Below are 49,432 nucleotides of genomic sequence, written 5' to 3'. Positions count from 1 at the left end.
CCGGATATGGTGGCGCGGGGTGGAGCAGCCCGGTAGCTCGTCAGGCTCATAACCTGAAGGTCACAGGTTCAAATCCTGTCCCCGCAACCAACAAAAACCAGCTTCCAACAAACACAAACACAACCCCGCTCCGGCGGGGCTTTCGTCGTTGGATGCAAGGCGTGCAGGTGCAGCCCTCTTAAAAGTGCACAGCGCCCGTATTTGCGCCGCACAGGAGAACGCCAACACGCTCGTCCGGACCGGCAACATATTTCTGTGCCAGAAGCGCAGCAAAGGCGGCGGCGCCACCGGGCTCAGCGACAATGCGCAGCCGCTCCCAAAGGGCGGATTGCGCAGCGCGAATGTCATCGTCCGAGACAAGCACGGACTGCGCGACAAAATCCCGGGCAAACGGGAACATCAGTTCTCCGACGCGCCTTGGCGCCAGGGAATCGGCGGCGATGCCTTCCGTCGGCGCATCGACAGGTCTGCCTGCGCTGAATGCCCTGTGCAGGGTCGGTGCACCCTCTGGTTCCACAGCGACGATTTTGACGCGGCCGCAAAACCAGGCCGCAATCCCGCCAATCAGGCCGCCGCCACCGACCGCGACCAAAAGGGTCGTGAGAGCAGGCAGGTCCATTTCGATTTCCAGACCAAGCGTTCCCTGGCCGAGCAGGGTTTCCGGCTGATCGAAGGCGTGAACCGGCATGGCCCCGCGTTCCGCCACGAACTGCTCGCTTGCCACCAGGGCATCGGCATACCGGTCTCCGGAAACAACGAGGTTTGCACCGTAACTGCGGATGCGGTCCGCCTTGGCAGGCGCGGTGACGCCGGGCACAAATATGGTTGCGGGTACCCCAAGCCGCATGGCGGCATAAGCAACAGCAGCACCATGATTGCCGCCTGATGCGGCAACCACGCCCGCTTCCGGCACTGGACGGGTAAGCAGGTTGGCAAAGGCGCCGCGCGCCTTGAACGAACCAGAGTGCTGCAGAAATTCAAGTTTGAAATCGACACCGCGCGGCGGCAGGCCGAAGTCACCGAGATCGGCCCTTATGACCGGAGTATGCCGGATGTGCGGCCGGATGAGACGCTCGGTTTCAACAATGCGTTCCGGCGTGATCTGTATTGGGCTGGACATGGTGCGAACTCACGATGCGAAGAGCTGAGCTTAGAGCGCTCTCACCTGCAAATGCAACTTTTGTGGTTTGCTGCAGATCCTTTGTTCACACTATTCCCTCTGCATTTGCCGGACAGACGCCACATGGGGCGGATGAATATCACATATATTTCAACTGCTTATTTGTTTTCTCCAGCGATCTTGTCAACCGCGTTGACTCATTCAACAACTTCTGATTATCTAAAATAACAAATGAGCGATATTTGCTCAAATGTAGATTTATCAGAAAAATGAGTCTTTGGGGAGGAAAACCATGCTCAACCGTCGCAGCTTTTTGTTCAGATTCGCCTTTGCCGGAACCGCCATTTCATTGGTGGCAGGTCTGGGCATGACCGCAGCCAATGCGGAAGGCCTGAAAATCGGGTTCAGTCAGGTGACCTTGCAGTCGCCCTTTTATGTGCAGCTCAAGACAGGAGCGGAAGCGGCCGCCAAGGCCGGCGGCGATACATTGGTTTTCCTCGATGCCAACGGTGATGTCAGCAAGCAGAACAATGACATTCAGGATCTGATTACCCAGGGCGTGAACGCGCTGATCATCAACCCCGTCAATCCCGACGCGGTCGTGCCATCGCTCGAAGCAGCCGTTGCTGCCGGTATTCCGGTCATTACGGTTGACCGCAGCGTCAACGGCAAGGGCGTGACCGCCCATGTCGGCCGCGACAACAAGAACATGGGCAAGCTGGTCGGCGAAGCGGTAGTCGCGCGCCTGAAGGCTGACGGCGTCGAGAAAGCCAAGATCATCGAGATCCAGGGCGATGCCGGCGGTGCGGTCATGATGGATCGGCGCGACGGTTTTCACAGCGCCATTGAAGGGTCGGGTCACACCATCGTCGAAGGCCCCTATGCGGAATATATCCGAGCCAATGCGGTCACCGCCATGCAGGACCTGCTTCAGGCCAATCCGGATGTGAAGGTTGTCTATGCGCACAATGACGATATGGCGCTTGGCGCCCTGCAGGTCCTGAAGGAAAACAACCGCAGCGATGTGCTGGTTGCTGGCGTGGACGGTTTGTCGGAAGCGCTCACCATCATTGCCGACGGCGGCAACTATGTCGGCTCAGCGCTGAATGATCCCAAATATCTCGGTGACGTGACAATTCAGGTTGCCCGCGAAGCGGCGGCCAAGAAGCCGGTTTCGTCCTTTGTCGATGCGGGCACGGCACTGGTGACGTCCAAGAATGTTGCGGATTTCCCCCGCGCCGGACTGTTTGCCGAATATCGCCCGCACGTTCTCGGCCAGTAAGGCCTTCTCCCGAGCCTGCGGAGCAGACCTGTTCCGCAGCTCCCATTATTATGTACCCACAGGATACCATGATGCGTGCAGCAGTTCTCTATGCCCCGGGCGATATTCGCCTTGAAGACGTCCCGGAACCACAGATCAAACCGGGACACGTGATTGTCCGCGTCGCGTCGGTGGGTGTGTGCGGGTCGGATCTGCCGCGCATGCTGATCAAGGGCGCACACAGGATGCCGCTTATCTGCGGCCATGAGTTTTCCGGTCATATCACTGAGCTTGGCGAAGGCGTTGAAGGCTTTGACCTCGGCGAACTGGTGGCCATTCCACCGATGCTGCCATGCTTCGAATGCGACCAGTGCCAGAAGGGGCAGTTTTCGCGCTGCCGTGACTATGATTATTTCGGTTCGCGCCGGGACGGCGCCTATGCGGAATTTGTCTGCGTTCCCGTTTCCAACCTTTTGAAAACACCAAAGGGGATTGATCCAAGAGCGGTCGCCATGACCGATCCCGCGTCGATTGCCATTCATGCCATATGGAAGGCCGGCGGTATCGGAATGGGTCAGCGCGGCGGCGTCATTGGCTGTGGTCCGATTGGCCTGTTTGCCATTCAATGGCTCAAGCTGATGGGCGCGAGCAATGTGGTTGCCGTCGATGTATCGGAGGAAAAGCTGGCCATGGCGCGCCGTGCCGGTGCAACGCACACATTCCTGTCCGGTGCGGACATTCCCGCCAACCTGCTTTGCGATACGATTATCGAAGCCGCCGGACACCCTTCATCGATCAATATGGCGGTGAAGATGGCCGCACCGAGCGGTCATGTGGTCTTCATAGGCATTCCGGTTGCGGAGGTAACCCTGGACAACAAGACATTCCAGCATTTCCTGCGGCAGGAGGTATCGCTGCATGGCTCGTGGAATTCGTTCGGCCCGCCCTATCCGGGACCGCAATGGACGGTGACGCTGGAAAAGCTGGGATCCGGCGCACTGGAATGGGAATTCATGATAACCCATGATCTCGACCTTGCCGAGTTGCCGGGAATGTTTGAAAAGTTCCGGACTGACAGGAGCATGTTCTTTTCGAAGGTCATGTTCCGGCCCTGAAAGACTTCGGCAAGAGGCAGGGAATCGAGGGAGGAGACGGCAGGATGACACTTGTCCTGAACTTTGATCTTGGCACGGGAGGAGTCCGCGCCGGTGTTTACGATGTCGAGCGCAGGATGATGCTCTCGCTGTCGGAAGCCAGCTATTCCACCCTATATCCCCATGCTGGCTGGGCAGAACAGCAGCCCGAGGAATGGTGGCATGCGCTTCTGAGGGCCGGCCGTCAGGCCGTCGAGCAATGCGGATCGACTGAAATAGCTGCGGTTTGTGTTGCCACGACTGCTTCCTCCGTTGTGATTTGCGATAGGGAAAGCACGCCGCTTTATCCGGCTATTCTCTGGATGGACTGCCGGGCGGCCAAAGAGGCTCGCGCCACGGAAAAGGTTGATCATCCCGTCATGGCCTATAGCGGCGGCGGCGATGCCGTCGAATGGCTGGTTCCCAAGGCGATGTGGCTGGCCGAACACGAACCAGCCATCTTTGCCAAGGCTGATATCATTTGCGAAGCGCTGGATTTCATCAACTACAGGCTGTGCGGCGCGTGGGTAGGCTCGCGCATGAATGCCGCCTGCAAGTGGAATTATGATTCAAGCAATGGTGCGTTCGTTCCGGAGATTTACGCGGCGCTTGGCATTCCCGAACTGCAGGACAAGCTGCCGCAAAGGATCGTTCCGGTCGGCGATGCTATCGGATCATTGAAACCGCACGTTGCGGCAGCCCTTGGTATCGCTTCGCAACCGCTTCTTGCCCAGGGTGGCATCGATGCGCATATCGGTGTGCTTGGTGCGGGAACCGTTGCTGCGGGTGGAATGCTGATCATCGGCGGGACATCCGTTGTGCATCTGACACACCTGAAGGAACAGGGGAATGTCACCGGCTTCTGGGGACCTTATCCCAATGCACTCGTCGATGGGTTGTGGCTGGTGGAGGCGGGGCAGGTTTCGGCCGGGTCAATCCTCAACTGGTTCAGCAGCACGATTTTCGGATTGGACGAGCAGGGCCACCGCGATCTGATCCGCCAGGCGTCCGTGGTTTCGGCGCAGGATTCAGGCCTTTTGACGCTCGATTATTGGATGGGCAACCGCACACCCTACCGGGATGCAGATCTGCGCGGAGCAATCCTCGGCCTGTCGCTCAGTCACGACAGGGCCGACATCTATTCCTCGGCGGTGGATTCCATTGCGCTTGGTTCCGCCAATGTCGTTGCGGTTCTGGAAGAACGCGGCGTGTCCGTTGAGCGTATCGTCATGGCTGGCGGCATCTGCAAGAACCCGCTGTGGTTGCAGGCGACAATCGACGCCATCGGCCGGCCCGTTCACGTGGCGAGTGATGACAATCTCTCTCTCATCGGAACGGCCGTGTGTTCCGCCCATGCGCTTGGACTGTTTCCCGACCTCATCGCGGCGTCGGAAGCTTGTGCTGCTCCAGCGCGGGAAGTGCAGCCTGACCCCGTGCGCAGCCGGCGCTATCGGGATACGATGGCGCTCTATCGGGATACGACCGAAACATTGACACCGGCGCTGCATGCATTGAGCGCAAGGCAATTGGCGGGGGCTGCACAATGAGCGACGCACGGATCAATCCATCTGTCCGGTTGCCTTCCGACGAGCAGCGGGAGCACCTGATGGTGCGCGTCGCCAAGCTTTATTACGATCTTGAGCGCACCCAGAGCGAGATTGCCGCGGAACTCGGTCTGACGCGCTGGCAGGTAGGGCGACTGCTCATCGAAGCCAAGGAATTGGGGGTTGTGCGCATCGAGATCACGCCGCGGGCCTATCGGCGGACGGAACTCGAAGTGCGCCTGCAACAGGAATTCGGTCTGCGCGACGCCATCGTCGTCCCATCAGGCGGAACAACGGATTCAGCCCTTCTCATGGAGAGTGTAGCGCAGGCAGCCGCAAAGTATCTTGCGGGCCTCAATCCCAAGGCCGATCTGATCGGTGTCTCCTGGGGCCGCACCATGTCCGCGGTTGCCAAATTCCTGCCGAACAACTGGAACCCGGGCGTGCATGTGGTTCTGGTCAACGGCTCGACGAATCTGCGTTCAACGTCAACCCATACAAGCGCCGTTGCGGAGGAATTCGCCAAGGCAGGCAACGGCATCGCCACGCTTTTGCCGGTTCCTGCCATATTGGGCAAGAAAAGCACCCGCGAAGTGCTTGAAGAAGATCCGATCATCGAGCGTGTTCTCAAACTTGCGATGCAGGCGGATGTGGTCTGTTTCGGCATGGGCGGCATTACACACGAATCCGTGCTGCTCAGTTCCGGTTATCTTGAAGAGGCCGATATCGACCGGCTGAAAGATGCGGGCGCCGTCGGAGACATTCTTGGTCGCTTCCTCGACAAGGATGGCAACATCGTTGATCAGACCATTGACGACCGCACGGTTGGGCTTCGGCTTGATTACCTCAAGACCAAGCAGCGCTCGATCGGGGTCGTTGCGGGTGAGGAAAAATTGCAGATAGCCCTGGCTGCCCTGAAGGCCGGTTTTGTCTCGGTCATCGTTACCGACGAAGCAACGGCCCGCTATGCATTGGAGGCCGCAAGTGACGACTGATGTTTTGACCGTCCAGCAGGTGTCGAAGAAATTCCCGCCCAATATCACCGCCCTGGAGTCGGCTTCGCTGAATGTCCGTGCCGGAGAGGTGCATTGTCTTCTTGGCGCCAATGGCGCGGGCAAATCGACACTGCTCAAGATCATAGCGGGAGCTTTCCGCCCGACCGATGGTTCGCTTTTGCTGGATGGCAAGCCTGTTGACCTGTATTCGCCGTCTCAGGCCGCGCGGCTTGGCATTTCGATGATCTATCAGGAATTGGATCTTGTCCCGCAACTGACCGTCGAACAGAACCTGTTTCTCGGCCATGCACCGGGCCGGTTTGGATTGATCAATCACAGGGAGCGCCGGGAACGGGCAGCCGCAGCGTTGAAGCGCGTGGGCGCACATTTCAAACCGGAAGTGCGGGTCGAGACCTTGTCGGTCGCCAACCAGCAACTGACCGCTATTGCCCGCTCGCTGACCATGGATGCCAAGATCATCATCATGGACGAGCCATCGGCATCGCTCAATGAAACCGAGCTTGAGAGCGTGTTCAAGGTCATTCGCGAACTCGTCAGGCAGGGGGTTGCCATACTCTATGTCAGCCACCGGCTGGGTGAACTGCGCGAAATCGGCGACCGGGTCACCGTATTGCGCGGTGGCAGGACCATCGAGACATTCGACGTCAAGAGCACCGGGGATGGCGCATTGGTGGAAGCGATCATCGGCAAACAGCGCTCGCTGATCGAACGGAAAATCCGTGAGCCGGTAACCGGCGATGTCGCGCTCCGCGTCAACCGGCTGCGCGGACCGGAAGGACTTGATATCAGCGGTCTTGATGTGCGCTGGGGCGAGGTCGTCGGCCTCACGGGATTGAACGGCTCCGGGCGGACGTCGTTTCTGAAATCGCTCTTCGGCGCCAACCGTTTCGACGGCGACATCAAGCTGGAAGGCAAGCCGTTCCATCCGCGTCATCCGGCTCACGCCATCCGCAGCGGCATCGGTCTGGTGCCGGAAAACCGCAAGACGGAAGGCCTCATCCTGCACGCCCCGATCTACAAGAATGCAACCTTGCCATCGATGCGCGAGAGATGGCTGACACGCCATTCGCTGCAAAAGGAAAAGACGGTGCCGGTTCTGAAAAGCCTGTCGACCAAATATGGCCGGCCGGAGCAGGCTGTCGTGCAGCTTTCCGGCGGCAACCAGCAGAAGGTCGTCCTGGCAAAATGGATCATCAATGGCGCGCGCGTGCTGCTTCTCGATGAGCCCAGCCGTGGCCTCGATATCGGCGCCAAGGCAGATCTCTACAATCTGGTCGACAGGCTCGCGCGGGAAGGGGCCGCCGTCATCGTTGCCAGCAGTGAGCTGGATGAGCTTTATGCGGCCTGCGACACGATCTGGGTGTTTCATGAAGGCCGCAACATCGGCAAATACGATCCCTCGGTTGCGGACCGCGACGCAATATTGAGGGCAACAATTCTGGGTGAAAATCATGTCCAACACTGAAACCGCCTTGCCGCCAGCCGATACGCCGGCATTCGGCAAGCGTCTTGTCGATCTGGCGATCGAGTACAACTTCATCGTCATCTTTCTGGCAGTGGTTGTTATCGCGACCTCGCTGTCGAGCAACTTCCTGACCTTTACCAATATTGCCAATCTGTTTCAGCAGGCTGCGGTTGTTGGCGTGGTTGCCATCGGTATGACCTTCGTCATCCTGACCGGCAATATCGACCTGTCTGTCGGCAGTGTCGTTGCGCTTTGCGGCATGCTGGTTGCCGTGCTGATGTCGCATGGCTTTGATCCCTTCGTGGCGGTTGCGATAACGGCACTGGTGGGGACGGCCTGCGGTGCCGGGATGGGGGCGATCAGCGCGCTTGCCCAGGTGCCGAGCTTTATCGTGACTTTGGCCGGGCTCGTCTCGTTCCGTGGCATCACCTATCTGATGACCGACGGTGTACCCGTGAGCGGTTTGCCGCAGGGTTTCGCGTCGATCAGCTCGACGATGATCCCGCTTCTGCCCGGCTTCTCCCTGTCATCGATGGGTCTGATCTTCGTTGTCCTGTGCATTGTCGCCGGGCTGGTGCTGCGCTTCACCGTGTTCGGCGAATATGTCTTCGCGACCGGCGGCAATCCCGAAGCAGCACGGTTGTCCGGCCTGCCGACCCGGTTCATGATCACGGCGGTTTTCGCGGTGTCAGGGTTCATGGCAGCGCTGGGCGGCATCCTTTTGACATCGCGCCTGCGCATTGGCCAGCCAACGGCGGCGCAAGGGCTTGAGCTTGACGCCATCGCTGCCGTCGTGCTGGGTGGTACAAGTCTTTTCGGTGGACGCGGCGGCGTGCTCGGTACCTTTTTTGCCGTGATGCTGCTGCAGGTTCTCCGTAACATATTCAATCTTCTGGGATTGGGCTCCTTCTACCAGATGACTGTCACCGGTATTATCATCGTTGCAGCCATCCTGCTCAATCGCTTCATCGATCATAGGAAGGGTCGGGGATGAACACGCAACAACCATTGGTCCAAAAGGGCACGGAAATCCAAATGCCACATTCCCACGCGCGCAATACCGGTACGAAACTTCTGCCGGACTGGTTCGAGGACATTGCCGTCAACCGTTCGGCTACGGAGCGCCGGGCCGCGACACTGACCACCAGGCGAACGGTCAAGAAGGAGTATCAGGCAGCCTGGCTCGTTAAGGCGATCACCTGCATCGACCTGACGACTCTTGCCGGAGACGACACGGCGGGCCGCGTCCGCCGCCTGTGCGCCAAGGCGAAAAAACCGGTGCGTGATGACATTCTGGAAGCGCTCGGACTAGCCGATGCGCATATCACGACGGGTGCGGTCTGCGTCTATCCGACGATGGTTCCCCATGCGGTCAAGGCGCTGGAAGGTTCGGGCATTCCCGTTGCATCCGTTGCCACGGGTTTTCCCGCTGGCCTAACACCGCTGCCGCAGCGCCTGGCCGAGATTCACTATGCGGTGGGCGAGGGTGCCAAGGAGATCGATATCGTCATCACACGCGAACACGTTCTCACCCAGAACTGGTCGGCGCTTTATGATGAAATTTCCCGGATGCGCGAGGCTTCGGGCGAGGCGCATATGAAAGCCATTCTGGCAACCGGCGATCTCAACACGCTGCGCAACGTCTACCGTGCGTCGATGGTTGCGATGCAGGCCGGTGCCGATTTCATCAAGACGTCGACCGGCAAGGAAGATGTCAATGCCACGCTGCCCGTCAGTCTGGTGATGCTGCGCGCCTTGCGGGACTACGGCGAGCTTTCCGGCCAGACCGTGGGCTTCAAGCCTGCGGGCGGCATGAAGACGGCTAAGGATGCCATGAACTGGCTGATCCTGATGAAGGAAGAATTGGGGTTGCCGTGGATGCAGCCGGATCTGTTCCGGCTCGGAGCCAGCTCGATGCTTGGCGATATCGAACGGCAGCTGGAACATTATGTGACGGGTCGCTACGCCGCGTCTTCGCGCCACGCACTCGCTTGAGGAACAGGAATATGGGACAGATCAAGGATATTCTTCGCACGATGGAATATGGCCCGGCACCAGAGAGCAATACCGACGTCCAGAGCTGGCTTGATGCCAACAAGGCGGGTTTTGGTCACTTCATCAATGGCAAGTTCACCGGCACCGAGGGCCGCGAGACATTTGCGGTCATCAATCCGGCCAATGATGCCGTTCTGGCGACGGTGGCACACGGCACGGAAGCCGATGTCGATGCGGCCGTGAAGGCGGCCCGCGCGGCCTTCGGCAAATGGTCGAAGCTGCCCGGTCACGAACGCGCCAAATATCTCTACGCGATTGCCCGCCATATCCAGAAGCGCGAGCGCTTCTTCTCCGTTCTGGAGACCATGGACAATGGCAAGCCGATCCGCGAGACCCGCGACATCGATATTCCGCTGGTCGCCCGGCATTTCTATCATCATGCCGGTTGGGCGGAGATGGTGGAAACAGAATTCGAAGGCTTTTCACCCGTGGGTGTCTGCGGTCAGGTGATCCCGTGGAATTTCCCGCTGCTGATGCTGGCGTGGAAAATCGCGCCGGCGCTTGCCGCCGGCAATACGGTTGTTCTCAAACCGGCCGAACTGACACCGCTGACGGCGATTGCTTTCGCCGAAGTCTGTCACGAAATCGGCCTGCCCGCTGGTGTCGTCAACATCGTCCACGGCGATGGCGCCACGGGTGCAGCGATCTGCGGCCATGACGATATTGACAAGGTGGCCTTCACCGGTTCGACCGAAGTTGGCCGGATCATCCGCGAGCAGATTGCAGGTTCGGAGAAGAAGCTGTCGCTGGAACTGGGCGGCAAGTCGCCTTTCATCGTGTTCGAAGATGCCGATATCGACGGCGCTATCGAGGGCGTGGTTGATGCCATCTGGTTCAACCAGGGTGAGGTATGCTGTGCCGGTTCGCGTCTTCTCATCCAGGAAGGCATTGCCGAGCGGTTTTATGCAAAACTGCGCAAGCGCATGGAAACCCTGCGGGTCGGTGATCCGCTCGACAAGACCATGGATGTCGGCGCGATTGTCTCCAAGGGACAGCTGAAGCGCATTACATCGTTAGTAGAACAGGGCAAGGTGGAGGGCGGTACGCTCTGGCAAGCGCCGGTAACACTGCCCAGCAAGGGTGCATTCTTTGCACCGGGTTTCTTCACCGATGTCGAACCGGCGTCGACCGTGTGCGAAGTGGAGATTTTCGGACCGGTTGCCACCGCAACGACGTTCCGCACACCCGACGAAGCCGTCGCCCTTGCCAACAATATCAAATATGGGCTCGCAGCATCGGTCTGGTCGGAAAACATCAATCTGGCCCTCGACATGGCTGCCCGCGTCAAGGCCGGTGTGGTCTGGATCAACTCGACCAACCTGCTCGATGCGGGTGCTGGCTTCGGCGGGTACCGCGAAAGCGGTTATGGCCGCGAGGGCGGGCGTGAAGGGTTATACGAATACCTGACCGCAGATTGGGAGAAGCGTCTGCCAGCCGGTAAGGCCGAACAGGCATTCAAGCCATCGGCAGCGCCGGATGGCGAGGCGAAAATGGCGCTTGGCGGTTCAATTGATCGCACCGTCAAGAACTACATTGGCGGCAAGCAGGCGCGCCCCGACGGCGGTTACAGCTATTCGGTCGTCGGCAAGGGCGGCCAGATCATCGGTCAGGCCGGCATCAGCAATCGCAAGGATATCCGCAATGCCGTGGAAGCGGCTGCAAAGGCTGGTTCCTGGGGTGGCGTCACGGCCCATAACCGGGCACAGGTGTTGTACTATCTCGGCGAAAACTTGAGCGCGCGGCAGGCCGAGTTTGAAGCATTGCTGGTGGAGAGCACCGGCGTTTCAGCCAAGATGGTAGCTGACGAGTTTGCAACCGCGCTTCGCCGCATATTCTATTATGCCGCTCAGTCCGACAAATATGATGGCGCGGTCCATCCCACCAAGTCGCGTCATGTGACCCTGGCAATGAACGAGCCATGGGGCGTCGTTGGTATCGTCTGTCCGGATGACCAGCCTCTGTTATCGTTCATCTCACTGGTTCTGCCAGCCATTGCCATGGGCAACCGTGTCGTGGCTGTGCCATCCACCAAGCACCCGCTTCTCGCAGCCAACCTGTATCAGGTTCTGGATACTTCGGACGTTCCAGGCGGTGTGGTGAATATCGTCACGGGTGAGCGCGATGTTCTGGCCAAGACTCTGGCCGAACATGATGAAGTGGATGCGCTGTGGTACGTGGGCTCGAAAGAAGGCAGTGCGATGGTTGAAAAGGCATCGTGCGGCAATCTGAAAGCCACCTGGGTCAACAATGGCCGCCAGCGCGACTGGGCGAACACGCAGCAGGGACAGGGAAAGGATTATCTGCGCCGCTCCGTCCAGGTGAAGAACATCTGGGTCCCTTACGGCGAATAAGCCAAACGAAAGGCCGCACCGGTTTATACCGGTGCGGCCTTTCGATGTGAACGGTCTCAGCTCTTTGGCAGACCGGGCGGATTGGTGGTTGCCTTGTCGATGGCTTCCGAGCCAAGATTCCAGCGATCGAGCACCTTTTTATATTTGCCGTCGGCGATGACGGCATTAAGCGCCGTTGTGATACCGTCCGCCACTCCGCTGCCTTTGCGCGTGGTAACGGCCACTTCAGCGGTGATCGGCCAGCCACCACTGACGGTTCCGACGAGCTTGGTCTTGCCGTTGACAGCAGCCTTGTAGGCCTGCGTTGCGTTCACGCTGAAAACTGCATCAGCGCGGCCGGATTCAATGGCCAGATACTTCACCGCATCATCGTCATAATACTGGACTTCGATGGGTTTCAGACCCTTGGCGACATTTTCCTTGTCCCAGGCCAGCAGGATTTTCTCCTGATTGGTGCCGGCGTCGGTGATCACCTTGAGCCCGGCAATATCTTTTGGCTCCTTGATGGCCTTGATGGCGCTGTCCGCCTTGACGTAGTAGCCAAGCTCATCCTTGCGATAGGTGGAGAAATCGAACTTCTCCTTGCGCTGTTCCGTCACGGTGACGTTTGAAATCACCGCATCGAACTTGCCGGATTCAAGCCCAAGCGGCCAATCGGCCCACGCGACCGGTACCAGTACCAGTTCGCGTCCGAGGCTGTCCGCCACCAGTTGGGCAAGATCGACGTCAAAACCGACGACGGTGGTGGCGTCGCTGGCATAGGTGCTGAGCGGCGGGTTGGACGGGTGCAGCCCGATGGTCAGTTTGCCGTCGCTGACGAATTTGAAGCTCTTGGATACGGATTCGATGGCCTTCTCGTTTTTCTCGGCCCGCACGCGGTCTTTCTGGTCCGGGCTGAGATCGAAGCCGTCTCCGGCTGCAAAGGCGAGATGGGTGGTGGCGGCAATGAATGCCCCGGCCACAAAGGATAGAAGTCGCAGTCTGGTTGTCATGGATAACCCCTTGAGTGTGGTTTGTGGTTGTTTTTCAGCGCCGTGCCCCCGCACTGATGCGCACGGGCTGATTGCCCCAGCCGATTTCCGGAGCGATGTGGGAGATGAAATCGGAGAGGATTTGCTGATATTCGTGCTGTTGGAACTCGTAGGGCAGTTCCAGCCGCAGCTCCCCGACGCGCGCCACGATCGGGTCGTTGAAAAGCTGTTCGAGGATCTGCTCGGATGTCCCGACGAGGTCCCTGGGAAACAGGGTGCGGCGGTCACCCTGCGGCTTCAGGGTGCGCTCATAACGGCTTGCCGCATAGTCGGCATATTTCTTGCGGGTACCAGCATCCGCGCTGTCAGTCGGGACAATGACACGTCCAAGCGACACGCGGCGGAAGACGCCGTCGAGATTGTGATGGTATGCGTCGAGTTGGCGGCCCTGAGCTTCGAAGAAATCGTCGGTGTTTTCACCGGCGGTCACATTGCCGATCATCAGATTGAAGCCATTCCTGCCGGCCCATCCCACGGATCGGAGCGACCCGCCGCCATACCAGATCCGGTTGACCAACCCCTCGGCATGGGGTTGCAGGCGCGGCCGTTGCGGCCCGCCCGGCGTTGCGATGAAGGTCTGGGGATCGGCGAGAAATTCACCGCGCAGGTTGTCGGCGAAGCGAATGACGCGCTCGTGGGAAAGGTCGTATTCCTTCCAGTTGCCATCAAACACCCGTGGGCCGAGCAGCTCCGCATGGGCGGGCGTGCCTGCACTCAGGCCGATGTTGAGCCGGCCACGCGACAGGACGTCGACAGTTGAAAGGTCCTCGGCGAGCCGGTAGGGACTTTCATAACCGATCTGGATGACCGCTGTGCCCAGCTGGATGCGGCTGGTGCGCTGGGTTGCTGCGGCAAGGAACACGCCCGCGGAGGATATGCCGTGTTCGAGGTGACGCTGCCGCACCCAGCCGCTGTCAAATCCCAGTTTCTCACCGAATTCCAGCAGTTGGAGCGTGTTTTCCAATCCTTGATATGGATTGTCGTCCCGGTAATTGCCTGGTGTGAGGAAGCCCACATGGTTGATGGCGAGGGATGTGTTTGTCATGGGAAAATGCCCTGTTGCTTCGTGAATCGGGCCAATCAGATCTTTGGCAGGCCGGGCGGGTTTGTCCGCGATTTATCAAGGGCTTCGGGGCTGAGTTTCCAGCGTTCCAGCGACTGGGCATATTTACCGTCGGCAATCAGTTCGTTGATTGCAGCGGTCAAGCAATCGGCAATGCCGCTCCCCTTGCGGGTGGTGATTGCAACGTCGGCGATGAGCGGCCATCCGGCATTCACCGTTCCCACCAGTTTGATCTTGTGATCAATCGCTGCGCGATAGGCCTGGGGCGCATTGGGATTGAATTCCGCATCGGCCCGGCCCGATTGGATGGCAAGCGCGCTGACAGCGTCATCGTCATAATATTGGAGCTCTACAGGCTTCAGCCCTTTTGCCGCATTCTGCTTGTCCCATTCGAGCAGGATTTTTTCCTGGATGGTGCCCGATCCCGTAATGATCCTGAGCCCGGCAATATCCTTTGGCTCCTTGATCGATGTGATCGGGCTATCGGCTTTGACATAGAAACCATGCAGGCCGAGGCGATAGGTGGAGAAATCGAATTTCTCCTTGCGCTGCTCCGTGACGCCGACATTGGAAATGACGGCGTCGAACTTTCCCGATTCCAGGCCGAGCGGCCAATCCGCCCAGGCAACCGGCACAAGTTCCAGCTTCTTGCCCAGGATATCGGCAATCAGCTGGGCGAAGTCCGGATCATAGCCGACGACGGTCTTGGTATCCGTTGCGTAGGTGCTGAGCGGCGGGTGCGCGACGCTGATACCGACGGTCAGCGTATCATCCCTGACGAATTTGAACGTCGCGGGAATCGAGGCAATGACCTTTTCGCTCTTTTCCGCCCGGATACGGCCGCTCTGGTCCGGGCTGAGATCAAAACCTTCGGCGTGAACCATGGCGAGACCGGAAACAGTGGCGATAAGCACTGCCAGAGCGAAGGAGATGTGGGATGGGCGAAAAATCATGTTGCTTTCCTTGGATATATGCATGCCGGAACCGGCGCTGGGGTTAGAGGACCTTGGCCAGAAACTCGCTGGTGCGGGCATTTCTTGGCCGGTTCAGGACCTGATCGGGTGATCCGGTCTCAACGACCTTCCCGCCGTCCATGAAGATCACCGTATCTGCTACTTCCCGGGCAAAACCGATCTCGTGGGTAACGATGATGAGCGTTGTGCCGGAGCGGGCCAGTTCCTTGATGACATCCAGCACCTCGCCGACCAATTCGGGGTCGAGTGCGGATGTCGGCTCATCGAACAGCAGCACTTTCGGCCGCAGGGCCAGCGCCCGTGCGATCGCCACGCGCTGTTGCTGCCCGCCGGAGAGCTGTCGCGGATAGGCGTCGATCTTGTCGCCAAGGCCGACGCGGGCAAGCAGTTCCCGTGCGAGGCCGATGGCTTCCGGGCGGGTCAGCTGGCCGAGCGACACCGGTGCCTCGATGATATTCTCAAGAACAGTGAGGTGTGGGAACAGGTTGAAGCTCTGGAACACCATGCCGATGTCGGCGCGGCGTTTGAGAATGTCCTTCTCCTTCAGCTCATAGAGTGTCCGGCCGCTTTTGCGATAACCGACCAGCTCGTTGTCCACGGTGATGAAACCGTCGTCGACGCGTTCCAGATGGTTGATGGTGCGCAGCAGGGTGGACTTGCCGGAGCCGGAAGGGCCGAGGATTGCGGTGACACTGCCTGCCTTGATGTCGAGCCGGATATCGTCGAGCACCTTAAGCTGGCCAAAGCTCTTGGAAACACCCTGGATTTTCACCGATCCCGGCGCCCGCCAAGTGGCGAGAGGTATGCTGCGGTCGCTGGTTTTGGCCGCGGCCGTATTTTGCAGGGCGGACACGGTTACGCTCTGCGGACGGGCAAGAATCGGGGCACCGAAGATCCGGCGGAACAGTTTGCGGAAAATCGGGGCGGGAGGATTACGCAGGGCACCTTTGGAGAAGTGCCGTTCGATATAGTGCTGGGCGACCGACAGCACAGTCATGATGATCAGGTACCAGACCGTTGCCACCATCAGCAGCGGGACCACTTCGAGGTTGCGGCGATAGATCACCTGAACCGTGTAGAAGAGCTCCGGCAGGGCCAGCACGTAGACCATGGATGTGCCCTTGGCCAAGCCGATGATCTCGTTGAATCCGGTGGGAAGAATGGTGCGCATGGCTTGCGGCAGGACGATGCGGAAAGCCTGCCGGCGCCGGGGCAGGCCGAGCGCGGCCGCGGCTTCAAGCTGGCCTTGGTCGACGGACAGGATACCCCCGCGGATGATTTCAGAGGAGAAGGCTGCTTGATTGAGGCTGAGACCGATGAGCGCCGCTGCAAAAGGGCTGAGGATCGAGATGGTTGGATATTCGGCAAAGAGAATATCCGTGTAGGGCACGCCAATGCGCACCGTCGCATAGAGATAGCCGAGATTGTTGAGGATCAGGAGCAGCACGATCAGCGGGATCGAACGCAGTAGCCAGATATAGGCCCAGGACAGACCCGACAGGAGGGGCGATTTCGACACGCGGGCCAATGCAAGCGCTGTTCCCAGCGCGAAGCCGAGAATGGTTGCGAGTACGGTCAGCAGGAGCGTGCGCGCCAGGCCAGCCAATACGGGAGCCGAGAAGAACCATTCGGCAAAAACGTTCCATCCCCATTTCGGATTGGTCAGAATGGATTGAAGCGTGACAGCAATGATCAGAGCGGCAAACAATGTTCCGTAGAAACGCGCCGGGTATTTCGCTTTCACAATCCTGTAGTGGGTGTAATCCTCGGTTGTGGCGGCGGGCGGCTGGACGGAATGCGTAGCCGAATAGTCTGCTGTAATCGCCATGCTTGCAAATTCCCCTGTGCAACACTTTTCAGTCGAGCGAGTCCGTATCGGAAAATCTTCTGCGGGCTCGTATTTTACTCGACTGATTTAGTAGTGTTTAAGCGAAGCAGTCAAAGACGACGGACTGCGAAATCAAAGGGGTTAGAGAAGCATTGTTGCAAAGAACCGGGTTTATTGAGCATGAAATCCCACGGTCCGGACAATCATGATGCCGGTGAAGTCACCCGGCCTGACGCAGAAGGTTACAGTCTGACGAAACAGAAGCGGGAACCTTGGACAACTGTGCTGCCAATGCACTGATATCCTTCTCGAAGGGCAGGTGCCGATAGACTTCCGGATCGGCATTGACATCGAAAAGAGCGGTATATCCAGAACGCAGATACAGTTCCTTTGCCTCGGGCTGGCGGAAGCCGGTGGTCAGGTAAATCCGCGTGTAGCCCTGGCGCGCAGCCTGTTCTTCAAGTTCGGTCACAACCTTGCGTGCAAGGCCCTGCTGGCGCAAATCCGCGTGGGTCCAGATACGTTTGAGTTCGGCCGTCTGCTCGTCATAGCGTTTGAACGCGCCGCCGCCGATGGTTTGCCCGTCGCGGATCAGGAGCAGAAAGGCACCGTCCGGCGCGGCGAAAAGCTCGGCTGGGTAGCGACTCAATTCGTTGCGCGCCGGTTCACCATAAAAGTTGCCATAGCGCGTTTCGTATTCGATGATCAGCGCGTCGATCAACGGTTGTGAGCGTTTGTCGTTCGGTGTCGTGTAAACAAAAACATCAGTCATGATTGTCTCGCGTTCTTGTCAGATGGGCCTGTCGGAGGGATTCCTGGCGAGATAGGTTTCGGTCAGCTTCACCCAGTAACGGGCGGCTGACGGCAGTATCTCGTCGTTGAAATTGTAGAGCGGACTGTGCAGCGGAGCGCTGTCGCCATTGCCGAGGAAAAGGTAGCTTCCCGGTGTTTCCTGCAGCATGAAGGCAAAATCCTCACTGGCGGAAATCGGCCGGAAATCCTTCTCGATCCGCGCGTCGCCGAAGTGTTCAATCGCCACGTTTCTGGCGAACGCCGTTTCATCGGCATGGTTGACCAGCACGGGATAGCCGCTGGGATAGGCCACCTCGGCGACAGCGCCATAACTTTCGGCCTGCGCTTTCGCCAGTGTGGTGAGGCGGGACTTGATGGCTTCCCGCACCTCCTTGCGGAAGGTGCGCACCGTCAGCTCCAGCTCGACACTATCGGGAATGACATTGGGAGCGATGCCTGCGTGGATGGTGCCGACCGTAATCACCGCGGCGTCGAGCGGATCGATATTGCGGGCGACAATGCTTTGCAGCGCCATGATGAAGGAGGCGCTGGCGACGACGGGATCAACGGTTTCCTGCGGGCGGGCGCCGTGACCGCCTTTGCCGATGATCCGGACCGTGACCTTGTCGACCGAGGCCATCGCCGGTCCGGTGATGAACCCGAACTGGCCCGTTGGAATACCTGGCCAGTTGTGCAGGCCGAAGACGGCGTCGCAGGGAAAGCGTTCGAACAGGCCATCGCGAACCATGCTGCGGGCCCCGGCGCCGCCTTCCTCGGCTGGCTGGAAGATGACGTGGAGGGTGCCGGAGAAGTCACGCGTTTCGGCGAGATAACGGGCGCTGGTCAGAAGAATGGTGGTGTGCCCGTCATGGCCGCAAGCATGCATTTTTCCGGGTATGGTGCTGGCATAGGGCAGGCCCGTCGCTTCAACGATCGGCAGGGCATCCATATCGGCGCGAATGCCGAGCCGTTTGGGGCCGTTGCCGTTTTGCAGGGTTCCAACAACACCAGTTTTGCCGACGCCCGCGGTGACCTGATAGCCCCAGTCGCGCAACCGGCCGGCAACGAGCGCGCTGGTGCGGTGCTCGTTGTAACCCAGTTCGGGATTCTGGTGCAGGTCGTGGCGAAGAGCGACCATCTCATCAAGATAGCTGCTGATTCTTTCCTCAACCGGACCCGCCTGCCGACCCATCAGAGTGCCGCCTCTTTGATGGGTTCCTTCGTGGCCTGACGGGCTTTGGTGTAGAGGCTTTCGCGGAAGGGCAGGCCGATATTTTCGCGCAAGGTTGTGCCGGGAAGCACCTTGTTGTGATAGCCGCGCTCCTCGAGCAGCGGCAGCACGTCGCGCGTAAAGTCCTCGAGCCCTTCGGTCAGGATCTGGAAGCCGAGAATGAACCCGTCGGCCGCTTCGGTTTCGACCCAGCGGATGAGTTCGTCGGCGATCTTCTGCGGTGTGCCGGTGAAGGCATTGCGCGGCGTTGTGACTTCCAACGCGACTTCACGCAAGGTCTGGCCCTTTTCCCTGGCGTTGCGCTTGATGCGGTCCGTGGTGGAACGGAAATTGTTCTTGCCGATATCGCCGAGTTCCGGGAACGGCGCGTCAATGGAATAGGCGCTGAAATCATGATGGTCGAAGAAGCGCCCGAGATAGGCAAGTGCTTCGTCAACGGTCACCAGATCGCGGATGATGCGGTACTTTGCCTCCGCTTCCTCCTCCGTTGCACCGACGATGGGCGCGATGCCGGGGAAAATCAGGACATCGCCCGGCTTGCGACCGTGCGCGACCGCACTTTGCTTAACCCGGCGATAGAAGGCTTGCGCCTCCTCGATCGGCACGTGGTTGGTGAACACGCCGTCCGCATGTTTGCCGGCGAGGTCGATGCCGTCGTCGGACGATCCGGCCTGGAAAATGACCGGCTGTCCCTGTTCGGAACGGCTGATATTCAGTGGGCCCTCCGAGTTGAAGAACCGGCCATGGTGGTTCAGGCGATGCAGCTTGGTCTTGTCGAAGAACTGGCCTGTTTCGCGGTTGCGGACAAAGGCGTCGTCATCCCATGAGTCCCACAAGCCCTTGACCACTTCGAGATGTTCGTCCGCAATCTCATAGCGCAGGGCATGGTCGGGATGGTCGCGGCCGTAATTCTTGGCCGAGCCTTCAAGCGGCGATGTCACGGCGTTCCAGCCGGCGCGGCCGTTGCTGATCTTGTCGATCGAGCCGAACTGCCGGGCAACGGTGAACGGATCGCTGTAGGAGGTCGAGACTGTGCCGACGAGACCGAGTTTCGAGGTTGTCGCGGCCAGTGCGGACAAAATGGCAATCGGTTCGAAACGGTTGAGAAAATGCGGGATGGATTTTTCGTTGATGTAGAGCCCGTCAGCGACGAAAGCAAAGGCAATGCCTGCCTCTTCGGCCTTGCGGGCATTGCGTACAAAGAATTCGAAATTGACGCTGGCATCAACAGGCGAACTCGGGTGTTTCCAGGAATTCATGTGGCCGCCGGCACCCTGCAGCATCACACCGAATGGAATGGGTCGCTTGGACATTATTCAATCTCCTTGATCATGCGGCAGCGGCGAATTGCGCCTGAGCCAGAAGTTCGATGGATCTGAGGCGCTTCGCAGCGTCATTGATGGGGGTGTCGATGATGAATTCGCCGATGCCGTAGCGGTCATGCAGCCGGTCGAGCCGGTCTGAAACCGTGCGGGCCGCGCCGCGCAGGACATTGGGTGTCTTCTTCTCGATCCGATAATTGGCAGCACCTGCCTGGCGTGCATATTCTTCTGCCTGTTCCACGCTGCCAACGGTGACGCTCTGGCCATTGTCCACATGCACCTTGAAATGCTGGATATTGCCGGCCAGCCGGTCAGCCTCCGCATCCGTCTCGGCCGCCACGATCCCCACGGCAAGGAGAGGCGCACGGCCGGGTGCGGCCTTCCGGTACGCCTCCAGTGTCTGCTGCAGGATCGTTTCGTCGCCGTTGAGGTGGCTGGCGAAGACAAAATCCCAACCCTGGGAGGCGGCAAGCAGCGCGCTGTCGACACTGGCGCCAAGCAGGAAGCGGTTGGCAGCGACGGCAGGACGCGGTGTTGCCTGAACGCCGGCAAGCGGGTCATCCGCAGGCAGTCCCTTGTCGAGAAAGGCGCTGAGCTGGGCGAGCTGGGCGGAAAAATCCTGCGTCTGCGTCCGCGGGACAACGCCCTGCAGGGCGCGCGTCGAAAACGGCAGTCCGCCGGGAGCCTTGCCCACGCCGAGATCGACGCGGCCGGGTCCCAGTGCAGCCAGGACATTGAAATTTTCGGCCACCTTGTAGGGGCTGTAGTGCTGTAGCATGACCCCGCCGGAGCCCACGCGGATACGCGCCGTATTGGCCAGCAGGAAGGCGATCAGCACTTCCGGCGACGAGCTTGCCAATGTCGGTGCATCATGGTGTTCGGCCACCCAGAACCGGTGGAAGCCCCACTGTTCCGCCTGGCGGGCCAGCGCGACTGTCCGCTTCAGCGCCGTGCTGGCCGTTTCGCCATCGTGGATCGGACTTTTATCGAGCAAACTCAGTGCGTAGCCCATGTTAGGGTATAGCCTCCATGTGATTGAAGCCACGCATCGCCAGAGGCAGCGCGAACTCCGTTTCAGAGGCAGTCAGATTTTATCGGATTTCGAGACCCGTCAAAGAACGCTTTGCTAAAAATCAGCGGGCAAACTGTATTAATATTCCTCTCGCTGACGGCATGATTTAACCTGGTGGCGGGGATGCCGGGTACGAGATTTATCGTTGATCTCCCGGCCAGTGACCGTCATTTTTCAACAATCTGGAGCCTTAAATTGACCGCATCCGATGGACAATTTGCACGGCAGTGAGTCTGATGGGATGATCCTTGGTGTAATTCTCCAGATGGATATCGCGAGATCGTGGATATCTGTTGGTTGGATAATATTGTTCGGCGCATAAATGAAATCACGGAGGGACGCGGCCTTGAAGCCAGCCCTGAAGGTTTGAAATGGATCGGAACGGGAATATGCGCAGAAATTCAGTGGGATTGTGGGTATTCCTTCTCAGCGCTGTCGCGGCAAGCGGCTATCTCTATAGTTGGCTGGTCTATAGGCAGGGGTATTTTTTAGGGGCCGTGTTTGCCCTTTCCATCTGTGTGCCGATCCTGGCGTTCGAACGCGGCCTCATCTTTCCGAAATTGCGTGCCTGGATCAACACATTGCCGACGGCGGGGTTTCTCGTCGCCGCATTGATAGCCGATTATGTGCTGATCAGCATCGGCAATGCCGTTTGTGGGATAACGCTGTGGAGCTTCGGCTGGATTGACGGTCCTTTCTGGCGCGCGGCAACGCTGTCACCGCAGGTGCTGCTCTACACGCTCGCCGTCCTGACCCTCATGATTTTCATCCTGCGGGTGCGCGATCTTCTCGGCCGCGACATTTTTGCCAGCCTTCTGATGAGCCGGTACCGCCAGCCTGTGGCCGAAGAGCGCGTGTTTCTTTTCATCGATCTTGTCGGGTCGACCTCGTTTGCTGAAGAACATGGCGATCTGCGGGCGCAGCAGTTTCTCGGCGCGCTCTTTGCCGCCTTTGCCGAACCTGTCCGGCGTCACGGCGGAGCCATTGACGATTATGTCGGGGATGCGGCCATCATCACATGGCCCATTGAGCGCGGCATCAAGGATGCGAGTTGTGCTCGCTGTGTCTTCGATATTCTGGACGGTATCGAAAAGAATGCAAATCAATGGCTTGAGCGATTCGGAAGGGTGCCGCGCCTGCGTGCGGCCCTGCATGGCGGCCCGATCATCACAGCCGAGATCGGGGTGGATCACCACAAGATCACCTATTTCGGCGATACGGTGAACACCACGGCGCGGCTGGAAAGCCTCTGCCGCACATTGGCCACGCCGATTTTGATCTCCAGCGAATTGGCACAGAGGATGAGTTTCTCCAATGAAATCAAGGCAAATTACCTTGGAATGCATGGCGTCAAGGGCAGGGGGCAGGCGCTCGGGGTGATGGCCCTGACCCGCTGACATCGGGCGCTCCCTGTCGAAGTATCCTCATTCAGACAATTTCTGTCCACAAAGCGGCAAATCGGCCATTTGCACGATGACAGGCAGAGGCCGTTGCGCTATGGTCCAGCCTGTCGAGGGCTTCGGCCCTGTCAGTTTGCGGGAGAGTGTCGTGCATGGAAATGTGCAGGCCACCGAAGGGGAAATCGCCCGAAATCTCTCAGGTACCAGGAACCGCAAACCGGGAAGGCAACTCTGGAAAGTCGGGGGAAACTCCGCGCCGAAGGTGTAAGTTCAGTCAGGGGTCCTGATTGAGCGAGTCTCTCAGGCTTCCGACAGAGGGGCAAAGAAATGTTCCGTCGTGTGGCGGAGGTCTTTGCACGTCTCTGGAGTAAAAATGGGCACTGAAGATAATCTGAAACAATTGCCGCTTGACGATCTGCACAAGGCCGCCAATGCGCGCTTTGGCGGTTTTGCCGGCTGGTCGATGCCGATCACCTATCCGCTCGGTGTGATGAAGGAACACCTTCACACGCGCGAGAAGGCCGGGCTTTTCGACATTTCGCATATGCAGCTCTTTGATGTGGCCGGGCCACAGTCCGCGGCACTCTTGTCACGCGCATGCCCGCTTGATGCGTCTGCGCTTCAGACGGGTCAGTCGAAATATACCTTCTTTCTCAATGACAAGGCAGGCATCCTCGATGACCTGATCGTGACGCGTCTCGGCGACGAGCATTTCATGGTCGTTGCCAATGCCGGAAATGCCGCGGCTGACGAAGCGCATCTGCGCGGTGTCGCCAAGGATTTCGACTGCAAGATCGACGCGCTGGATCGTGTGTTCCTGGCCATTCAGGGGCCGCAGGCCGTGAATGTGTTGCTGGATGCCGGTATTGCCGGAACTGACCTTGCTTTCATGAACGGATTTGAGCCGAAGCCCGGCTGGTTCATGAGCCGCTCCGGCTATACCGGCGAGGACGGTTTTGAGATCGGCCTGCCGGAAGCCGATGCCCGTATGCTTGTCGAAAAGCTTTTCGCCGATGAGCGTGTCGCCTGGATCGGGCTTGCTGCCCGCGACAGTCTGCGCCTTGAAGCGGGTCTGTGCCTGCACGGCCATGACATAACACCGGATTATGATCCGGTCGATGCCGGACTGCTCTGGGCCATTGCCAAGCCGGTGCGCGAGACAGCGGGCTTTATCGGCGCTGCGGCGCTTCTCGCCAAGATCGCAACAGGATCGGCCAAGAAACGCGTCGGCCTGAAGCCCGATGGCCGGCAGCCGGTGCGCACCGATGCCGAACTCTTTGATGCCGATGGCAACAAGGTCGGACTGGTCACGTCGGGCGGTTTCGGACCATCGGCAGGTTTTCCTGTTGCCATGGGGTACGTCAGCAAAGAGCTGTCCGCGCTGGGCTCCAAGGTTTTCGCCGAGGTGCGGGGCAACCGCGTCCCGGTCGATATTCATTCACTTCCCTTCACTCCACATCGCTACCACAAAGGATAATTGAGATGGCAGCCACTTACTTTACCGAAGACCACGAATGGGTCCGCGTCGAGAATGACATCGCGACGGTCGGCATCACCGATCATGCGCAGGATCAACTCGGCGATCTGGTTTTTGTCCAGTTGCCGGATGTCGGTCAGTCCTTGTCCAAAGGCGATGCCACGGTTGTCGTTGAATCCGTCAAGGCGGCATCGGACGTCTATGCGCCGCTGGACGGTGAAGTGACGGAAGTGAACGAAGCAACTGCAAGCGATCCGTCGCTGGTCAACTCGGCCGCCGCAAGCGACGGCTGGCTATGGAAGATGAAGCTGTCCAATCCGGATCAGCTGACCGGCCTTCTCGACGAGGCAGGCTACAAAGCAATCATTGGCTGAAGGCATGATGATGAAAGACACCATATTCCCGTTCGCTGACCGCCATATCGGTCCGAGCATACAAGGCTCCCGCGCCATGTTGGCGGCTCTTGGCATTCCGTCGCTGGAAACTTTGATTGCGCAGGCTGTACCAAAATCCATCCGGCTTGAACGGCCGCTCGACATTCCTGCAGCCGTCAATGAGTCGGAAGCTTTGGCCGAGCTCGCTGCCAAGATGAGCCAGAACAAGACCCACAAGAGCTTTATCGGCCAGGGTTATCACGGCACCCACGTGCCCGCGGTTATCCTGCGTAATCTGTTTGAAAACCCGGCCTGGTATACCGCATATACGCCGTATCAGTCGGAAATCAGCCAGGGCCGTCTTGAACTGCTGTTCCACTTCCAGACGCTGGTGACGGAGCTGACCGGTTTGCCGGTTGCATCCGCGTCGCTCCTGGACGAGGCGACAGCCGTTGCGGAAGCCGTCGGCATCGCCTATCGCCATCATCGCGAGAAGCGCACCCGCATCGTGATCGCCGGTGCCCTGCATCCGCAGACAGTCGATGTGGTCAAGACCCGCGCCGAGCCGCTGGGCATGACCGTGGATGAAGGCGAGATCGATGCCAGCGTTGCAGCGATCATCGTTCCATGGCCGGACACATTCGGTGTCTATGGTGACCATGTTTCGGTCATTCAAGCCGCCAAAGCCGCTGGTGCGCTGGTGATCGCCGTGGCGGATCCGCTGGCCCTGACAATCACCGCTCCGCCTGCCAAGGCCGGTGTCGATATTGCTGCCGGTTCCATGCAGCGCTTTGGTGTGCCGATCGGTTATGGCGGCCCGCATGCCGCTTACCTTGCCGTCAGCGAAACGCTGACCCGGCTTATACCCGGCCGTCTGGTTGGTCAGTCCGTCGACAGCAAGGGGCGGGCCGGCTACCGCCTTGCCCTGCAGACGCGCGAGCAGCATATCCGCCGCGACAAGGCGACGTCCAACATCTGCACCGCGCAGGCACTGCTGGCCAATATGGCGGTGTCCTATGCCATCTGGCATGGTCCGCAGGGGCTTCAGGCCATCGCCCGCCGCGTGCATGCCCAGGCGGCCCGTTTGGCCGCTGCACTGACAGGGGCGGGCCTTTCCATCGCCGGATCGCATTTCTTCGATACGGTTACGGTCACTGTTCCCGGCAAAGCCGCCTCCATTGCAGCGGAGGCTGAAAGGGGCGGGCGTCTGCTGCGCATTGTCGATCAGGACCGCCTCGGCATCACGGTGGATGAAACGACATCGGAAGATGACCTGAAGGCTCTCTCTGCGCTTTTCGGTGCCGATCTGCCTGCGGAAGCAAAGGCAACATTGCCCGGCGAAAGGCAGGCCGAGGGTTTCATGACCCAGGCCGTTTTCCATCAGCAGCGCTCGGAAACCGAAATGATGCGTTTCCTGCGCCGTCTGGCGGACAAGGATCTGGCGCTCGACCGGGCCATGATTCCGCTCGGCTCGTGCACAATGAAGCTCAACGCTGCCGCCGAAATGCTGCCGGTCAGCTGGAACAGCGTTGCCAATGTGCATCCGTTCGCTCCTGCCAGCCATGCGCTTGGCTACAAGGCGATGACGGACGATCTGGAAGCCTGGTTGTCCGAGATCACCGGCTTTGATGCAGTTTCACTGCAGCCCAATGCAGGCAGCCAGGGTGAATATGCCGGTCTCCTGGCCATTCGCCGTTATCATTTGGATCGGGGCGATGCGCATCGTGATATCTGCCTCATCCCGGAATCGGCGCATGGCACCAATCCGGCCAGTGCCCATATGGCGGGCATGCGGGTGGTGGTCGTGGCATGTGAAGAGGCCGGCGATATCGATCTTGAGGACCTCAAGGCAAAAGCCGACCAGCACAGTGCCAATCTCGCAGCGCTGATGATCACTTACCCATCGACCCATGGTGTGTTCGAAGAAGGCGTCAAGGATATCTGCACGGTCATTCATCAGCATGGCGGCCAGGTCTATTTCGATGGCGCCAACCTCAATGCGCTGGTCGGGCTTGCCCGTCCCGGCGATATCGGTGCCGACGTCTGCCATATGAACCTGCACAAGACCTTCTGCATTCCTCATGGTGGCGGCGGGCCGGGTGTTGGTCCGATCGGCGTGAAGAAGCATCTTGCGCCATTCCTGCCCGGCCACGTGGCCAAGGGATCGCAGCACGCGGTTTCAGCGGCTCCGTTCGGCAGCGCATCCATTCTCCCCATCACGTGGATGTATATCCGTATGATGGGCGGGGTGGGCCTCAAGCGTGCAACCGAGATGGCTATTCTCAACGCCAACTACATTGCGGAGCGGCTGAAGGGCCACTATCCCGTGCTGTTCACGGGACAGAACGGCCGCGTGGCGCATGAGTGTATTCTCGATACCCGCGTGCTGAAGGACAGTGCCGGGATCAGCGTCGAGGATATCGCCAAGCGCCTCATCGATTACGGCTTCCACGCCCCGACCATGTCCTGGCCGATTGCCGGTACGCTGATGGTCGAGCCGACGGAATCGGAATCCAAGCGCGAGATCGACCGCTTCTGTGATGCAATGATCCTCATTGCCGGGGAAGCGGAGAAGGTTGCCAGTGGCGTCTGGCCGCGTGACGACAACCCGCTCGTCAATGCACCGCACCCATCCGGTGATGTGCTGGCCGATGACTGGTCGCATCCTTACACCCGTAAGGAAGCCAGCCTGCCGGCAGGCGAGAGCGAAGAGAACCCGAAATACTGGCCGCCGGTGTCGCGCATCGACAACGTCGCCGGGGATCGCAATCTCGTCTGCGCCTGCCCGCCCATGCAGGCCTACAGCTAAAATAGAGCGCCCCTTCCGGATCATCCGGGAGGGGCTTTTTTTACCAGTTCGGCGTCAAGCTCAGAGCTTCGCCGACATCACCATCGGGCGTCGGCTCAAGTTCCGGTGCCAGTTGCCGCAACGCCAGGGGGAGCGCCTGCAGGTCCTTCGCCTCGAAGGACAGGTGCGGCAGTCTTGCCCGGATCAGCCCGGCAACGGTTTTTGCCTGCAGTTCATCGCGTATACGTTTGGCGGCATCGCGGTCGCTGCGGCGCGACAACCACAGTTTGTGCAAGGCAAAGGCACGCGGATCGGGGCAGGTATAGTCCAGCGGATAGCCTTTTTCATCGATGACGACGGTCGAGGTTTTCGGACTGTTGACCAGCCATGTCAGGCCTTCGATCTCGATTGCCTGCAGGTCCTCATCATCGGTGCTGAAGCGCGCTTTCTCCCGCGTCGACATGCGGTCCTTTGGCGTTGGCTTGATCAGGTCGACGAGAAAGCCGTCGCGATTGGCGGCGCGATACCCATTTCTCGCCAGCGGTGCAAACGAATGATCGATTTTTTGCAAAAGCCCGATCAAACCCTTGTGGGAAAAATCCTTGCTGATCAGCCGCAGGCTGAACCGGGAGTCGAACAGCAGGTCGACATCCTGCGTCGATAAAAGTCCGCCGGTAATCTGGACACCGGCCATGCGTTCATAGGCAAAGAGCGCATTTGTGCCGACGACATCGACCGCCGTGCCGATCAATCCGGATTTTCCGAGCGCGCGGATGATGCGTGCAGTCAGAAGCGGCACCCGGCCCAAAGCCATGGCACGGTTGACGGGGGCGAGCTCATCCAACCGTCTTGCCAGGCGGGAAACACGGGTCTTGGCGCTTTCGCGCCCCGTATGAAACTGCCCGAAGATCGCTTCCGTTTCGGCGGAGCGGGGCCCAAGGGATTTCCAGATGCCCTGTGTCTTCTTGTAGAGATAATCCTTGTCGTTCGTGCTTTTCTTCCACGACATTGATCCGGAAAAACGCTGTTCATACTCCTTCAGACTGGTCCGGTAGACATCGTAGGCCTGTTCCGTATCAATGAGCTGGCGTATTTGATCTGAAGATAATTCTCTGAATTTGCTCATTTTATCCCCAAATCTTACATTGTTGGCAGTGGGAGGGATAATACACCGGTAAAACTAAATTAGAAAGTTGATATTCAAAGGATTATCCCTATTATATAACTTTTCCATGAGAATAGGGATAATCCGTTGTCCTTCAATAACTAACGTGAGTTGAATGCGCCTGTGTCAATCGCAGTTTCCTGCAGTGCTGTTTGCCCGTTGCAGCTATCCGGTGTTTGCCTGTTAAAGTAGAGACAGTGCAACCGGCAAAGCAGTCAAAGAGGTTCCATGTTCGATCTGAAAGTTACCAACGCAACCTTGCCTGACGGCCGTACAGGTCTCGATATCGGTGTGCAATCCGGCCGCATTGTTGCCGTCGGCGTCAATCTCGGCGGGGAGGCGGGGGAGACGATCGATGCCGGCGGTCTTCTGGTTTCGCCTCCCTTTGTCGATAGTCACTTTCATATGGATGCAACGCTGTCGCTCGGCCAGCCGCGCCTCAATGAAAGCGGGTTGCTGCTCGATGGAATCCAGATATGGGGTGAATTGAAACCGCTTCTCACCCATGAAGCTGTGATCGAGCGGGCCCTGCGCTATTGCGATCTGGCGGTCACACAGGGGCTGCTCGCGATCCGGACCCATGTGGATATCTGCGACGAGCGCCTGCTGGGTGTTGAAGCGCTGCTCGACGTCAAAAGACAGGTTGCACCCTATATCGACCTGCAACTGGTGGCTTTCCCGCAGGATGGTTACTACCGCTTTCCCGGCGCTGTCTACCTGCTCAAACGGGCGCTTGATCTCGGCGTCGATGTGGTTGGCGGTATTCCGCATTTCGAGCGCACCATGGCCGATGGCGCAGCGAGCGTCAAAGCCCTCTGCGAGATTGCGGCGGATCGCGGCCTGATGATCGATCTGCACTGTGACGAGACCGATGATCCGATGTCACGGCATATCGAAATACTGGCCTATGAAACACGGCGCCTCGGTCTTGGCGGCCGCTCGACGGGGTCGCATCTGACCTCGATGCATTCGATGGACAATTACTACGTCAGCAAGCTTTTGCCGTTGATTGCAGAGGCCGGCGTGGCGGCGATTGCCAATCCGCTGATCAATATCGGCATCCAGGGTCGTCACGACACCTATCCGAAGCGTCGGGGCATGACCCGGGTGCCGGAGCTTCTGGCCCATGGCGTTACCGTTGCCTTCGGCCACGATTGCGTGATGGACCCCTGGTATTCACTCGGCCAGGCTGACATGCTTGACGTTGCCAGCATGGGTCTACACGTGGCGCAGATGACGAGCCGCAGCGCCATGCGCCAATGTTTTGCCGCGGTTACCACCGAGCCTGCCAAGATACTCAATTTGAACGGTTATGGTCTTGATGTGGGTTGCAAGGCAGACATGGTGCTGCTGCAGGCTGCCGATGCAATCGAAGCAATCCGCCTCAAGGCAACGCGGCTTGCCGTCATCAAGGCAGGCAAGGTCATTGCGCGCACGCCGAAACGGATCAGCACACTCGCTTTGGACCGGCGTCCCGCTATGGTTGATCCCGCAAGCTACGCGCCCTTCATTCACCAAGGATGATGCGAGTTCCATAAGATAGATTATGCGATTTTGATCGGCAACCGGGGTGGGTTCTATTTCGAAGTGCACCGTCGTTCAGGCTTGCTTCCAAAATACGCGCTCTGTTTCGGACGATTATTTTGTACCAGGTACAATGAATCACGAGATTGTATATGGATATCGCAAAATCGCGGGTTTATATCGGTGGTCGTTTCCCCACGGCTAGCCGCCGTTTGCAAATCCGCGACATTTTCTTTCCGATGTGTACGCGCTATCGAGAGCGAACCCGACCATGTCGGACCAAATCAGTCAGGCCTCCCAGGCCCGGCCACAAACGATCCAAACGCCTGACAACAAAACAACAGGTCCGAACTTCCGCACCATAGCGCTTATCATTGCCAGCGCCATGTTCATGGAACAGCTCGACGCGACGGTGCTGGCAACGGCGTTGCCGACCATGGCACGCGATTTTGGCGTTCAGCCACCTGCCATGAGCCTGGCGCTCACCTCCTATCTCCTCAGTCTCGCCATCTTCATCCCGGCGAGTGGCAAGATTGCCGACCGGTTCGGATCCCGCACTGTTTTCAGTGCGGCAATCGCGGTTTTCGTCTTTGGTTCGATCCTCTGTGCGCAGGCTCCGGATCTGCGCTTTCTCGTTCTCGCGCGTATCATTCAGGGCCTTGGCGGTGCAATGATGATGCCGGTTGGCCGCCTCGTACTGATGCGCAGCGTCGCGCGCAAGGATCTTGTTTCAGCGATGTCCTGGCTGCTGGTTCCCGCGCTTGTCGGCCCCATTCTGGGGCCGCCCGTGGGCGGGCTGATTGTCACCTATTTCGACTGGCGTTGGATTTTCTACATCAATGTGCCGATCGGCTGTATTGGTTTCATTCTTGTCAGGCGCTTCATCGAAGAGGTGAAGGGGGTGTCCGACGGTCCCTTTGATTTTCTTGGTCTTTTCCTTTCCGGCATTTCACTCGGCTCTCTCCTCTTCGGTTTCGAAATGGCAAGCCGCCCGGGTGAAGGTGAAATGGCAGCTGTTCTTGTCGCTGTGGGGATGGTTTTCGGTGCGGGTTATCTCGCACATGCCAAGCGGCATCCCTCCCCCATTCTCGATTTCTCGCTCATGCGCGTCAGCAGCTTCAGCACGTCTGTCATTGCCGGCTCGCTGACCCGCATCACCCAGGGGGCGCAGCCGTTCCTGCTGCCCCTGATGCTGCAGCTCGGCTTCGGATTTTCTGCGGCGCGCGCGGGCGGCATCGTTGTCGCCACGGCATTGGGCTCCATGATGATGAAGGCCGTTGCACCGAAAATCCTGCGACGCTTCGGTTTCCGCGCAAGCCTTATCGTCAATGGTCTCATTGCAACGTTCGGCTATGCGCTTTGCGCGGCATTCCGGCCCGACTGGCCCCTGCCCCTTATCTTCTCTGTTCTGCTGTGCTGCGGGTTCTTCATGTCGTTCCAGTTCACTGCCTACAACACGATTGCCTATGATGAGATCGGACGGGAACGCATGAGTTCTGCCACCAGTTTCTATACGACATTCCAGCAGCTCATGTTGTCGCTCGGTATTTGCGTCGGCGCACTGGCCCTTTCGGGTTCAATGCTGCTGAGAAGTCACGCGACGCCGGAGCTTGGTGACTTCTCGGCGGCGTTTCTTGTTGTAACGGCGATTTCGCTGACCGCAACAATCTGGAATCTCCGCTTCTCGCAATCGGCAGGCGCCGACATCAGCGGCCACACGAAAATGGTCAAGGCTCCCGGCGAATGAAGTTGTGCGGCGGTAGCCCGCGCAAAACAACGGCAATCGATATGTCAGTATTGTTGACATATCGGCTGTTTTACGGTGCTATGCGCCGACAAATAGCTGGGAGGAAGAGATGGGCGATTGGGATGCTCTGTACGCAACACGCACCAAAAATATGCGTGCGTCCGAGATACGTGAACTGTTGAAACTGCTTGATCAGCCGGACATCATTTCCTTTGCCGGCGGTATTCCGGACCCTGCTCTTTTTCCCAAGGAAGCGATACGGGAAGCCTATGAGGCTGTTCTCAGCAAGAATGCTGACGTCGCGCTGCAATATTCCGTGAGTGAGGGATATCGCCCGCTGCGGGAATGGCTGGTGCAGCACATGGCGTCGCTCGGCGTGCCCTGCACGATCGACAACATCATCATCACCACGGGCTCGCAACAGGCACTGGACTACCTCGGCAAGCTGTTCATATCACCCGGCGATACGGTGCTGACGACCTGGCCCACCTATCTCGGTGCCCTCCAGGCCTTCAATGCCTATGAGCCGCGCTACGACCGTCTCAACCCCGAACAGGGAAACATGACACCGGCCGCCTATCGTGACGGTGCAAAGGCTGCAGGCGGTGATGTAAAGCTTGCCTATCTGACGGCGGATTTCTGCAACCCGACGGGCGAAACGGTCAGCCGGGATGGCCGCATCCGCCTGATTGAGCTGGCGCATGAACTCGACATACCGCTGATCGAAGATGCGGCCTATCAGGCCTTGCGGTTCGATGGCGAGCCCGTGCCGTCGATGCTTGCCCTCGATTGCGAACGTGAAGGACATATCGACCGCACGCGTGTGGTCTACTCCGGCAGTTTCTCCAAGACCCTTACACCCGGCTTGCGTGTCGGCTGGATTTGCGCTGCACAGCCTGTGATTGCCAAGCTGGTCCTGATCAAACAGGCTGCCGATCTGCACAGCCCGACCATCAATCAGATGACAATCCATCACGTGGCGTCCCGGGATTTCGACAAGCAGGTCGAGAAGGTGCGCAACAGCTACCGCCAGCGCCGCGACTATATGCTCGATGCCCTTGCCCGTTTCATGCCGCCAGGCGTGACGTGGACAAAGCCGGAGGGCGGCATGTTTGTCTGGGTCACCTTGCCGGAAGGCATGGACGGCGCAGGGCTCCTCGCGCAAGCGCTGCAAAAGGTGCGCGTGGCGTTCGTTCCCGGCTTTGCATTCCATGCGGACGGGACCGGCAAGAATACCATCCGGCTCAACTTCTCCTTACCCAACAAGGAAGCAATCGAAACCGGGATTTCCCGTCTCGGCAAGCTGATTGCCGAAGAAGCCGCCTGACGGCTCGCACTGTTACATGACAAACAAAGCAGCCTGATCTCAAACAGGCTGCTTTTTTGTAATCCGGGGCGTGCCTGCGCACGTGCCCTGCGTCGATCCGGGCCGTCGCTGCCCCTGTCAGGAGGCAGCAACAGGGAGAGCGTTTGCAGCCATCAGTAGCAACTTATTAACCTTCATTTTCTATTCGATTAGGCAAGTTTACGAGCAACATCCAATCGCTTCGCTTGCAGGTATCATGCGTATTCCAAGAACAAATTTCTCAATGAAGTCAGACGATTACGTAGACGAATATGGCGATGCGCACGAATCGCCAGCGTCTGCACAGCCGCCTTTGGCACAAAAGCCCCCCGTACCGGAGGCGGTACAACCGCCAGCTCCGACCCAGGCGACTCGAAATAGTGTGCCAAACGGTTCGGGAAACATGCGCACTCCTGCTGCTTCGCCCTATGAGCCGGTCTCCACCCGACGTTCTATCGAGGCGCCCGCTTCAACCACGCCCAGCGGCGGGATGCGCGCGCCTGCACGTGCGCCGATCACACTTGAGCCGGATACGGATCCCACGGCTCCCATTTCGAAGCGGATGTTCTCCCTGTCGGCCAATGTGCGTTTCACCCGCACCCCCGATACCGTTCTGCAAAAGCACCGCAACGGGGCCGAAAGCGCAACGCCGGCACCTGCTCCCAAAGTGGAAAGGCCGATCGTCGCGCCAAAGGCGGCCATCCCGGCGCCAACCCCGAAGATTCCTGCTGTCGCGCCGGCGGCTCTCAAGCCGGTTGCTGGCGAGGCTGCTCTTCGCAAGGCCCCTGCCCCGGCGCAGTCCGGTTTACCGCGGGCCCCGGCATTCGTCACAAATTATGCACCGGCGGTCGTCACGCATGCACCAGCCGCCCCCGTTGCACGTGAGGCCCGACCAAGCCTGCAAACAAGCGGTGCGCAGCCAATTCCACAAAAATCCGGAACGCTGGATTACCTCTCGGATTATGCATTCTGGGAATCGATGGAGTTCTCGGGCGGCTTTGTTGCTACCCCCGCAGCCTCTGCATCGAAGGCTGTACGCAAGATCGCACCCGATGCCATTACCGCGCTGTTCCGTGTTGTCGAGCTCCGGCAGCCGCAGGCCACCGCCGCTGAGACCACTGTACCTGCAGCGCCGGCTCCCTTGCCTGCCGCACCGGTTGTTCCGGTTGCACCGGCGGCTGTTGCAGCCGCTACACCGCAGCGCCAGATGGATCCGGTCGTGGAAAGCGCTGCGGTTATGAGCCCGGCGATTGATGTGCAAGAGGAAGTGACGTTTGCTTCCGCTGCGGTGGCACCATTACCGCCGGAAGAAGCGGCCGCTGAAGAAAAGCCGTCACGGCTGCAGGTAACGGTGCGCCAGGAGAAGCCCGCTATCGTGCCGACCCGCCTTACACCGCTTGCCGTACAGTCCTATGGCGAGATGTATGAGCGCCCGCCGCTGTCGTTGCTGCAGGAACCGGCGGAACGCGCGGAAGTGATCATTACGCAGGAAGCGCTGGAACAGAATGCCGGACTTCTTGAAAGCGTGCTTGAGGACTTCGGCATCCGCGGCGAGATCATTCATGTGCGCCCCGGACCCGTGGTGACGCTGTATGAATTCGAGCCGGCGCCCGGCATCAAGTCCTCCCGCGTTATCGGCCTTGCCGATGATATCGCCCGCTCCATGTCGGCGCTGTCGGCCCGCGTTGCCGTGGTGCCTGGCCGCAATGTCATCGGCATCGAACTGCCGAACACGACGCGCGAGACCGTGTACTTCCGCGAAATGATCGCTTCGCCGGATTTCGAGGGCACCAAGCTCAAGCTGGCGCTCTGCCTTGGCAAGACCATTGGCGGTGAGCCGGTTATCGCTGAACTCGCCAAGATGCCGCATCTGCTGGTTGCCGGTACAACAGGTTCGGGCAAGTCGGTTGCGATCAACACCATGATCCTGTCGCTGCTTTACCGGCTGACGCCGGAAGAGTGCCGGCTGATCATGGTCGACCCCAAAATGCTCGAGCTGTCGATCTATGACGGTATTCCGCACCTCCTTACCCCTGTTGTGACCGACCCGAAAAAGGCAGTCATGGCACTGAAGTGGGCGGTACGGGAAATGGAAGACCGCTACCGGAAGATGTCAAAGCTGGGCGTGCGCAATATTGACGGCTTCAATGCCCGCGCTGCCCTCGCCAAGGAAAAGGGCGAGACGGTGATGTGCACCGTCCAGACCGGCTTCGACAAAGGGACGGGCGAGCCCATTCACGAGCAGGAAGTCATGGATCTGACGCCGATGCCCTATATCGTCGTTATCGTCGACGAGATGGCCGACCTGATGATGGTGGCCGGCAAGGACATCGAAGGCGCCATTCAGCGCCTCGCCCAGATGGCCCGTGCTGCGGGTATCCATCTGATCATGGCCACGCAGCGTCCGTCGGTCGATGTCATCACCGGCACGATCAAGGCGAACTTCCCGACCCGTATTTCATTCCAGGTGACCTCGAAGATCGACAGCCGCACGATTCTGGGCGAACAGGGTGCAGAGCAGTTGCTCGGTCAGGGCGATATGCTGCACATGGCGGGCGGCGGGCGCATTTCCCGCGTGCATGGCCCGTTCGTCTCCGACGAGGAAGTCGAGCGCGTGGTCGCGCATTTGAAGGCGCAGGGTCGCCCGGATTATCTCGATACGGTCACTGCCGACGAGAGCGAAGAGGAAGAACCGGAAGCGGAAACCGGCGGAGCGGTTTTCGATAAGGGAGCTGTTGCGGCGGAAGACGGCAATGAACTCTACGACCAGGCCGTCAAGGTGGTCATGCGCGACAAGAAGTGCTCCACGTCCTATATCCAGCGGCGTCTGCAGATCGGTTACAACAGAGCTGCATCGCTTGTGGAACGCATGGAAAAGGAAGGGCTTGTCGGACCGTCCAATCATGTCGGCAAGCGGGAAATTCTCTCGCACAGCCGGGACAATGCCCCGTTCAGCGCTGCAGATAGCGTGGAATAGCCTGTCCGAATAAAACGCACCTTGCGTCTGCACGTTTGCTATGTCATGACGCGCGTCCTGATTTGGGCGCGCTGGGCCCATTCGACGGGCTTTGTCCCGATTTCTGACATTCATGGCATAAAGGAGCGCGGCAATGGCTCAGGCGCTGGGTTTCGACTTTGGCACAACCAATACGGTTTTGGCATTGGCGGATGGGACAAAGACACGCTCGCTATCCTTCACCAATGCGACCGGCACAGCCGATAGCATGCGCACGGCACTGTCTTTCATGAAGGACCCTCTTGCCGGTGCGGCGGCATTGAAGGTTGAGGCCGGGCATGCGGCGATCCGGCAGTTCATCGATAACCCCGGCGAATGCCGCTTTCTGCAATCGATCAAGACATTTGCCGCGAGTGCCCTCTTCCAGGGCACGCTTGTCTTTGCAAAGCGCCATTCGTTCGAAGATCTGATGGAAATTTTTGTGCGCCGGTTGCGGAGCTATGCCGGTAACGATTGGCCGACGGACGTCAGACGCATCGTGACTGGCCGGCCGGTGCATTTCGCCGGAGCCAATCCGGATCCCGCCTTGGCAACGGCGCGTTACAACGAGGCGCTCACTCGGTTCGGTTTTCCTGAAATCCACTATGTCTACGAGCCGGTGGCGGCGGCTTTCTATTTTGCCCAGAACCTCAAGGCCGATGCGACCGTTCTTGTGGCGGATTTTGGCGGAGGCACGACTGACTACTCACTCATCCGTTTCGAGACGAAGGGCGGAAAGCTCAGCGCAACGCCCATCGGCTATTCCGGTGTCGGCATTGCGGGCGATCATTTCGACTACCGGATGATCGACAGCATCGTCGCTCCGCAGATCGGCAAGGGAAGTTTCTTCAAGAGCTTCGACAAGACGCTCGAAGTCCCGTCCTCCTATTATGCCAATTTCGGCCGGTGGAACCAGTTGTCCATCTTCAAGACATCCCGGGAGTTTTCCGAACTGAAGAAGCTGGTGCGGTCCAGTCTGGAGCCGGAAAAACTTGAGACGTTCGTCGATCTTGTCGACCACGATGAAGGTTATCCACTGTATCAGGCCGTGTCAGCCACCAAGATGGCTCTATCGACCGCCGACGAGGCTGAGTTCAATTTCGAACCGCTCGGTCGCGGCAGCCGCAAGCTTATCAAGCGCAGCCAATTCGAGGGATGGATTGCCGGTGATCTCGCCCGCATTGAAGACGCACTTGACGATGTCCTTGAACGGACCAACACGGTGGCAGGGGAAATTGACAAAGTGTTCCTGACGGGCGGGACATCGTTTGTCCCAGCCGTGCGACGCATATTCACTGAACGTTTCGCGCAGGACCGGATCGAGACGGGCGGCGAACTGCTCTCGATCGCGCATGGGCTTGCGCTTATTGGCGAACGCGACGACATCCCGCAGTGGACTGCATAAACGCTGCCCGGCCCTAGTGGCCGGGTATCAGATATCAAATGTGCGCCATGCCGGCTTTGGATCCGCCCCTGGTGTGTGCTCGGCGGTGTTGCAGAAGGTCAGGGGCGTCTTGCCGGCTGCCCTCTGGTAAAATTCTGGATTTGCCGTTGAAGCGGTTATCGTCATGACATCTGGCCATTCGGATTCATATCCAACGGCGGTCGTGGCAATCAGCGCGGCACACAGCGCCAGACTCAACAGATAAATCCGTCCCAGATTTTGCGGTCCTTCGGTGCGTTCCCTTACATATTCCGGTTCACGCTCGACATTGCTTCTATGCATGATGACTCTCCGGATAGTTTGAATTGGATGCAGGCAGTACAGTTCGAAAGGCTGCGGGAGTTACCGCCGCAATCGGGGCAAGTTTTTGACCGATCCGGACACATCGGAATCACATCTTATTGATGGAAATCATGCGGTGAATTTTAACGTCTCCGCACCGCGCTGGATGCGGCATATGTCGCGAGGTCCAAACTCAGAGATTGTGGGCCTTGCGCGCCATGAGGCATTCCGGATCGCCCGGCATGCAGGAGCGGCACACTTCGGGCCGCACGTCGTAAATTCCGCAAGCGGTGGTCTTGCCGATTTCACCAGTCAACGCGGAGCAACGGACACCGACACATCGCATGCCGCTTTCATCACTGGCAACATATTTGGCTGGAATAAGCGCAAGTTGCGCGTCATCTTCCGTGGAAAATCGCGGCCACTGGGATGAGTAGCAGCAACAGGCGCCGCAGGATTGGCAATCAAAAATCTCGCCTGCCTCCATACGTCTTATTTGCCTTTGCGTTTGCGCGCCGGCGGCTTGGACGCCGCATTGAACAGATCACCATCACCCGATCCGATATCGGAAGCCTTCTCAGCGGCATCCGGTTCAATCTTCGCAGGCTTTGCGACCTTTGCCGGAGCTTCGTTCGGCGCGGGTTCCTTGGCGGTAAACTTGATGGCCATGTTCAATCCTCTCGTGTTCGCCCTGATGAGCGATACGGATTGCCAAGCAGACCGACAGCGCAGGAAGGGAGCCGTTGTTTACTCCGTATGCGGCACCGATACTAGGCTTGGGCCCTATTTATCTGGGGAAGCAGCATGAGACAATGGGATGATCAGGATGCCACCAACTGCCTCTTGTTTCTGACGACATGCGCATCAACAGGGATGTCCTTCTTGCGGAAGGAGTCGACAATGGCGGTCATCGTCATTGTCCCGGCCGCGACCAGGTCGAAATTCTTCTCGAGCCGCATCCATTCGAATAGCAGCCCGGACATCGTGCTTTGCAAGGCGCGCGCCGCAATATCCGGATGCCAGGCGGATGACAGCATGCCGCGCTTCTTGGCTAGTGTCGTCAAACGCAACAGCATGTGATGAACCTCGTCGTTGAGCGCACGCAGCCGCCCCAGGACCTGCGCCATTTCACCGACGTACTCACAACGCTGGGTGATGATGGTGAAAACCCGCTGTTTTCTCGGATCACCGGCAAAATTCTCAAGACAATAGATACCGGCATCCAGGGCAATATCGAGAGGGTTGGCGTTCTCGCAATAGATTGCTTTGGTAAGAAGATCGTCCTGTGGCAGTCGCACACGCTCGACGACTTCCTGATAGAGTTCGATCTTGTCCTTGAAGTGGAAATAGATGGCGCCACGCGTCACGCCGGCATGTTCGGCAATCTGGTTCAGGGTTGACCGATTAACACCATGTTCCAAGAAGACAGTCTCCGCGGAATCCAGAATGGCTTCTCGCGTTGCTCCTGCCTCGGCTTTGGTCCTGCGCATAATGCCTCCTTCGCTCGGGTTATCCCTCCGGGGATGCCGGGACGTCGTCAGCGAGCTATCCGATGGCGGCCATTCGTACCGCTGGTTCGATAACCCAAACGTGATCGCGTCCGGTCGATTTTCCGACACAATATCACGCTTTCGTTTATTTACAATCACGGATGTATGTTTGTACATGCACCCAGATATTCCTCGGACAAGCGAACCCTCCCATGACTTTGCTCGGTACCCGTTTTCTCAGTCTCGTTTTTTTTGCAGGCGCGACGCTGGCACTCAATTTGCCGGCTAATGCCCAGCAAGCAGGCGGCAAGGCCCCTCCCCCGCCGCAAGTAACGGCGGTTGCCGTTCAGCCGGAGGAAGTGGACCTGTCCTACCAATATGCGGCGCGGATAACGGCTTACCGTGATGTGCAGGTGCGTGCCCGCGTCGGCGGTATTCTCCTGAAGCGGAATTTTATCGAAGGTTCGGAAGTGAAAGCCGGCGATCTGCTTTTTGAGATCGATCCGGCGCCTTACGAAGCGGAGCTCGCCCGCGTCCAGGCCCAGCTGCAACAGGCTCAGGCTCAGTACGCCCAGTCCATACGAGATGCGGATCGGGCGCAGACACTGGTGGACCAGAAAGTGCAGAGCACAGCGGCGCGCGATACGGCAGTATCGACACGGGATCTGAACGCTGCAGCGGTTGCCGCGGCAAAGGCGCAGGTCAGGACAGCAGAACTCAATCTGCAATATACGAAAGTGACTGCGCCCATCAGCGGTGTGACAACACGCGAGCAGGTTTCGGAAGGCAGCCTGATCGGAACAGATGCGGCTTCCAGCTTGCTGACATCGATTACGCAGACCGATCCGGTCTATATCAACTTCTCCTTTACCGATACGGAAGCGGCGGAAATCCGCCGTCTGCTGGATGAGCGCAAAGCCAAGGGGCTCGAAGCCAACAAGCTTGCGGTCAAACTCTCCTTCGGCGACGGGACGGTTTACAATCATCTTGGCACCATCGATTTCACCTCAAGCAGTCTTGATCTGGAAACGGGCACGCTGGGTGTACGTGCCATCATCGACAATCCGGATCGCCGTCTCCTTCCCGGGCAGTTCGTCCGTGCGACTGTGACGGGCGTGACGGTGAATGATACGATCGTCATTCCCGAAGCGGCCCTGATGCAGGGACCCAAAGGCCAGTTCGTCTATATCGTGAACAATGAAGGCAAGGCCGAGGTTCGGCCGCTCAATCTTGGTCAGCAGGTCAACAAGGGCTGGATCGTGCTTTCCGGCCTCGCCGCGGGTGACCGTGTGGTCACGGAAGGCGTCATCAAGGTCAAACCGGGACAACTGGTTTCGGCGACTGACAGTGTGAAACAGGCGCTGGTGACCCAATGAACCGGTTCTTCATTGACCGGCCCGTATTCGCGGCCGTCATTTCGATCATCATCGTTCTCGCCGGTATTGTCGCGATAAGGGTGCTCCCGATTGCCCAGTATCCGGAATTGACGCCGCCGCAGGTGGTGGTCAGCGCCAATTATCCGGGCGCCAGCGCTGAAACTATCGCCCAAACCGTTGCATCGCCGCTGGAACAGCAGATCAACGGCGTCGAAAACATGCTCTACATGCAGTCGACCAACTCGGCCAGCGGCCAGATGCAGCTGACCGTGACCTTTGCTTTGGGCACCAATGCGGATCAGGCGACGATCAACGTCAACAATCGTGTGCAGCGCGCGACATCGACACTGCCACAGGACGTGACCCGGCAGGGTGTGACCGTCGCCAAGCGCTCCACATCCATTCTCGGCCTTGTCGCGATGTTTTCCGAGGGCGGCCAGTATGACCGCACCTATATCGGCAATTACGCGCTGCTCAACGTTGTCGACGATCTGAAGCGCATTCCAGGTGTCGGCGACGCGCAGGTTCTCGGCAATCCCAACTACTCCATGCGCATCTGGCTGCGCCCCGACAAGCTGGCACAATACAGTTTGACCCCGACGGATGTGGCAACGGCCATTCGCGAGCAGAATTCCCAGTTCGCCGCAGGCAAATTTGGTGATCAGCCTGATCCCCAGTCCAATGCCTTCACCTATTCCGCCACAACAATGGGTCGCCTGCCAGACGCCAAGGCGTTCGAAAACATCATCCTGCGTTCGTCGCCCAATGCGGCAACCCTGCGCTTGGGCGATGTTGCCCGGGTGGAACTCGGGGCGCAGAGCTATGCGGTGGACAGCAAGCTGAATGGAACGCCAGCTATCCCTATTGCGGTCTATCTGCAGCCGGGCGCCAATGCGCTCAATACGATGGAAGCCGTGCGCAGCCGCATGGATGAGCTGAAAGCCGCCTTCCCCACAGGCATGGACTATTCGATCCCCTACAACACTACCAAATTCATCCAGGCGTCGATCGATGAAGTCGTGACCACCTTCATCGAGGCGATTATCCTCGTCGTGCTGGTGGTCTTCATCTTCCTGCAGAACTGGCGCGCCACGATTATTCCGGTCATTGCCGTTCCAATCTCGATCATCGGCACATTTGCCGGCATGTACGTGCTTGGCTTCTCCATCAACCTGCTGACGCTGTTCGGTCTCGTGCTGGCGATCGGTATCGTGGTCGACGACGCGATCGTGGTCCTGGAAAACGTCGAACGCATCATGTCGACGGAAAAGCTGCCGCCGCGCGAGGCTGCGATCAAGGCGATGAGCGAGGTGACCGGACCCGTTGTTGCCATCGTGCTGGTGCTGTGCGCGGTGTTCGTGCCTGTTTCCTTCATGGGCGGGCTTGCCGGCGCCATGTATAAGCAGTTCGCCGTTACCATCGCCATGTCGGTGACCATCTCAGGCATTGTCGCATTGTCGCTGACGCCGGCGCTCTGCGGCCTGATCCTGAAGCCGGGTCATCATGAACCGGCCCTGCCCTTCCGTATCTTCAACCGGGCTTTTGACCGCGTGGCATCAGGCTATACCTCGGGCGTTCGCTTCCTGATCAAACGGGTCGCCATCGGCTTGACGCTGTTTGCCTTCCTGATCGGCGGCACGGCCTATATGTTCTACAAGATACCGGGCTCGCTTGTCCCTGATGAAGACCAGGGTGTTCTTCTCAGCGTTGCGGTCCTGCCGCCTGCGGCTTCCCTGACGCGAACCAAAGCGGCCATGGAACAGTCATCGCAGAATTTGGCGAAACACCCTGCAGCCGAGAACGTCTTTGCCATCGCTGGTTTCGATCTCCTCTCCGGTGGGCAGAAATCCAATGCCGGCACCACCTTCCTCACCTTGAAGGACTGGAGCCAGCGCAAGACGCCGGAACTTGATTCCCGCAATATGGCGGGGCCGATCATGGGGATGAATGCGGGTATCAAGGATGCCATGGTGCTGGCATTCAATCCGCCGCCCATTCAGGGATTGAGTACGACGGGCGGTTTCGAACTTTACGTACAGAACCGTACAGGGAGCGACGTGGCCAAGCTCACGGACGCCACAAATAAAATCGTTGAGGCCGCATCCAAGCGCCCCGAACTCACGAGCGTGAGAACGACGTTTGATCCGAATGTGCCGCAGTACCAGCTTGATCTCGACCGCGACAAGGCCAAGGCGCTGAATGTCCCGATCAATTCTGTCTTCGATGCCATGCAGGCGTCATTCGGCAGCCTCTATGTGAATGATTTCACGCTGTATGGCCGCAACTATCAGGTCAACCTGCAGTCGGAAGCGGATTTCCGCCGTACGCCTGATGACCTGCGCCAGGTGTTTGTGCGTGCCAATTCCGGCAGTATGATTCCGCTCAGCGCCCTGGTGACCGTCAAGCGCATTGTTGGTCCGGATCAGCTCGAGCGGTTCAATGCCTTCAGCGCCGCCAAGGTGACAGGTAATCCGGCCCCAGGTTACACATCAGGCGATGCCATCAAGGCCATGCAGGAAGTGGCCAAGGAGACGCTGCCCGAAGGCTTCCAGATCGCCTGGACCGGGTCCTCCTTCCAGGAACTGGCAACGAGCGGTACAGGCTCGCAGGCGATGATTTTCGGCATCATCATGGTGTTCCTGATCCTGGCGGCCCAGTATGAAAAATGGAGCCTGCCGCTGGCGGTTATCATGGCGGTGCCTTTTGCGCTCTTCGGTGCTCTTGCCGCAACGATGCTGCGCGGGCTGACCAATGACGTGTACTTCCAGATCGGCATGGTGACGCTGATTGGACTAGCGGCAAAGAACGCTATTCTGATTGTCGAATTCGCCGTCCTGAAACGCCAGGAAGGCTATACGGCGGCAGAAGCTGCGATTGAGGCTGCACGGCTGCGTTTCCGGCCGATTGTCATGACTTCCCTCGCGTTCATTCTGGGTGTTGTACCGCTGGCCATCAGTTCAGGTGCCGGTTCGGCAAGCCGTCATGCGATCGGTACGGGCGTTATTGGTGGCATGCTGGCGGCGACCTTTATCGCGACATTCTTCATCCCCATGTTCTACCGGCTTATCGCCTGGAAGGACCCGGGTAAAAAGAAATCATCCCTGCCCGATACGCAACCAGCGCCGGCGCCAGCTGAATAGCCGATGAAGCCCCCTCCCCGCTCTGGAACGAGGGGACTTTCTTTTTCCGGTTAAGATTTTGCTTGCGATGTGTGCTTGTGCCGGAACTTTTGCACACGAAGATAGAACGCGGTCGTAAAACCGGCAAAGACCATGCAGAGCCCGCTTGTGATCAACACCCCGCCCCACAAGGAGAAGAAATCATTGATCTCGGCGGATTGCGGTTCATCGGGATCATAGAAGACGGTAACGATTTCGTTGCGTGCAAAGGACGGTGGATAGGAAGCACTTGTCGATTTGAATTCGATTTTGGTGCCATCCGCCGTCATGAATTCGACCATGGGCCGAGAAAGAGCAGGTCCCCCGCTTCCGGACGACTCCATCAGCATTTCAACGACGCGCCCTTGAGCCCGTTGCGCGTGAACAATGAAACGGTGTGCGTGTATCGCCAAATAACCTGAAACTCCGAAGAGAATCAGCGTCACGGCGAGAAAAACAGGTTTGGCGATTGTTGAGCCACGCATGGGCAGAGTTTTTAATGAACTTGGCGTATAGATCAAGTCTGCGCTGAACGCTAAAAAGGCGGCTGGCGATACGTGGGAGGAAGCGATGGCCGTTCGACGCATAGTGCCAAATCTCAAGGCATCCGATCCTGAACTTGCCAGGAAGTTTTATCAGGAATTGCTCGATCTCGACGTGGTTATGGATCACGGATGGATACTGACATTCGCCTCTGACGTGACGTCCAGGCCGGAAGTAAGTGTGGCAAGCGAAGGCGGTTCAGGCACCCCCCTCCCCTCCCTTTCCATCGAGGTCGATGATGTCGACCTCATCTATCAGCGGGCGAAAACAGCCGGGCTGGAGATTCCATACGATATAAACAATGAGCCATGGGGCGTGCGCCGCTTCTATGTCTGCGATCCCTTCGGAAATATCGTCAATATTCTCTCACATGGATAAAACTGTATTTCGGTTAACCATTTAACTATATGATTTTAAAACAAGATAGTTCTTATACGGTGATGTCCGCAGGGTTACTTTCCACTAGAAAGTCGATGAAGGCGCGAATGCGGGCAGCCATATGCTCATGTCCGGCGAAGACAGCATGGATAAACTCCATGTCTTCCGGATTATAATCATCGAGAACCGGTACGAGTGTACCAGCATCCAGATCCTTCTGCACGTGAAACTGGCCAATGCGCGCCAGTCCCAGTCCCGCAATCGCCAGCTGGCGCACGCTCGATCCGTTATTGGCCTTGAAGTTGCCTTTCACCGCGATGGGGCGGATGCGCTCCTCCCCCGGATAACGGAACGCCCACTCATCCATGCTGCGACGAAAGTTGAACGTCAGGCAATTGTGCTGTGCCAGCTCGTCCGGCGTCTGCGGAACACCGTGTTTGGCCAGATAGTCCGGCGCAGCCACGACCACGCGGCGGCTCTCGCCCAGTTTGCGCGCCTTCAAACCCGAGTCCCGCATGGGGCCGGTGCGGATGGCCACATCGGCGCGCTCTTCGATGATGTCGATGACACCATCCGAGAGTGACAGGTCCAGCTCGACATCGGGATAACGCGCCAGGAAAGCCGGCACCAGGGGAACGATACAGCGCGTCCCGAAACCCACCGACGAGTTGACGCGCAACAGACCGCGAGGAACGGCAGCGCCACCCGAGGTCATCAGCCGTTCCGTCTCCTCGATTTCGGTAATGATACGCACCGCGCGCTGATGATAGGCCTCGCCTTCCGGCGTCAGCTGCAGTGCTCTTGTCGAGCGAACAAGCAGGCGCGTGCCGAGACGCTCTTCGATCCGGGTGATCAGCTTGCTGATGGCAGACGGCGACAAACCGAGCCGTTCGGCCGCAGCGGTAAAACTACCGCGCTCCACGGCTTCCACGAAAACCTCCATCTCGCCTGCGCGATTGTTCACGGCAAACACCTCGGCCATTCATATGAATTCATTTCACAGACTATAGTTTATTTTACTGCATTATAACAGCAATGGGTTTGCGCCATATGTCGGTCAGTAACCGTGGAACAACACAGGAGAATACAATGCATTCCGTTTCAGCCAATGGTGCCTCGATACCCGCTCTGGGTTTTGGCACGTTCCGCATGCCCGGTGCCGATGTTCTGCGCATGGTGCCGCATGCACTCAAACTGGGTTTCCGCCACATCGATACCGCGCAGATCTATGGGAACGAAGCCGAGGTCGGCGAAGGTCTTCTCAGCTCGGGTGTTGCACGCCGTGATGTATTTCTGACAACCAAGGTCTGGGTTGATAATTATCGGCGTGATGCCTTTGTCGCCTCGGTTGAAGAGAGTCTGAAAAAACTGAAAACCGATTATGTAGACCTTCTGCTGCTGCATTGGCCGAACAATGCAGTACCGCTTGCCGAACAGATCGGCGCTCTGAACGAAGTGAAGGCGGAGGGCAAAGTGCGCCACATCGGGGTGAGCAACTTCAATACAACGCTGATGGCCGAAGCAGTGGCGCTGACCGATGCACTGCTGGTGACCAACCAGGTAGAGTATCATCCCTATCTCGACCAGAAGCCCGTCATCGATGCGGCGCGAAAGGCTGGCCTGTCGGTGACCGGTTATTACGCGATGGCAGACGGCGCTGTCTTTACCGATTCCGTGCTCCAGGATATCGCTGCGCGCGAAGGGAAAACCGTTGCCCAGATTGTGCTGCGCTGGATGGTGCAGCAGAGTGGGGTGATTGCTTTGTCGAAGACCGTGAGCGAGGCGCGTGCGATCGAAAATTTCGGGGTTTTCGACTTTGCTCTCAGTGATGCGGATATGGCGGCGATCCATGGACTTGCGCACACGGATGGCCGTATCGTCAGCCCGAGTGGCCTGGCTCCGGTATGGGATAAAGTTGCATAAGCAAGGCCACATGCAAAGAAGTTGCCCGTGACGGGATGAAACTGCAATTCACCTCCGTTCTCTTTGCAAGGGGGTGAATTGCAGGATGACTGTTATAATGCAACGAGTGGTGATTCCATTTCATTTAGCGAAGACCAGTGAATCTTGTGATTGTTCGATGTTGTACACGTACAACTCAGCGGCAACGGCGAGCATCTGCCAGTGCGGGAATCGCAGGTAAGCGTTCCTGAAATTGGTTGTACGCGTACAACTGCAGTGGCTTCCTGGGCGTCAGCCCACTTAACTGTTGGTTAACCTAAAACAGTTTGCCACAAAAAGAGAATCTCTCCATATTGTAATCAGCGCATATTTTTAAAGATTGGACCAAAATGCGCGGATGAGAGGTTGAGATGCTTGATCAGAACCCGGCAGATGTGACCGCAACGACGTTGCGGTCGTTGATCGCATCTGACGCTGAAGATTTGGCGCGGCAGCTGCAAGCTCATCAATCGCGCATTTTCCCGCCCACGGCGCAAAAGACAATCCGTCTTTTCACGCCGGCCGAGGCCGCAGACTTCATCGGTATTCATGAAGGGTATCTGCGCCAGATCGTGGCGGATGGCCATGGCCCTGCGCCGCAACCCAATGGCCGCAGGCTCTATTCCGTCAATGACCTGGAAGAACTGCGCCGTCTGCTCGATGCCAACGGCAAGAGTGCTGCCAAATATGTGCGGCATCGCCGGGACGGTGAAAAGCTGCAGATCATTTCGATCATGAACTTCAAGGGTGGAAGCGCCAAGACGACGACATCCGCACATTTGGCGCAGTATCTGGCGCTGCGGGGATATCGCGTGCTTGCCATCGACCTCGATCCCCAGGCTTCGCTTTCCGCCATGTTCGGGCACCAGCCGGAACTGGATGTGGATCAGAACGAGACGTTGTACGGCGCCATCCGCTACGGCTCCGACCGCAAGCATATCACCGAAATCGTCCGCGCAACCTATACGCCGAACCTGCACATCATTCCGGGCAATCTGGAATTGATGGAATTCGAGCATGAAACGCCGAAAGTTCTGGCGGACAAGCGCCCCGATACAATGTTTTTCTCGCGTATCGGCGAATGTCTTGCTGATATCGAATCCGCCTATGACGTGGTCATCCTCGATTGCCCGCCGCAGCTGGGCTTCCTGTCGCTGTCGGCCCTTTGTGCGGCAACCGCCATCCTGATCACGGTTCATCCGCAAATGCTGGATGTGATGTCGATGTCGCAGTTTCTGCACATGACCAGCGATCTGCTTGCCGTGGTGGAGAATGCCGGCGGCAAGACCGACTATGACTGGATGCGCTATCTGGTGACGCGCTTTGAACCGAATGATGGCCCGCAGAACCAGATGGCCGGCTTCATGCGTTCCATTTTCGGCAATCGCGTTCTTGAGAATGAAATGCTGAAATCCACGGCGATTTCCGATGCCGGCCTGACCAAGCAGACGCTCTACGAAGTGGACCGTTCGCTGTTCACGCGCGGCACCTACGATCGCGCACTGGAAAGCCTGACATTGGTCAATGGTGAAATCGAAGAACTGCTCCGTAGAACGTGGGGAAGGAAGTAACCCATGGCGCGCAAGAACCTGTTTGAAATGACGCCGGATACCGCTGAACCGGAAGCTGCGGCACCTGTCAGGACAACGCTCGGCCGGCCTTTGCTGGGCCTTGATCGTCCATTGCGCCCGGCAAGCCCCGTTGGTGCAATCTCCCAATCGCTGGATGGCATATCCGCCAAGGCGCAGCGCGCGGAAGAAATTGAAAAGCGTCTTGCCGAGGGGCAGGCGATCATCGAGCTCGATCCTTCGCTGGTTGATGCCTCGTTTGTTGTTGATCGTCTTGGCGTTGATGCTGAGGATCAATCCGGTCTGGTCGACCAGATCCGCGAACACGGCCAGCAGGTTCCGATCCTGGTGCGCCCGCACCCTGAAAGGGCAGGGCGGTTTCAGGTTGCCTATGGTCACAGGCGCCTGGCCGCCATCAAGGAGATCGGCGGGACGGTCAAAGCTGTTGTACGCGATCTCACGGACGAGCAACTGATCGTCTCGCAGGGCCAGGAAAACAACGCCCGCACGGACCTGTCGTTCATTGAACGGTGCTATTTTGCGGCAAAGCTGGAAACCAAGGGGTTTGGCCGCGAGACGATCATGTCGTCACTGGGCGTGGATAAAGCGGCACTGTCACGGATGATCGCCCTGGTAAGGCGTGTGCCATCACCATTGATTGAAGCGATCGGCCCGGCTCCGTCTTTTGGGCGGCAACGGTGGGCAGAAATCGCTGATATGGTCGAGGAAAGGGCCAAGCGTATGCGGGCTCTTAAGCACGTTGAAGATGCGGATTTTCTTGCAGCCAGGAGCGATGCCCGCTTTCAGATTATCTTTGATCTCCTCAAGATCAGCAAAGACAAGCCGCGTGTGACGGCCTGGACTGCGCCTGACGGAACATCTCCGGCGAAGATCAAGGAGACCGATACGGCGCTTAATATAGTTTTCGACAAGCGGAGTGGCGCGCAGTTCGGTGCTTTTGTCGAGTGCAAGCTGCTGACTTTGTTTGAAGAATTCCGGAAGGAAACAGGAGACTAGACACCGCAAAAGAAAAAAGCTCCCGAACGTTGCCGTCGCGGAAGCCCTTCTCACAGTGTGGTAACTTGAGAATCGCATTTCCGGGAATCAGTGTCAAGACTTTTTGGCGTCGTTTGGGCGGATGGATTTCTTTTGCCTATTGAAAGGTAGAAGACGATGCAG

General features: G+C 58.4%; 39 protein-coding genes, 1 tRNA gene and 1 riboswitch. Of the genes, 24 read left to right on the top strand and 16 right to left on the bottom strand.

The window, feature by feature from the left end:
* The first annotated feature begins 13 nt into the window (after positions 1 to 13).
* Positions 14 to 90, top strand: a tRNA-Met gene (locus ACIQWS_RS25085).
* An 88-nt stretch (positions 91 to 178) separates the two neighbouring features.
* On the opposite strand, the gene ACIQWS_RS25080 is transcribed toward ACIQWS_RS25085, so the two are convergent.
* Positions 179 to 1,120 carry a threonine/serine dehydratase gene (locus ACIQWS_RS25080; RefSeq protein WP_403185094.1) on the bottom strand — a complete coding sequence of 314 codons (942 nt, stop codon included), beginning with the start codon at positions 1,118 to 1,120 and terminating at the stop codon, positions 179 to 181.
* A 292-nt stretch (positions 1,121 to 1,412) separates the two neighbouring features.
* Here ACIQWS_RS25080 and ACIQWS_RS25075 point away from each other — a divergent pair, with 292 nt between their 5' ends.
* The 8 genes from ACIQWS_RS25075 to ACIQWS_RS25040 all read left to right on the top strand — a co-directional run bounded on the left by ACIQWS_RS25075 (position 1,413) and on the right by ACIQWS_RS25040 (position 11,945).
* On the top strand, positions 1,413 to 2,402 hold the full coding sequence (locus ACIQWS_RS25075; protein WP_346305148.1) for a substrate-binding domain-containing protein: 990 nt from the start codon (positions 1,413 to 1,415) through the stop codon (positions 2,400 to 2,402).
* A gap of 71 nt (positions 2,403 to 2,473) precedes the next feature.
* Positions 2,474 to 3,496, top strand: a complete 1,023-nt coding sequence (locus ACIQWS_RS25070) for a galactitol-1-phosphate 5-dehydrogenase (protein ID WP_403185092.1) — start codon at positions 2,474 to 2,476, stop codon at positions 3,494 to 3,496.
* A 44-nt stretch (positions 3,497 to 3,540) separates the two neighbouring features.
* Entirely contained in the window at positions 3,541 to 5,061 is a 1,521-nt protein-coding gene (locus tag ACIQWS_RS25065) for a ribulokinase (protein WP_403185090.1), read from the top strand.
* Entirely contained in the window at positions 5,058 to 6,053 is a 996-nt protein-coding gene (locus ACIQWS_RS25060; RefSeq protein ID WP_403185088.1) for a sugar-binding transcriptional regulator, read from the top strand. Before ACIQWS_RS25065 ends, ACIQWS_RS25060 begins: the two co-directional genes overlap by 4 nt.
* On the top strand, positions 6,043 to 7,539 hold the full coding sequence (locus ACIQWS_RS25055; RefSeq protein ID WP_403185086.1) for a sugar ABC transporter ATP-binding protein: 1,497 nt from the start codon (positions 6,043 to 6,045) through the stop codon (positions 7,537 to 7,539). The genes ACIQWS_RS25060 and ACIQWS_RS25055 overlap by 11 nt, the downstream gene beginning before the upstream one ends.
* Complete coding sequence (locus ACIQWS_RS25050; protein WP_403185084.1) at positions 7,526 to 8,533, top strand: ABC transporter permease; 1,008 nt, start codon at positions 7,526 to 7,528, stop codon at positions 8,531 to 8,533. The genes ACIQWS_RS25055 and ACIQWS_RS25050 overlap by 14 nt, the downstream gene beginning before the upstream one ends.
* 41 nt (positions 8,534 to 8,574) lie before the next feature.
* Positions 8,575 to 9,534 carry a deoxyribose-phosphate aldolase gene (gene deoC, locus ACIQWS_RS25045; protein ID WP_223616036.1) on the top strand — a complete coding sequence of 320 codons (960 nt, stop codon included), beginning with the start codon at positions 8,575 to 8,577 and terminating at the stop codon, positions 9,532 to 9,534.
* Between the two features lie 11 nt (positions 9,535 to 9,545).
* Complete coding sequence (locus ACIQWS_RS25040; RefSeq protein WP_403185082.1) at positions 9,546 to 11,945, top strand: aldehyde dehydrogenase family protein; 2,400 nt, start codon at positions 9,546 to 9,548, stop codon at positions 11,943 to 11,945.
* 56 nt (positions 11,946 to 12,001) lie between these two features.
* Here the strand turns inward: ACIQWS_RS25040 and ACIQWS_RS25035 are convergent, their stop codons facing one another.
* The 8 genes from ACIQWS_RS25035 to ACIQWS_RS25000 all read right to left on the bottom strand — a co-directional run bounded on the left by ACIQWS_RS25035 (position 12,002) and on the right by ACIQWS_RS25000 (position 21,198).
* Entirely contained in the window at positions 12,002 to 12,937 is a 936-nt protein-coding gene (locus ACIQWS_RS25035) for an ABC transporter substrate-binding protein (protein WP_403185080.1), read from the bottom strand.
* A gap of 34 nt (positions 12,938 to 12,971) precedes the next feature.
* On the bottom strand, positions 12,972 to 14,021 hold the full coding sequence (locus tag ACIQWS_RS25030; protein ID WP_403185078.1) for an LLM class flavin-dependent oxidoreductase: 1,050 nt from the start codon (positions 14,019 to 14,021) through the stop codon (positions 12,972 to 12,974).
* Positions 14,022 to 14,056: 35 nt separating this feature from the next.
* Entirely contained in the window at positions 14,057 to 14,992 is a 936-nt protein-coding gene (locus tag ACIQWS_RS25025; protein WP_403185076.1) for an ABC transporter substrate-binding protein, read from the bottom strand.
* Positions 14,993 to 15,035: 43 nt separating this feature from the next.
* Positions 15,036 to 16,841 (bottom strand): amino acid ABC transporter permease/ATP-binding protein, encoded by a 1,806-nt coding sequence (locus ACIQWS_RS25020; RefSeq protein WP_403185074.1) that lies wholly within the window; start codon positions 16,839 to 16,841, stop codon positions 15,036 to 15,038.
* A gap of 220 nt (positions 16,842 to 17,061) precedes the next feature.
* On the bottom strand, positions 17,062 to 17,613 hold the full coding sequence (locus ACIQWS_RS25015) for a GNAT family N-acetyltransferase (protein ID WP_403185072.1): 552 nt from the start codon (positions 17,611 to 17,613) through the stop codon (positions 17,062 to 17,064).
* Between the two features lie 18 nt (positions 17,614 to 17,631).
* On the bottom strand, positions 17,632 to 18,825 hold the full coding sequence (locus tag ACIQWS_RS25010; protein ID WP_403185070.1) for a M20 aminoacylase family protein: 1,194 nt from the start codon (positions 18,823 to 18,825) through the stop codon (positions 17,632 to 17,634).
* Positions 18,825 to 20,177 (bottom strand): LLM class flavin-dependent oxidoreductase, encoded by a 1,353-nt coding sequence (locus ACIQWS_RS25005; protein WP_403185067.1) that lies wholly within the window; start codon positions 20,175 to 20,177, stop codon positions 18,825 to 18,827. The genes ACIQWS_RS25010 and ACIQWS_RS25005 overlap by 1 nt, the downstream gene beginning before the upstream one ends.
* A gap of 16 nt (positions 20,178 to 20,193) precedes the next feature.
* Positions 20,194 to 21,198: an LLM class flavin-dependent oxidoreductase gene (locus tag ACIQWS_RS25000; protein ID WP_403185064.1), complete on the bottom strand. Its 1,005-nt coding sequence runs from the start codon at positions 21,196 to 21,198 to the stop codon at positions 20,194 to 20,196.
* 449 nt (positions 21,199 to 21,647) lie between these two features.
* On the opposite strand from ACIQWS_RS25000, the gene ACIQWS_RS24995 reads away from it, so the two are divergent.
* The 4 genes from ACIQWS_RS24995 to gcvP all read left to right on the top strand — a co-directional run bounded on the left by ACIQWS_RS24995 (position 21,648) and on the right by gcvP (position 27,318).
* On the top strand, positions 21,648 to 22,655 hold the full coding sequence (locus tag ACIQWS_RS24995; RefSeq protein ID WP_403185062.1) for an adenylate/guanylate cyclase domain-containing protein: 1,008 nt from the start codon (positions 21,648 to 21,650) through the stop codon (positions 22,653 to 22,655).
* Between the two features lie 129 nt (positions 22,656 to 22,784).
* Positions 22,785 to 22,881, top strand: a riboswitch (glycine riboswitch).
* A gap of 150 nt (positions 22,882 to 23,031) precedes the next feature.
* On the top strand, positions 23,032 to 24,135 hold the full coding sequence (gene gcvT / locus ACIQWS_RS24990; protein ID WP_403185060.1) for a glycine cleavage system aminomethyltransferase GcvT: 1,104 nt from the start codon (positions 23,032 to 23,034) through the stop codon (positions 24,133 to 24,135).
* 5 nt (positions 24,136 to 24,140) lie between these two features.
* A complete protein-coding gene (gcvH, locus tag ACIQWS_RS24985; protein ID WP_223616047.1) occupies positions 24,141 to 24,509 on the top strand; it encodes a glycine cleavage system protein GcvH in 369 nt (122 codons plus the stop codon).
* A gap of 10 nt (positions 24,510 to 24,519) precedes the next feature.
* Positions 24,520 to 27,318: an aminomethyl-transferring glycine dehydrogenase gene (gene gcvP, locus ACIQWS_RS24980; RefSeq protein WP_403185058.1), complete on the top strand. Its 2,799-nt coding sequence runs from the start codon at positions 24,520 to 24,522 to the stop codon at positions 27,316 to 27,318.
* Between the two features lie 40 nt (positions 27,319 to 27,358).
* On the opposite strand, the gene ACIQWS_RS24975 is transcribed toward gcvP, so the two are convergent.
* Positions 27,359 to 28,423, bottom strand: coding sequence for a GSU2403 family nucleotidyltransferase fold protein (locus ACIQWS_RS24975; RefSeq protein WP_403185056.1), 1,065 nt, complete (start codon positions 28,421 to 28,423; stop codon positions 27,359 to 27,361).
* A gap of 267 nt (positions 28,424 to 28,690) precedes the next feature.
* Here ACIQWS_RS24975 and ACIQWS_RS24970 point away from each other — a divergent pair, with 267 nt between their 5' ends.
* From ACIQWS_RS24970 to ACIQWS_RS24950, 5 genes are all read left to right on the top strand, one after another.
* Entirely contained in the window at positions 28,691 to 29,986 is a 1,296-nt protein-coding gene (locus tag ACIQWS_RS24970) for an amidohydrolase family protein (protein WP_403185054.1), read from the top strand.
* A 271-nt stretch (positions 29,987 to 30,257) separates the two neighbouring features.
* Positions 30,258 to 31,733: an MFS transporter gene (locus ACIQWS_RS24965; protein WP_403185052.1), complete on the top strand. Its 1,476-nt coding sequence runs from the start codon at positions 30,258 to 30,260 to the stop codon at positions 31,731 to 31,733.
* A 109-nt stretch (positions 31,734 to 31,842) separates the two neighbouring features.
* The gene (locus tag ACIQWS_RS24960; protein WP_403185050.1) at positions 31,843 to 33,060 is read left to right on the top strand and encodes a PLP-dependent aminotransferase family protein; all 1,218 of its coding nucleotides are present in this window, start codon (positions 31,843 to 31,845) and stop codon (positions 33,058 to 33,060) included.
* 421 nt (positions 33,061 to 33,481) lie between these two features.
* Complete coding sequence (locus ACIQWS_RS24955; RefSeq protein WP_403185048.1) at positions 33,482 to 36,055, top strand: DNA translocase FtsK; 2,574 nt, start codon at positions 33,482 to 33,484, stop codon at positions 36,053 to 36,055.
* 133 nt (positions 36,056 to 36,188) lie between these two features.
* The gene (locus tag ACIQWS_RS24950; protein ID WP_403185046.1) at positions 36,189 to 37,478 is read left to right on the top strand and encodes an Hsp70 family protein; all 1,290 of its coding nucleotides are present in this window, start codon (positions 36,189 to 36,191) and stop codon (positions 37,476 to 37,478) included.
* Between the two features lie 27 nt (positions 37,479 to 37,505).
* Here the strand turns inward: ACIQWS_RS24950 and ACIQWS_RS24945 are convergent, their stop codons facing one another.
* The 4 genes from ACIQWS_RS24945 to ACIQWS_RS24930 form a co-directional block, all read right to left on the bottom strand.
* Complete coding sequence (locus ACIQWS_RS24945; protein WP_346307566.1) at positions 37,506 to 37,799, bottom strand: hypothetical protein; 294 nt, start codon at positions 37,797 to 37,799, stop codon at positions 37,506 to 37,508.
* 193 nt (positions 37,800 to 37,992) lie between these two features.
* The gene (locus tag ACIQWS_RS24940) at positions 37,993 to 38,286 is read right to left on the bottom strand and encodes a YkgJ family cysteine cluster protein (RefSeq protein ID WP_223616087.1); all 294 of its coding nucleotides are present in this window, start codon (positions 38,284 to 38,286) and stop codon (positions 37,993 to 37,995) included.
* A gap of 5 nt (positions 38,287 to 38,291) precedes the next feature.
* On the bottom strand, positions 38,292 to 38,468 hold the full coding sequence (locus ACIQWS_RS24935; protein ID WP_346307567.1) for a hypothetical protein: 177 nt from the start codon (positions 38,466 to 38,468) through the stop codon (positions 38,292 to 38,294).
* 152 nt (positions 38,469 to 38,620) lie between these two features.
* A complete protein-coding gene (locus ACIQWS_RS24930) occupies positions 38,621 to 39,466 on the bottom strand; it encodes a TetR family transcriptional regulator (protein ID WP_403185043.1) in 846 nt (281 codons plus the stop codon).
* Between the two features lie 35 nt (positions 39,467 to 39,501).
* On the opposite strand from ACIQWS_RS24930, the gene ACIQWS_RS24925 reads away from it, so the two are divergent.
* Positions 39,502 to 40,665: an efflux RND transporter periplasmic adaptor subunit gene (locus ACIQWS_RS24925; RefSeq protein ID WP_403185040.1), complete on the top strand. Its 1,164-nt coding sequence runs from the start codon at positions 39,502 to 39,504 to the stop codon at positions 40,663 to 40,665.
* Positions 40,662 to 43,805 carry an efflux RND transporter permease subunit gene (locus ACIQWS_RS24920; protein ID WP_403185039.1) on the top strand — a complete coding sequence of 1,048 codons (3,144 nt, stop codon included), beginning with the start codon at positions 40,662 to 40,664 and terminating at the stop codon, positions 43,803 to 43,805. Before ACIQWS_RS24925 ends, ACIQWS_RS24920 begins: the two co-directional genes overlap by 4 nt.
* A gap of 50 nt (positions 43,806 to 43,855) precedes the next feature.
* On the opposite strand, the gene ACIQWS_RS24915 is transcribed toward ACIQWS_RS24920, so the two are convergent.
* Complete coding sequence (locus tag ACIQWS_RS24915; RefSeq protein WP_403185037.1) at positions 43,856 to 44,410, bottom strand: DUF3592 domain-containing protein; 555 nt, start codon at positions 44,408 to 44,410, stop codon at positions 43,856 to 43,858.
* On the opposite strand from ACIQWS_RS24915, the gene ACIQWS_RS24910 reads away from it, so the two are divergent.
* Positions 44,394 to 44,744: a VOC family protein gene (locus tag ACIQWS_RS24910; RefSeq protein WP_403185035.1), complete on the top strand. Its 351-nt coding sequence runs from the start codon at positions 44,394 to 44,396 to the stop codon at positions 44,742 to 44,744. The two genes, ACIQWS_RS24915 and ACIQWS_RS24910, sit on opposite strands and share 17 nt — an antisense overlap.
* A gap of 52 nt (positions 44,745 to 44,796) precedes the next feature.
* On the opposite strand, the gene ACIQWS_RS24905 is transcribed toward ACIQWS_RS24910, so the two are convergent.
* Entirely contained in the window at positions 44,797 to 45,708 is a 912-nt protein-coding gene (locus tag ACIQWS_RS24905; RefSeq protein ID WP_403185033.1) for a LysR family transcriptional regulator, read from the bottom strand.
* Positions 45,709 to 45,833: 125 nt separating this feature from the next.
* On the opposite strand from ACIQWS_RS24905, the gene ACIQWS_RS24900 reads away from it, so the two are divergent.
* The 3 genes from ACIQWS_RS24900 to repB all read left to right on the top strand — a co-directional run bounded on the left by ACIQWS_RS24900 (position 45,834) and on the right by repB (position 49,270).
* Positions 45,834 to 46,667 carry an aldo/keto reductase gene (locus ACIQWS_RS24900; RefSeq protein ID WP_403185030.1) on the top strand — a complete coding sequence of 278 codons (834 nt, stop codon included), beginning with the start codon at positions 45,834 to 45,836 and terminating at the stop codon, positions 46,665 to 46,667.
* 389 nt (positions 46,668 to 47,056) lie between these two features.
* Positions 47,057 to 48,256 carry a plasmid partitioning protein RepA gene (repA, locus tag ACIQWS_RS24895; RefSeq protein WP_403185028.1) on the top strand — a complete coding sequence of 400 codons (1,200 nt, stop codon included), beginning with the start codon at positions 47,057 to 47,059 and terminating at the stop codon, positions 48,254 to 48,256.
* Positions 48,257 to 48,259: 3 nt separating this feature from the next.
* Positions 48,260 to 49,270 (top strand): plasmid partitioning protein RepB, encoded by a 1,011-nt coding sequence (gene repB, locus ACIQWS_RS24890; RefSeq protein WP_403185026.1) that lies wholly within the window; start codon positions 48,260 to 48,262, stop codon positions 49,268 to 49,270.
* Positions 49,271 to 49,432 lie beyond the last annotated feature (162 nt).

The organism is Phyllobacterium sp. NPDC097923, from assembly GCF_044760925.1.
In the GTDB taxonomy this organism is placed as follows: domain Bacteria; phylum Pseudomonadota; class Alphaproteobacteria; order Rhizobiales; family Rhizobiaceae; genus Phyllobacterium; species Phyllobacterium calauticae.
This window is presented reverse-complemented; position numbering and strand designations above follow the sequence as displayed.

Excerpts from the sequence above, each read along its gene's own strand:
- ACIQWS_RS25080 (WP_403185094.1), bottom strand. The coding sequence starts at position 1,120 with ATGTCCAGCCCAATACAGATCACGCCGGAACGCATTGTTGAAACCGAG.
- ACIQWS_RS25075 (WP_346305148.1), top strand. The coding sequence starts at position 1,413 with ATGCTCAACCGTCGCAGCTTTTTGTTCAGATTCGCCTTTGCCGGAACC.
- ACIQWS_RS25070 (WP_403185092.1), top strand. The coding sequence starts at position 2,474 with ATGCGTGCAGCAGTTCTCTATGCCCCGGGCGATATTCGCCTTGAAGAC.
- ACIQWS_RS25065 (WP_403185090.1), top strand. The coding sequence starts at position 3,541 with ATGACACTTGTCCTGAACTTTGATCTTGGCACGGGAGGAGTCCGCGCC.
- ACIQWS_RS25060 (WP_403185088.1), top strand. The coding sequence starts at position 5,058 with ATGAGCGACGCACGGATCAATCCATCTGTCCGGTTGCCTTCCGACGAG.
- ACIQWS_RS25050 (WP_403185084.1), top strand. The coding sequence starts at position 7,526 with ATGTCCAACACTGAAACCGCCTTGCCGCCAGCCGATACGCCGGCATTC.
- deoC (WP_223616036.1), top strand. The coding sequence starts at position 8,575 with ATGCCACATTCCCACGCGCGCAATACCGGTACGAAACTTCTGCCGGAC.
- ACIQWS_RS25040 (WP_403185082.1), top strand. The coding sequence starts at position 9,546 with ATGGGACAGATCAAGGATATTCTTCGCACGATGGAATATGGCCCGGCA.
- ACIQWS_RS25035 (WP_403185080.1), bottom strand. The coding sequence starts at position 12,937 with ATGACAACCAGACTGCGACTTCTATCCTTTGTGGCCGGGGCATTCATT.
- ACIQWS_RS25030 (WP_403185078.1), bottom strand. The coding sequence starts at position 14,021 with ATGACAAACACATCCCTCGCCATCAACCATGTGGGCTTCCTCACACCA.
- ACIQWS_RS25025 (WP_403185076.1), bottom strand. The coding sequence starts at position 14,992 with ATGATTTTTCGCCCATCCCACATCTCCTTCGCTCTGGCAGTGCTTATC.
- ACIQWS_RS25020 (WP_403185074.1), bottom strand. The coding sequence starts at position 16,841 with ATGGCGATTACAGCAGACTATTCGGCTACGCATTCCGTCCAGCCGCCC.
- ACIQWS_RS25015 (WP_403185072.1), bottom strand. The coding sequence starts at position 17,613 with ATGACTGATGTTTTTGTTTACACGACACCGAACGACAAACGCTCACAA.
- ACIQWS_RS25010 (WP_403185070.1), bottom strand. The coding sequence starts at position 18,825 with ATGGGTCGGCAGGCGGGTCCGGTTGAGGAAAGAATCAGCAGCTATCTT.
- ACIQWS_RS25005 (WP_403185067.1), bottom strand. The coding sequence starts at position 20,177 with ATGTCCAAGCGACCCATTCCATTCGGTGTGATGCTGCAGGGTGCCGGC.
- ACIQWS_RS25000 (WP_403185064.1), bottom strand. The coding sequence starts at position 21,198 with ATGGGCTACGCACTGAGTTTGCTCGATAAAAGTCCGATCCACGATGGC.
- ACIQWS_RS24995 (WP_403185062.1), top strand. The coding sequence starts at position 21,648 with ATGCGCAGAAATTCAGTGGGATTGTGGGTATTCCTTCTCAGCGCTGTC.
- gcvT (WP_403185060.1), top strand. The coding sequence starts at position 23,032 with ATGGGCACTGAAGATAATCTGAAACAATTGCCGCTTGACGATCTGCAC.
- gcvH (WP_223616047.1), top strand. The coding sequence starts at position 24,141 with ATGGCAGCCACTTACTTTACCGAAGACCACGAATGGGTCCGCGTCGAG.
- gcvP (WP_403185058.1), top strand. The coding sequence starts at position 24,520 with ATGAAAGACACCATATTCCCGTTCGCTGACCGCCATATCGGTCCGAGC.
- ACIQWS_RS24975 (WP_403185056.1), bottom strand. The coding sequence starts at position 28,423 with ATGAGCAAATTCAGAGAATTATCTTCAGATCAAATACGCCAGCTCATT.
- ACIQWS_RS24970 (WP_403185054.1), top strand. The coding sequence starts at position 28,691 with ATGTTCGATCTGAAAGTTACCAACGCAACCTTGCCTGACGGCCGTACA.
- ACIQWS_RS24965 (WP_403185052.1), top strand. The coding sequence starts at position 30,258 with ATGTCGGACCAAATCAGTCAGGCCTCCCAGGCCCGGCCACAAACGATC.
- ACIQWS_RS24960 (WP_403185050.1), top strand. The coding sequence starts at position 31,843 with ATGGGCGATTGGGATGCTCTGTACGCAACACGCACCAAAAATATGCGT.
- ACIQWS_RS24955 (WP_403185048.1), top strand. The coding sequence starts at position 33,482 with ATGCGCACTCCTGCTGCTTCGCCCTATGAGCCGGTCTCCACCCGACGT.
- ACIQWS_RS24950 (WP_403185046.1), top strand. The coding sequence starts at position 36,189 with ATGGCTCAGGCGCTGGGTTTCGACTTTGGCACAACCAATACGGTTTTG.
- ACIQWS_RS24945 (WP_346307566.1), bottom strand. The coding sequence starts at position 37,799 with ATGCATAGAAGCAATGTCGAGCGTGAACCGGAATATGTAAGGGAACGC.
- ACIQWS_RS24940 (WP_223616087.1), bottom strand. The coding sequence starts at position 38,286 with ATGGAGGCAGGCGAGATTTTTGATTGCCAATCCTGCGGCGCCTGTTGC.
- ACIQWS_RS24935 (WP_346307567.1), bottom strand. The coding sequence starts at position 38,468 with ATGGCCATCAAGTTTACCGCCAAGGAACCCGCGCCGAACGAAGCTCCG.
- ACIQWS_RS24930 (WP_403185043.1), bottom strand. The coding sequence starts at position 39,466 with ATGTACAAACATACATCCGTGATTGTAAATAAACGAAAGCGTGATATT.
- ACIQWS_RS24925 (WP_403185040.1), top strand. The coding sequence starts at position 39,502 with ATGACTTTGCTCGGTACCCGTTTTCTCAGTCTCGTTTTTTTTGCAGGC.
- ACIQWS_RS24920 (WP_403185039.1), top strand. The coding sequence starts at position 40,662 with ATGAACCGGTTCTTCATTGACCGGCCCGTATTCGCGGCCGTCATTTCG.
- ACIQWS_RS24910 (WP_403185035.1), top strand. The coding sequence starts at position 44,394 with ATGGCCGTTCGACGCATAGTGCCAAATCTCAAGGCATCCGATCCTGAA.
- ACIQWS_RS24915 (WP_403185037.1), bottom strand. The coding sequence starts at position 44,410 with ATGCGTCGAACGGCCATCGCTTCCTCCCACGTATCGCCAGCCGCCTTT.
- ACIQWS_RS24900 (WP_403185030.1), top strand. The coding sequence starts at position 45,834 with ATGCATTCCGTTTCAGCCAATGGTGCCTCGATACCCGCTCTGGGTTTT.
- repA (WP_403185028.1), top strand. The coding sequence starts at position 47,057 with ATGCTTGATCAGAACCCGGCAGATGTGACCGCAACGACGTTGCGGTCG.
- repB (WP_403185026.1), top strand. The coding sequence starts at position 48,260 with ATGGCGCGCAAGAACCTGTTTGAAATGACGCCGGATACCGCTGAACCG.